This window comes from Flavobacterium xinjiangense (assembly GCF_900142885.1).
Taxonomy (GTDB): Bacteria; Bacteroidota; Bacteroidia; order Flavobacteriales; family Flavobacteriaceae; genus Flavobacterium; species Flavobacterium xinjiangense.
Genome location: NZ_FRCL01000013.1, coordinates 1 through 57,671, shown reverse-complemented (window position 1 = coordinate 57,671; position 57,671 = coordinate 1). Strand labels below are relative to the sequence as shown.

42 protein-coding genes (1 of these 42 running past the window's edge) are annotated in these 57,671 nt (G+C 34.0%); 20 read left to right on the top strand and 22 right to left on the bottom strand.

All coding sequences use genetic code 11. The features are described from left to right. The 3 genes from BUC23_RS14120 to BUC23_RS14110 all read right to left on the bottom strand — a co-directional run. A protein-coding gene (locus tag BUC23_RS14120; RefSeq protein WP_073210512.1) for a RelA/SpoT family protein crosses the window boundary here: on the bottom strand, positions 1–1,240 show its 5' portion. It extends 986 nt beyond the left edge of the window; 1,240 of the gene's 2,226 nt are visible here — the first part of the coding sequence; the start codon lies at positions 1,238–1,240; the stop codon falls past the left edge of the window. Between the two features lie 77 nt (positions 1,241–1,317). Further along, entirely contained in the window at positions 1,318–2,898 is a 1,581-nt protein-coding gene (locus BUC23_RS14115; protein ID WP_073210607.1) for a serine hydrolase, read from the bottom strand. Between the two features lie 58 nt (positions 2,899–2,956). After that, complete coding sequence (locus BUC23_RS14110; RefSeq protein WP_073210510.1) at positions 2,957–3,742, bottom strand: TrmH family RNA methyltransferase; 786 nt, start codon at positions 3,740–3,742, stop codon at positions 2,957–2,959. A 140-nt stretch (positions 3,743–3,882) separates the two neighbouring features. Here BUC23_RS14110 and BUC23_RS14105 point away from each other — a divergent pair, with 140 nt between their 5' ends. From BUC23_RS14105 to BUC23_RS14090, 4 genes are read left to right on the top strand one after another with little or no spacing between them, the layout of a single operon-like run. Further along, positions 3,883–4,485, top strand: a complete 603-nt coding sequence (locus BUC23_RS14105; RefSeq protein WP_073210508.1) for a trimeric intracellular cation channel family protein — start codon at positions 3,883–3,885, stop codon at positions 4,483–4,485. A gap of 37 nt (positions 4,486–4,522) precedes the next feature. Beyond that, complete coding sequence (locus BUC23_RS14100; RefSeq protein WP_073210506.1) at positions 4,523–5,503, top strand: GNAT family N-acetyltransferase; 981 nt, start codon at positions 4,523–4,525, stop codon at positions 5,501–5,503. A 9-nt stretch (positions 5,504–5,512) separates the two neighbouring features. Beyond that, entirely contained in the window at positions 5,513–6,640 is a 1,128-nt protein-coding gene (locus BUC23_RS14095) for a DegT/DnrJ/EryC1/StrS family aminotransferase (protein ID WP_073210504.1), read from the top strand. Position 6,641: 1 nt separating this feature from the next. Next, positions 6,642–7,916 carry an O-antigen translocase gene (locus BUC23_RS14090; RefSeq protein ID WP_139259889.1) on the top strand — a complete coding sequence of 425 codons (1,275 nt, stop codon included), beginning with the start codon at positions 6,642–6,644 and terminating at the stop codon, positions 7,914–7,916. A gap of 15 nt (positions 7,917–7,931) precedes the next feature. On the opposite strand, the gene BUC23_RS14085 is transcribed toward BUC23_RS14090, so the two are convergent. Beyond that, positions 7,932–9,068: a glycosyltransferase gene (locus tag BUC23_RS14085; RefSeq protein ID WP_073210502.1), complete on the bottom strand. Its 1,137-nt coding sequence runs from the start codon at positions 9,066–9,068 to the stop codon at positions 7,932–7,934. A 41-nt stretch (positions 9,069–9,109) separates the two neighbouring features. Here BUC23_RS14085 and BUC23_RS14080 point away from each other — a divergent pair, with 41 nt between their 5' ends. Both BUC23_RS14080 and BUC23_RS14075 read left to right on the top strand, forming a co-directional pair. Next, positions 9,110–10,192: a glycosyltransferase gene (locus BUC23_RS14080; protein ID WP_073210500.1), complete on the top strand. Its 1,083-nt coding sequence runs from the start codon at positions 9,110–9,112 to the stop codon at positions 10,190–10,192. A 4-nt stretch (positions 10,193–10,196) separates the two neighbouring features. Next, positions 10,197–10,601 carry a sugar 3,4-ketoisomerase gene (locus BUC23_RS14075; protein WP_073210498.1) on the top strand — a complete coding sequence of 135 codons (405 nt, stop codon included), beginning with the start codon at positions 10,197–10,199 and terminating at the stop codon, positions 10,599–10,601. On the opposite strand, the gene BUC23_RS14070 is transcribed toward BUC23_RS14075, so the two are convergent. From BUC23_RS14070 to BUC23_RS14060, 3 genes are read right to left on the bottom strand one after another with little or no spacing between them, the layout of a single operon-like run. Continuing rightward, positions 10,587–11,513: a glycosyltransferase family 2 protein gene (locus tag BUC23_RS14070; RefSeq protein WP_073210496.1), complete on the bottom strand. Its 927-nt coding sequence runs from the start codon at positions 11,511–11,513 to the stop codon at positions 10,587–10,589. The genes BUC23_RS14075 and BUC23_RS14070 overlap by 15 nt on opposite strands. Continuing rightward, entirely contained in the window at positions 11,514–12,404 is an 891-nt protein-coding gene (locus BUC23_RS14065) for a glycosyltransferase family 2 protein (protein ID WP_073210494.1), read from the bottom strand. Further along, a complete protein-coding gene (locus tag BUC23_RS14060; RefSeq protein WP_073210492.1) occupies positions 12,404–13,087 on the bottom strand; it encodes a cell division ATP-binding protein FtsE in 684 nt (227 codons plus the stop codon). Before BUC23_RS14060 ends, BUC23_RS14065 begins: the two co-directional genes overlap by 1 nt. A gap of 239 nt (positions 13,088–13,326) precedes the next feature. Here BUC23_RS14060 and BUC23_RS14055 point away from each other — a divergent pair, with 239 nt between their 5' ends. The 11 genes from BUC23_RS14055 to BUC23_RS14005 all read left to right on the top strand — a co-directional run bounded on the left by BUC23_RS14055 (position 13,327) and on the right by BUC23_RS14005 (position 33,205). After that, positions 13,327–16,341 (top strand): tetratricopeptide repeat protein, encoded by a 3,015-nt coding sequence (locus BUC23_RS14055; protein ID WP_073210490.1) that lies wholly within the window; start codon positions 13,327–13,329, stop codon positions 16,339–16,341. Between the two features lie 86 nt (positions 16,342–16,427). Next, positions 16,428–17,291 (top strand): PhzF family phenazine biosynthesis protein, encoded by an 864-nt coding sequence (locus BUC23_RS14050; RefSeq protein WP_073210488.1) that lies wholly within the window; start codon positions 16,428–16,430, stop codon positions 17,289–17,291. A 51-nt stretch (positions 17,292–17,342) separates the two neighbouring features. Then, a complete protein-coding gene (locus BUC23_RS14045; protein WP_244153812.1) occupies positions 17,343–19,163 on the top strand; it encodes a porin family protein in 1,821 nt (606 codons plus the stop codon). 114 nt (positions 19,164–19,277) lie between these two features. After that, on the top strand, positions 19,278–19,727 hold the full coding sequence (locus tag BUC23_RS14040) for a hypothetical protein (RefSeq protein ID WP_073210486.1): 450 nt from the start codon (positions 19,278–19,280) through the stop codon (positions 19,725–19,727). Positions 19,728–19,926: 199 nt separating this feature from the next. Beyond that, a complete protein-coding gene (gene asnB, locus BUC23_RS14035) occupies positions 19,927–21,603 on the top strand; it encodes an asparagine synthase B (RefSeq protein ID WP_073210485.1) in 1,677 nt (558 codons plus the stop codon). A gap of 175 nt (positions 21,604–21,778) precedes the next feature. Then, positions 21,779–23,404: an amidohydrolase gene (locus BUC23_RS14030; RefSeq protein WP_073210483.1), complete on the top strand. Its 1,626-nt coding sequence runs from the start codon at positions 21,779–21,781 to the stop codon at positions 23,402–23,404. A 380-nt stretch (positions 23,405–23,784) separates the two neighbouring features. After that, positions 23,785–25,728, top strand: a complete 1,944-nt coding sequence (gene gyrB / locus BUC23_RS14025; protein ID WP_073210481.1) for a DNA topoisomerase (ATP-hydrolyzing) subunit B — start codon at positions 23,785–23,787, stop codon at positions 25,726–25,728. Positions 25,729–25,843: 115 nt separating this feature from the next. Beyond that, positions 25,844–26,779, top strand: a complete 936-nt coding sequence (gene mdh / locus BUC23_RS14020; RefSeq protein WP_073210479.1) for a malate dehydrogenase — start codon at positions 25,844–25,846, stop codon at positions 26,777–26,779. Positions 26,780–27,001: 222 nt separating this feature from the next. Beyond that, positions 27,002–29,971, top strand: a complete 2,970-nt coding sequence (secDF, locus tag BUC23_RS14015; RefSeq protein WP_073210478.1) for a protein translocase subunit SecDF — start codon at positions 27,002–27,004, stop codon at positions 29,969–29,971. A 146-nt stretch (positions 29,972–30,117) separates the two neighbouring features. Then, a complete protein-coding gene (locus BUC23_RS14010; RefSeq protein WP_073210476.1) occupies positions 30,118–30,732 on the top strand; it encodes an acyloxyacyl hydrolase in 615 nt (204 codons plus the stop codon). A gap of 208 nt (positions 30,733–30,940) precedes the next feature. Then, entirely contained in the window at positions 30,941–33,205 is a 2,265-nt protein-coding gene (locus BUC23_RS14005; RefSeq protein ID WP_073210474.1) for a T9SS type B sorting domain-containing protein, read from the top strand. Between the two features lie 89 nt (positions 33,206–33,294). Here the strand turns inward: BUC23_RS14005 and lgt are convergent, their stop codons facing one another. The 5 genes from lgt to BUC23_RS13980 all read right to left on the bottom strand — a co-directional run bounded on the left by lgt (position 33,295) and on the right by BUC23_RS13980 (position 38,338). Continuing rightward, on the bottom strand, positions 33,295–34,221 hold the full coding sequence (lgt, locus tag BUC23_RS14000) for a prolipoprotein diacylglyceryl transferase (RefSeq protein WP_073210472.1): 927 nt from the start codon (positions 34,219–34,221) through the stop codon (positions 33,295–33,297). Positions 34,222–34,286: 65 nt separating this feature from the next. Beyond that, a complete protein-coding gene (yidD, locus tag BUC23_RS13995; protein ID WP_073210470.1) occupies positions 34,287–34,526 on the bottom strand; it encodes a membrane protein insertion efficiency factor YidD in 240 nt (79 codons plus the stop codon). A gap of 79 nt (positions 34,527–34,605) precedes the next feature. Continuing rightward, the gene (gene cysS / locus BUC23_RS13990; RefSeq protein ID WP_073210468.1) at positions 34,606–36,084 is read right to left on the bottom strand and encodes a cysteine--tRNA ligase; all 1,479 of its coding nucleotides are present in this window, start codon (positions 36,082–36,084) and stop codon (positions 34,606–34,608) included. A gap of 120 nt (positions 36,085–36,204) precedes the next feature. Beyond that, entirely contained in the window at positions 36,205–36,876 is a 672-nt protein-coding gene (folE, locus tag BUC23_RS13985; protein ID WP_073210466.1) for a GTP cyclohydrolase I FolE, read from the bottom strand. 241 nt (positions 36,877–37,117) lie between these two features. Then, positions 37,118–38,338 carry a pyridoxal phosphate-dependent aminotransferase gene (locus tag BUC23_RS13980; RefSeq protein ID WP_073210464.1) on the bottom strand — a complete coding sequence of 407 codons (1,221 nt, stop codon included), beginning with the start codon at positions 38,336–38,338 and terminating at the stop codon, positions 37,118–37,120. Between the two features lie 125 nt (positions 38,339–38,463). Here BUC23_RS13980 and BUC23_RS13975 point away from each other — a divergent pair, with 125 nt between their 5' ends. After that, positions 38,464–39,798 carry a retropepsin-like aspartic protease gene (locus BUC23_RS13975; RefSeq protein ID WP_073210462.1) on the top strand — a complete coding sequence of 445 codons (1,335 nt, stop codon included), beginning with the start codon at positions 38,464–38,466 and terminating at the stop codon, positions 39,796–39,798. A 58-nt stretch (positions 39,799–39,856) separates the two neighbouring features. On the opposite strand, the gene BUC23_RS13970 is transcribed toward BUC23_RS13975, so the two are convergent. Further along, the gene (locus tag BUC23_RS13970) at positions 39,857–40,246 is read right to left on the bottom strand and encodes a DUF1573 domain-containing protein (RefSeq protein WP_073210602.1); all 390 of its coding nucleotides are present in this window, start codon (positions 40,244–40,246) and stop codon (positions 39,857–39,859) included. Between the two features lie 161 nt (positions 40,247–40,407). Between BUC23_RS13970 and BUC23_RS13965 the strand changes: the two genes are divergently transcribed. Together BUC23_RS13965 and BUC23_RS13960 are read left to right on the top strand one after the other, a co-directional pair. Further along, complete coding sequence (locus BUC23_RS13965; RefSeq protein ID WP_073210459.1) at positions 40,408–43,041, top strand: valine--tRNA ligase; 2,634 nt, start codon at positions 40,408–40,410, stop codon at positions 43,039–43,041. A gap of 252 nt (positions 43,042–43,293) precedes the next feature. Next, the gene (locus BUC23_RS13960) at positions 43,294–43,671 is read left to right on the top strand and encodes a hypothetical protein (protein WP_073210457.1); all 378 of its coding nucleotides are present in this window, start codon (positions 43,294–43,296) and stop codon (positions 43,669–43,671) included. Positions 43,672–43,791: 120 nt separating this feature from the next. Here BUC23_RS13960 and BUC23_RS13955 read toward each other — a convergent pair whose 3' ends face one another. From BUC23_RS13955 to BUC23_RS13915, 9 genes are all read right to left on the bottom strand, one after another. Continuing rightward, complete coding sequence (locus tag BUC23_RS13955; RefSeq protein WP_073210455.1) at positions 43,792–45,114, bottom strand: APC family permease; 1,323 nt, start codon at positions 45,112–45,114, stop codon at positions 43,792–43,794. 166 nt (positions 45,115–45,280) lie between these two features. Then, positions 45,281–45,829: a PepSY-associated TM helix domain-containing protein gene (locus BUC23_RS13950; RefSeq protein WP_073210453.1), complete on the bottom strand. Its 549-nt coding sequence runs from the start codon at positions 45,827–45,829 to the stop codon at positions 45,281–45,283. A gap of 62 nt (positions 45,830–45,891) precedes the next feature. Then, a complete protein-coding gene (locus tag BUC23_RS13945; RefSeq protein WP_073210450.1) occupies positions 45,892–48,102 on the bottom strand; it encodes a TonB-dependent siderophore receptor in 2,211 nt (736 codons plus the stop codon). Between the two features lie 361 nt (positions 48,103–48,463). Next, positions 48,464–50,638, bottom strand: a complete 2,175-nt coding sequence (locus tag BUC23_RS13940; RefSeq protein WP_073210448.1) for a TonB-dependent receptor family protein — start codon at positions 50,636–50,638, stop codon at positions 48,464–48,466. 26 nt (positions 50,639–50,664) lie between these two features. Beyond that, on the bottom strand, positions 50,665–51,762 hold the full coding sequence (locus tag BUC23_RS13935; protein WP_073210446.1) for a cytochrome-c peroxidase: 1,098 nt from the start codon (positions 51,760–51,762) through the stop codon (positions 50,665–50,667). Between the two features lie 190 nt (positions 51,763–51,952). After that, on the bottom strand, positions 51,953–52,432 hold the full coding sequence (locus BUC23_RS13930; protein ID WP_073210444.1) for a DUF6265 family protein: 480 nt from the start codon (positions 52,430–52,432) through the stop codon (positions 51,953–51,955). A gap of 265 nt (positions 52,433–52,697) precedes the next feature. Continuing rightward, complete coding sequence (locus BUC23_RS13925) at positions 52,698–54,989, bottom strand: DNA topoisomerase 3 (RefSeq protein ID WP_073210442.1); 2,292 nt, start codon at positions 54,987–54,989, stop codon at positions 52,698–52,700. A gap of 266 nt (positions 54,990–55,255) precedes the next feature. Further along, entirely contained in the window at positions 55,256–55,906 is a 651-nt protein-coding gene (locus BUC23_RS13920) for a DUF1801 domain-containing protein (RefSeq protein WP_073210440.1), read from the bottom strand. Between the two features lie 225 nt (positions 55,907–56,131). Next, positions 56,132–56,731, bottom strand: a complete 600-nt coding sequence (locus BUC23_RS13915) for an REP-associated tyrosine transposase (protein ID WP_073210438.1) — start codon at positions 56,729–56,731, stop codon at positions 56,132–56,134. Between the last annotated feature and the right edge of the window lie 940 nt (positions 56,732–57,671).

Genomic DNA, 57,671 nt, shown 5'->3' with positions numbered 1-57,671 from the left:
TTTCTCCTTTTGGAGTAAAGACGAAGATTTCCTTTGAATACAAATTCATTTTGAAATCTTCCACAAAATCCACTGCGTTAGTCTCCGAATTTTCTAAGGCTTCTTTTAGTAAGTTCAACCAAACATCCAAACCACTTTCTTCGGTAGCGCCATTTTTATATTTGTAATGCGCTGCGTATCCTTTTTCAGCAATTTCATCCATGCGCTCGCTTCGTACCTGCACTTCTACCCAGCGTCCTTTTGGTCCCATTACCGTGATGTGTAAGGCTTCGTATCCAGTAGATTTGGGAGATGAAATCCAATCTCGCAATCGACTTGGACTCGGTCTGTAATGGTCTGTTACGATGGAATAAATTTTCCAAGCCAGAAACTTTTCATCGTGTGGATTACTTGATTTGTAAACGATACGAAGGGCAAATTTATCATATACTTCATCAAAGCTTACGTTTTGAGCTTTCATCTTTCTACGAATCGAGTAGATGGATTTCGGACGTCCTTTAATTACGTAATCAATTTTTTCAGCATCCAATGATTCTTTAAGGACTTCAGAGATGTCTTTGATGTATTCATCCTGTTCTTCCTTGGTTTCTTTTATTTTACTTACAATTTCGTTGTAAATTGCTGGTTCAGTATATTTTAAACCTAAATCTTCCAGTTTTGTTTTAATATTATATAGACCCAAACGGTGGGCAAGAGGTGCGTAAATATATAAGGTTTCAGATGCGATTTTAGTTTGTTTGTCTTCTTGCATCGAATCCATCGTCTGCATATTATGCAAACGATCGGCTAATTTTATAAGAATTACGCGCACATCATCATTAAGCGTCAATATCATTTTACGGAAATTCTCGGCTTGCAATGACGCATTCAAATCTTTCTGAACCAAGGATATTTTGGTCAAACCTTCAACAAGTTGTGCGATTTTAGGGCCAAACAAGCGGTCAATATCTTGCACTGTCATTAGTGTATCTTCGACAACATCATGTAATAGCGCGGCTGCAATAGAGGTAGCGCCCAACCCAATTTCTTGTGCAACAATTTTTGCAACAGCAATAGGATGGAAGATATAAGCTTCGCCAGATTTTCTTCGTTGATCTTTATGCGCTTCTACAGAAACATCAAAAGCCTTACGGATCAGTTTTTTATCATCATCACTTAAGGTTTGATAACTAATCCGAAGTAACTCTTTATATTCTTGAGCAATCGCTTTATTTTCTTTTTCTAAATCTATTTCTATCATAACGGCATGGGTTCAATTCCTAAAAATAAATATAACTTAGGAGATATACAAGGATTATTTTGTTTTTGATTTAATGTTTAATTACCGGAAACAGTATTTTTAGGCATACTATTTTCTGCTCTTTTGAAATCCAAATCTTGAAAATCATAACTAAAATCGGTCAACTCGGAAATTGGTTTCATTTTTATACCAATTGCTTTTCCAGTTGGATCAAATTCAAAAAATAAATGGGCATCAGCATGAAAATAGGCATTGTTCCATTTTACCACATAATTACCTTTTTTGTAGAAAAAAACTTCTCCGGTAAGATGAGGAGAACGTTTTGATGCAAAATATAATTTTCCTTTTTTTTGCGAAAGTGTAATATCTCCAAACCAGTTGTCCTTATAAGTCCCGGTAAAATTATTGAAGTCTGTTTTTATTTTTTCCTTTTTATTTTTTGCGACAGTAGCCCAAACTTCATCAGTAACTTTATCGGCAGTTTCTTCGTTTGCTTTTAATTTGTTACTGTAAATAGTTACATAATCCTCAGACTTAATTCCTAAATAACTATCTTTTATTGTATTGGTAATCGCATTAAATGCTGCTCCGGATTGCTGGTTTGTCAATACGATAATCCCTAATTGTAACTCCGGTATCAAAGTGACTTGAGTAACAATTCCCTCTAATCCACCAGTGTGTGTTACTTGCTTGTATCCCTTTACATCACTCAAAAACCAGCCTAATCCGTAACCGCTAAAATGGGTGTTATACGGTGCTCTTGTGGTTACAGGAATTATAGTTTGCAATTGCCACATTTGATTGTGTTCTTTCTCAGAGAATAATTGCTTGTTTTCAGCGCCATATTTTCCGTTATTCATTTGCATGATAGTCCATTTGCTTAAATCATTAACACTGGAATAAATTCCGGCAGCCGCATCGAATAGTTGATTTTGATACCGTTTGATCACTTTAAGTTTTCCATCGATAGGAACATGAGGAGCAATTATATTGGTACTGTCTTTCAATCGCAAAAAGGAAGCGGCGCTATTATTCATTTCTAATGGCTTCATAATGCGCTCTTCAATAAAATCGCACCAACTTTGACCACTTGCTTTAGCAATAACTTCACCGGCAACAATGTACAGTAAATTATCATAATCATATTTGGTTCTAAAAGCAGAAACCGGTTTCAAATACTGCAAATTTTGCACGATATCTTGTGCGGTAAAATTACTTCCGTCAGGCCAAATCATTAAATCTCCGGCACCAAGACCGAGTCCGCTTCTATGCGTCAGTAAATCCCGAATTGTAAATTCTTGGGTTACATAATCATTATACATTCTGAAATTTGGAAGGTATTTGATGACTTTATCATCCCATTTTATTTTGCCTTCATCCACTAACATCGCTAATGCTGCACTTGTAAAAGCTTTGCTGTTTGATGCAATTCCAAAAAGAGTATTCGCATCGACTTTTTCTTTTGTTAAAATAGATTTTACTCCGTACCCTTGCGCGTGAATTAACTTTCCGTCTTTTACAATGGCAACCGCAATTCCTGGAACATTGAATGCTGTTAAGGTACGATTCACTAATTCATCAACTTGGGTTGAACTGATTTGGGCAAAAGAAAGAGTGGTTGAAATTAATGCTATCGCAATGAATAATTTATTTTTCATATTATTTTTATTTTTTTTAAAATCTACAATCAAAAATCGTTAATCTGCAATCTTAAATCTAGAACCCTCGTTGTCTTTTGGCTTCAAAAATTAAAATCGCTGCAGCAACCGAAACATTCATAGAGTCGATCTCGCCCTGCATTGGGATGATAATATTTTGGGTCGCTTCTTTTCTCCATTCTTCGGTTAACCCAGTTGCTTCTGTACCTACAACTAATGCCGTTGGAGTAGTATAATCTTGCGTGTGATACGAAGTCGAATTTTGCAAAGTCGCACAATAAAAATTGATTTTTCTTTCTTTCAAAAAAGCAATAATTTCCGAAGTTGTTCCTGTCGCAATTTGGTTAGTGAATAAACAACCTACGCTGGAACGCACAATATTTGGATTGTATAAATCACTTTTTGGATTGGCAATAATTACAGCATCAAGATTTGCAGCGTCCGCCGTCCGCAATAAAGCGCCTATGTTTCCCGGTTTTTCGGGAGCTTCGGCAACAAGAATCAAAGGGTTTTCTGATAGTTTTAAATCGGATAATTGCAACGATTTAGTTTTGGCTACAGCCAAAATACCTTCGGTAGTATCTCGATAGGCTAATTTTTGAAAAACATCTTTGTTAATCTCAATTAACTCGGTATTGGGCGATAATTTTCGGGCTTCGGTTTCGGAACAAATTTCAGGCAAAAACAATAGCGTTTCTATTTCATAACCACCTTTTATGGCAATTGAAATTTCACGTTTTCCTTCTATTAAAAATGTTCCGGATTGTTTGCGTGCCTTTGCTTTTTCCTGCAATAACACTAAAGATTTAATGTATGGATTTTGTATCGAAGTGATTTGTTTCAATGGAAATGATGCTAAGTTATTATGGTGCTAAGTTACCACCTTTTTTTAAATTCTATAATGGAATAGTTTACCAATCAGAAATGCCGTTTTTAAGGAGTATTTTCTTTAAATTTGTAAAAATCCAAAATCTTATATTTTAAATGTTTCATCTATTAGATATCATCGGTACGATGGCTTTTGCCATGTCAGGAGCATTGACGGCTATGAATAAAAAGCTGGATCCTTTTGGGGTCTTTATTATTGCTTTTGTAACCGCTGTGGGTGGAGGAACTTTGCGCGACATCATGATTGGCAGGACGCCGGTTGGATGGATGCAGGATTTAAATTACGTTTATGTAATTGTGATAGGATTTATTCTGGCCATACTTTTTAGAAAAAAATTCGACAGATTACGAACATCCTTGTTTTTATTTGACACGATTGGATTGGGTGTTTTTACATTAATAGGCCTTGAAAAAGGAATCAGTGTAGGACTTCATCCGGTTATCTGCATCGCATTAGGAACGATGACAGCTTGTTTTGGCGGAGTGATTCGTGATATTTTGTGTACTGAAATCCCTGTTATTTTCAGAAGAGAGATTTATGCCACGATTTGTATTTTGGGTGGAATTGTCTTTTTTCTGCTTCGAAAATTGGATTTAGACAATGATGTTTTATATCTGACAACCTCTTTGGTTATCATTTCAGTTCGTTTGATGGCCGTGAAATTCAAATGGTATTTGCCCGCTTTAGAACAAAAATAAAAAAAATGATTACTTTCACGAAGTCTAAAATTAAATAGTGAAAAATTTCTCCGTCAAACAATATCAGGAAAGCGATTATGAAAATTGGAATGCCTTTATTGGTCAAGCCAAAAATGCTACTTTTCTGTTTCATCGTGATTTTATAGAATATCACAAGGATCGATTCGAGGATTTCTCTTTGATGGTTTTTGATAATGAAAAGTTAGTAGCAGTTTTGCCGGCGAATAAAGTTGGAAATGAAATTTTTTCTCATCAGGGACTGACTTATGGGGGATTGGTGATTAATGAAAAGTCTAAAGTGACGACTGTAATCAATGCTTTTAGATCTGTTTTGTTGTTTTTAAAAGATAATGAAATAGAAAAACTGCATCTAAAAACGATTCCATCCATTTATCACAATAAACCGGCCGAAGAAATTCAATATGCTTTGTTTTTGGCAGAAGCCGAATTAGTGCGAAGAGATAGTTTGTCTGTTATTGATTTATCACAAAAATATGATTTTTCAAAAATTAGAAAAAGAGGCATTCAAAAAGGAATTGGAAACGGTTTGGTAATTAAAGAAGAAATGAATTTTGAATCTTTTTGGAACGAAGTTTTGATTCCAAATTTAAAAGCAAGACATAATGCAAAACCAGTTCATTCTTTAAAAGAAATAAAAGTGTTGAAAAGCCTTTTTTCTGATAATATCCGACAGTTTAATGTCTATAGAAATGATAAAATTGTTGCGGGAACTACTGTTTTTGAAAGTGAAAACGTCGCGCATTGCCAATACATTTCTAAATATGAAAATAAGGAGAATCTTGGAAGTTTAGACTTTTTGTATCATTTTTTGATTACTGAAGTATTTGCCAGTAAACGATTTTTTGATTTTGGAATTTCCAATGAATCACAAGGAAAAAAGCTCAATGAAGGCTTATCCTACTGGAAAGAGAGTTTCGGCGCCAGTACGATTGTACATGATTTTTATGAAGTCGAAACTAAGAATTATGATAAGCTAGATTCCTTTTTTACAATATAAACTAAATAGATGATTCCATTTCTTGATTTAAAAAAAATAAACGAGCCTTATGAAACCGCTTTTCAAGAAAAATTGAAAACAGTTTTAGATAATGGCTGGTATATTTTAGCGAACGAGGTCAAGGAATTTGAAACCAATTTTGCGAAGTATTGCGGTACAAAATATTGCATTGGAACAGGAAATGGTTTTGACGCTTTAGTATTGATTTTTAAAGCTTACATACAATTAGGGAAATTACAAAAAGGTGATGAAATTATTGTTCCTGCGAACACCTATATTGCCAGTATTCTAGCCATTTTACAAGCTGATTTGATTCCTGTTTTGGTTGAGCCAAGGCTGGAAACCTACAATATCAACCCTAGTTTAATTTCAGAAAAAATTACTTCAAAAACCAAAGCGATTTTAGTCGTTCATCTTTACGGTCAACTAGCTGAGATGGATGCGATAAATCGAATTGCTGCTGCAAGTGATTTGCTGGTTATTGAAGATGCAGCTCAGTCTCATGGAGCAATTTTAGAAGTCGAAAGACAAAAGTCGAAAGTCGAAAGTCCGAACACTCAGAATATAATTCGTAGAACTCAAGCGTATAGTTTTTATCCTGGGAAAAATCTGGGGACTTTAGGCGATGCGGGAGCAGTTATCACAAATGATCCTGAATTAGCCAAAGTCATTCAATCGCTGCGTAATTATGGTTCTGAAACGAAATATTACAACGATCATATCGGTATTAATTCAAGGTTAGATGAGTTGCAAGCTGCGTTTTTAAATGTGAAATTACCGTATTTAGATACTGAAAATGAAAAACGTAGAACAATCGCTAAACGCTATTTATCCGAAATAAAAAATGAAAAAATAACACTTCCGTTTTGGGATTTGTCAAACAATCATGTTTTTCATTTGTTTGTCATTCGAACAAAAAACAGACTTGAGTTACTAGAATTTTTATACCAAAATGGGATTCAAACGGTGATACATTATCCAGTTCCGCCACACAATCAAAAAGCGCTGTCATTGTGGAATCATTTGTCCTTCCCAATTACTCAAAAAATTCATGATGAAGTATTGAGTTTGCCTATAAGTCCAGTTTTGACAATGGATGAGGTTAGTTTTATAGTTGGAATTTTAAACAAGTATTAAGTTGGAATTTATTAAAAAAATAACTCAAACACAACTGTTTAAGATTTCGTCTTTAAATAGTTTTAGCGTTATTCTGAAAATAGGAATTGGATTAATAACTTCAAAATTATTAGCTGTATTCGTTGGTCCAGGCGGAATGGCATTAGTTGGAAATCTTAGAAATTTTTTAACTTCATTAGAAAGCATTTCGACTTTAGGATTTCAAAACGGAATTATAAAATACACAGCCGAGAACGAAAAAAATGAAAATCAGCTTAAGAGAATAATTGCGACGGTTTTTATTTGTTTGTTGTGTATTGCGATTATTTTAAGTTGCGTTTTGTATTTTTTTGCGGCATTTTGGAATAAAGAAATATTTGGAAATAATTTTGATTACGCGATTGTTTTTAAGGCACTAGCATTGGCTTTGCCTTGGTATGCTACTTCAGTTTTTATGCTCTCCGTAATTAACGGTTTGGGACAATTCAAAAAAGTGATTTGGATTAATATAATAGGAAATGCAATTGGGTTATTGGTCTCAATTATTATGGTTTTGCATTATAAAACTTTAGGAGCTTTACTTTCTTTAGTTATTTCACCTGCATTGATGTTTTTTGTAACGTTCTATTTTATAAACAAGAAAATCAATTTTTTCAAGACGATTCGGTTGCATCAATTTGATTTTCAAATTATAAAAAAATTATCATCCTATTCTTTAATGGCTTTGGTTTCATCCGTTTTAGGACCTTTAGTTTTATTAGTCATCAGAAAAAATATAATTGAAACTGTTGGCTTAGAACAAGCTGGTTTTTGGGAAACTATAATCAGGATCTCGTCTTATTATATGCTATTTGTCACCACAATTTTGAGTGTTTATTTTTTGCCAAAATTGGCTGTTGCCAAGAATAATTTGGAGACCAAAAAAGTGTTTTGGAGTTTTTATCAAACTATTTTGCCTCTTTTTATAGCTGGGCTTGTAGGAGTCTATTTTTTACGCTTTTTCATCGTTAATTTACTTTTTACCAATGCGTTCTTTCCAGTAACCACTTTGTTTTTTTGGCAGTTGACAGGTGATGTTTTAAAAGTAGCGTCTTTGATTTTAGGCTATCAATTTTTTGCAAAAAAGTTAACCGTAGCTTTTATAGTCGCGGAGTTATTTTCGCTAACCATTTTGTATTTTTCAAGCCTTTATTTTATTAATGAATTTGGAATTCAAGGAATAGTAATGGCACAAGCTTTTGATAATTTTGTTTATTTGCTAGTGTTGATGGTTTATTTCAGGAAGAGTTTGTTCTAGTATTTTATATGAAATTTATCCTTTATTCCACGTTTCTAAGTATTTATTTGCGATTCTTAAATAATTATGTTCTTTCTCAATAAAGGCGCGAGCCCGTTTCCCAATTGCAATTATTTCGTTTGGATTCTCAATCAAAAAAGATAATTTCATCACTAAATAGTCAATATCAGGTATAGCATTTATACAGACTTTTTCCTTTAAATTATAATGTTCTGTAAACTCCTTTTCAGCTCCTGTAAAAACTACTTTTCCTTTTGCCATAGCTTCTAGTGCGTTATAACCTTGGTCATTTGCGTAGGTTTGGTCTAAGACAATATGCGCTTTATTGTATAAATTAATATAGGCTGAATATGGGATGTCACGGGTTGTAATTATTTCAACTTTACTGCCATATTTTTTGGCAATAATTCGCAATGCTTTTTCAAAATAGTCATTTCCTTTCTTATAATAATTAGTTTCATTAATTCCGTGAAAAATAACAATCTTGTCAGAAATTGTCAAAGGTTTAAATTCAATTTTAGCTGTGTTTATGGGATTTGGAATTAATCCTGAATATTTGGAATTTTTCAGCAACGGAATGTGATAATCGATATCTGATGCTATAATTCCTTGAATGTTCGAATAAATAAATTGATGTAATTTTTTAAAGGATGAAGTTCTAAATTTCAATACATTTCCAAAAATTTTTGGATTAATTCTCCCTGCTAAATACCCTTGAATACCTGATTTGTAATTTGGATTTTCAAAACAATATTTCACATTCAGATAGTCATAGCCTGAAGATAATAAGTAAGTCTTTGAGTTATTTTGAAAGAGAAAATTTAGAATTTTTTTTTCATAATAATATTGACAATAAAAGCTATTTTCATTGATAAGTTGTACAACATCAAAGCCTGTAAATTTTGCTTTGTTTTTTTTAAACTGAAGATAGGTGAGATAAGAACTTATGTCAAACCCAAAAATGGTATTTACAATTACTTTTATTTTTTTCAAAAATCCGTTGTCCCATTTTTTTTCAATAGGGAAATCGACAGGATAATTTTTAAAACCATCCTGATGACCTAAAATATAAACTTCATGACCTAATTCCTGTAAACCTTCTTTGAGAGAGTTGTGTAATCGGCTGAATTCACCAACAAGTAAAACTTTCATTTATGTGTATATTTGACAAATATATTTACTTTTAGATAAGAATGATAGAAAACAAAAACAAAGTAGCCATAATTTCGACCTCTTTAGGAAGTGGAGGAGCAGAACGATTTGCTTCCTTACTAAGTTTTATGTTAGAAAAGTTAAATATCGAAGTTCATAACATAATTATAAACGATGTCGTTGATTATGAATATGGCGGAAAATTGATGAGCTTAGGAATTGAAAGTTCGGGCTCTTTTTCATTTTTAAAAAAAATTGAAAAAGGTTTTCTTTTAAATAGCTATTTAAAGGAAAACAAAATAAATTTTATCATTGACAATAGGCCCAGAAATAATTTGACGAGAGAAATTATCACTAACTGGATTTATGGAGATAGAAGAAAATGGTTTGTTGTTCACAGCTTTAATAGCAATACTTATTTTCCTAAACCGGATTTTTTTTCTAAATTTTTGTATCAAAAAGCAGATAAAGTTATATGTGTTTCTCTGGGAATAGAGGAAAAAGTCAAGCGAAAATTTGATTTAAAAAACACCGTAACTATTCATAATCCGTATGATTTTTCTAAAATTCAAATAGAAAAAGAAGTGTCTGTTTTAGAACAATATATCATGTATTTTGGGCGGTTTTACGAAAAAGCAAAGAATTTTAGTTTGATGCTGGAAGCCTTTTATCTTTCAAAAATTTACCTTCAAGGTTATAAATTACTTTTGATGGGAGAAGGGCCTGATTTAGAGATTATTCAGAAAAATATTAAACGATTACAACTGGAGGAGTTTGTTATAATTTATCCATTTAATAGGAATCCATTTCAATTTGTTCAGCAGGCCAAATTTACGATTTTGACAAGTCGCTATGAAGGTTTTCCTTTGTCAATAGTCGAGTCATTAGCGATAGGAACGCCGGTGATTTCTGTTGATTGTGATTCCGGACCCAATGAACTTATAAAAAACGGTTTTAATGGTTTGTTAGTCGAAAATAATAACCCACATCTTTTCGCAACTGCAATGAAGCAATTAGTTGATGATACTAATTTGTATGATTTTTGTAAAAAAAATGCGGCTAAAAGTGTAGAACATTTATCTTTAGAAACTATTTCAAAACAGTGGGAATCCATTTTATTTTAAAACTATGACAACTACTACTGATATTCGATTAATTGAAATTCCCAAAATTTGTGATTCAAGAGGGAATCTGTCCGTTATCGAGGGAGATACAATACCGTTTGTGTCAAAAAGAGTTTACTATTTATATGATGTTCCGAGTGGTGGCGAAAGGGGAGGACATGCCCATAAAGAGCAGCTAGAACTGCTAATTGCCGTAAGCGGAAGTTTCGATGTGGTTTTGAATGATGGAAGCATTGAAAAAATAATAACGCTGAATAAACCCAATATAGGTCTTTTAATTCCCATCGGAATTTGGAGAGAACTGGAAAATTTTTCCTCTGGTTCCGTTTGTTTGGTACTGGCTTCGGATGAGTTTGATGAGGAAGATTACATCAGAGATTATGATATTTTTAAATCATTTAAACACTGAATTTCCAAATCCGTTATTGGCTAAAATTAATTTCAAATTGATCAACGGTTTTAAGATAGCCGAAGGCATTAGAATGAGAATTCGCTTTTTTAACGATATCTTTTTCAGGTCAATAGCTTTATAGTAAGAATTGAAATTGTCATCGTCAGCAATTAATTTTGATTTTATTGCCAATGAAAACCGATTCAAATCAAGGAATTTTTTCAAGCTAGGATTTGTCTTTTCTTGTTCCTCGAATTTCGAAAAATTAATCTTTTTGTTCAAATAGTTTTTGTTTTTCGAAAGGCTATTTTCATCGTAAACGTATCGTGCCAAGATTTTCCAAGAAAAAACGACAGGATAATTCATCCCGATTCGAATCCACATATCAGTATCTTGACCGCTTTTTACTTCGATATCAAAAGTTCCAATTTCTTCGAAAATGTTTTTATGAAAAACCGCACAGGAAGTGCAAATAACCGTTTCCTTTGAGCTAGCAGTAAAATAATTTACAATTTCATAATCGCTTGTTTTGACAATCGAATAGCTCGCCGGAATAACTTTTTTTGATGTTTCTATTTCAATGGCTGCAGAAAACACTTTTTGTTCAGGATACTTTTGAATTACTTTATACATTTCTTCTAAAAAATCCGGATACCAATAATCATCTGCATCTATAAAGCTGATATAATTCGACTGTACTTTTTCGATTCCATCATTTCTCGCTGACGAAACTCCTGCATTTTCTTTATAATAATATCGAATTCTGGAGTCGTCAAATCCTTTTATAATTGGAGCGCTATTGTCTGTTGATCCGTCATCGATAATTAGTATTTCAAAATCAATAAAGGATTGATTAAGAATACTTTTTAAGGTGGCTTCAATGAATTTTTCTTTATTGAAAAGTGGAATTATTACAGAAAAAAAAGGCATCTATTTACTGTTTAAATAACAAAAATAGCCAATTTTGTAGCAGTCAAATGCTAACAATGTAGGTTTTTCTGAAGTTAGATGATGTTCGAGCCTTAATTGTTGTTTTTGAAACAACTTTGAGATTAATAAATTAATTTTTAGATCACAAAGCATTTTATGAGTCTTAATTATTTTACTTTCGAATTCAATTTTTGAATTGGTTTTTGAAATAAATAAAAGTGTTTCAAGAGCTGTTTTTGTTTTGGATAAAAAAAGTGCTGAAGTTTCTAAATTCAAATGAAATATCGGATTTTCGATATGTTCAATCTCAATATTTTCCTGTTTTAGCGTTTGAATAAAAGCAAAATCTTCATAACCATATTTTGTTATTTTTTCATCGAATGGGAATATGTCAAAAAGTGTTTTTTTTATTAAAATATTGGAAACAAATGTGTTTTTATAGGGGTTTTTTTTTCGTTCAGAAACGGCTATAGCTTCTCTTTTTTGTCCAAAAATCCATCGCAATAATTGGTTATTAGCCGGTTTTTCTTTGGTATAAACAATTCCTCCAAAAAATACTTTTTTAGTGGATAAATTAATATGCTTGATGTAATTTGAAATGAAATCAGAATTTTTGGGAAAAGTATCGCAATCTAAATAAAGCAACCAATCATAATTTGCCTTTGAGGCCAATAAATTTCGGATTTTGCTTCTTCCAATATTTTCGAGTAATTCAACAAAAGAACAATTGGTTAAAAATTGAACTGAGTTATTTTCTGAATTATGTTGTGTTGAGGCGTCATCAATAGCTATAATCTCAAAATCTATTCCGCAATCTATACATTGCTTATGTAATTCCAGAACAAGAGGATAAGCGTTGTAATTGTATATCGGAATAAGAATGGAAAGCATTATGCCGTTCTCTGAACCACTTCAAAAATTTTCTCATCTTCACATTTCAATGTTTTTGATGGGAATTTCATAAGTAGCGCGTAATCGTGAGTTGCCATGATTACCGTTTTTCCGTTAGCATTGATGTTTTTTAATACTTCTAATACTTCGGCACTGGTTTGTGGATCAAGATTTCCAGTTGGTTCGTCGGCAAGTATTAGTTCAGGATCATTAAGCAAAGCTCTTGCAATGGCTACACGTTGTTGCTCTCCACCAGAAAGTTGGTGCGGCATTTTGTTGCCAAATTCAATCATGCCAACTTTGTCTAAAACTTCGTCAATTTTTCGTTGCATTTCTTGATTGTCAGTCCAGCCAGTTGCTTTAAGAACAAATAACATATTGTCTTTGACGGTTCTGTCTGGTAGTAACTTGAAATCTTGAAAAACGATTCCAATCTTTCTTCTCAAAAACGGAATATCATTTTCTTTTAAAGTTGCCAAATCAAAATCTACAATATGACCTTCTCCTTCCGTTAATGCTAAATCTCCATATAAAGTTTTCATTAAGGTACTTTTTCCAGAACCTGTTTTTCCAATTATATATAGAAACTCTCCGTGATTCACCTCTAAATTGACATTAGATAAAATAGTTTTTCCTTCTTGGTAAATGGTTACATTTTTTAAAGACAATACAGGTTGAGACATAAGAGATTTTGTTTATTTGGGTAAAAGTAATAAGATAACGGTTGTATTCAAAATAAATTTTATTCAATTGAGAAGAATTGCTCAAATAATAAGTGCTTGAATGAGAATGAATATTCAATAAAGACTACTCTTGATTCCGAAAATCTGAATTGTTTAAAAAGATTTTCATAATAAAAACGAATAACGATTCGTTATACACTACAGAATATAATACATTTGAATTATTAAACAAAAATACAATGCGTAAAATTTCTTGGCTCTACTTATTTCTCCTTTTTATTATATCTGCTGCCAGTTCAGCGCAACAATCAACTATTTATACACATGATTTAAAAGATTATAATAAAGCGTTCTCTTTATTTAATGATAAGCAATATGCGTCAGCTCAAATTATTTTCAACAAAGTAAAGGAAACGGCTGCTACCGAAGAACTAAAGTCTGATTGTGCGTATTACATCGCAAATTGCGCTATTCGTACCAATCAATCTAATGCTGATGAATTGATGGAACAATTTGTGGCTGACTATCCAACCAGCACAAAACAAAACCAAGCTTACATTGAAGTTGCTCATTATTATTTTGACCAAGGGAATTATCCACAAGCGTTGCAATGGTTTGATAAAGTGGACGAAAGCCAATTGAGTAGCAGTGATCGCGATAAATTTAATTTCCAGAAAGGATATAGTTTTTTTAATGCCAAAAAGAAAAAAGAAGCCACCGTCTATTTGAATAAAGTGGTAAACTCCGCTGAATATGGTTCTCAGGCTAAGTATTACCTTGGGTTTATGGCTTATGAAGGAGATGATTATAAGCAAGCTACGAAATATTTTGATGAAGTTTCCGGTGAAGAAAAATACAAAGAAAAGCTTTCGTATTACCAAGCTGATATGAACTTTAAGCTAGGAAATTTTGAAAAAGCAATTGATTTAGGAGGAAAAGCGATGGCTAAATCAAATCCTGCAGAAAAATCAGAATTGAATAAAATTATTGGCGAAAGCTATTTTAATTTAAAACAATATGATAAAGCCATTCCTTATTTGGTCGCTTATAAAGGGAAAAAAGGAAGATGGAACAATACCGATTTTTATCAGTTGGGTTATGCATACTACAAACAAAAAGATTATCAAAATGCCATTTCACAATTCAATAAAATCATTGGAGGTAAAGATTTTGTAGCTCAAAATGCTTACTATCATTTGGGAGAAAGTTATTTGAATACCGATAAAAAACAACAGGCTTTGAATGCTTTCAAAAATGCATCCGAAATGAATTTTGATGCAGCAATTCAAGAAGATGCGAGTCTGAATTATGCAAAATTGAGTTATGAAATAGGGAATTCGTATCAAAGTGTTCCTTCCGTTTTGCAAGCTTTCCTGAAAAAGTATCCAGAAAATGCAAGCCGTTCAGAAATTGAAAAATTGTTGATAGATTCTTATATTTCTTCTAAAAACTACAAAGAAGCCTTAGTTTTATTAGAAAGAAATAAATCACCTGAAAACAAATTAGCGTATCAAAAAGTCCTTTTTTACAGAGGTTTAGAATTGTACACCGATGGGAATTATGAAGAAGCATCAAAAATGTTTGTGAAATCTGTCAGTGAACAAAAAGATGCGGTGTTTGCTGCGCGAGCGACTTTCTGGAAAGGTGAATCGGAATATGTGCAGAATGATTTCAAAGAGGCATTGATAAGTTTTAAACAATTCATGGGTATGGCTCAAGCCAAAGATGCACCAGAGTTTAAAAACATTAATTATAATATTGCCTACGCGTATTTCAAATTGAAGGAATACGATCAGGCTGGGAATTATTTCCAAAGCCAAATTGCAACTTCAAAAGAGGATAAAGTTCGTTTGAATGATTCGTACTTGCGTTTAGCAGATTGTCGTTTTGTTACTTCAAAATACGGAGCGGCGATGGAAGCTTACACTAAAGTAATTGAGTCGAAAAGTGTTGATGCGGATTACGCTTACTTCCAAAAAGCGATTTCTTATGGATTTATTTCTAAAAACGATAAGAAAATAGAAGAGCTAAATGCTTTTTTACAATTGTATCCAAAATCAGATTATAGAGATGACGCCATGTTCGAATTGGGGAATACCTATGTTGCCGAGAACAAAAATGATCTTGCGATAAAAACATACGATCGATTAAATACAGAATTTAAAAAAGGTTCTTTTACTTCAAGATCTATTTTGCGTCAGGGATTGATTTATTATAATTCTGATAAAGACGAGCAGGCTTTGGTTAAATTTAAAAAAGTTGCGGCTGAATTTCCTAGAAGTCCTGAGGCATTAGAAGCTGTTGCCACAGCCAGACTGATATATGTGGATGGTGGAAGAGTAGACGAATATGCAAATTGGGTGCGAACTTTAGATTTTGTTGCCGTTACAGATGCTGAATTGGATAATGACACGTATGAAGCTGCTGAAAAGCAATTTCAACAAAATAATAGTAAACAAGCAATTGCAGGATTTAGTGGTTATGTAGCTAAATTTCCAAGAGGAATCCATGCTTTAAACGCAAATTATTATCTGGCACAATTGTATTATTCAGAAGGGTCAGAAAGCAAATCGATTCCTAATTATGAGTTTGTAATTGCACAGCCACGAAGTGAATTTACAGATCAATCTTTGTCTAGATTAGCTCAGATTTTCCTTAAAAATAAAAATTACGATAAAGCAATTCCTGTCTTGTCTCGATTAGAAAATGAAGCTGATTTATCTCAAAACAGAACATTTGCGCAGTCGAATTTGATGAAAAGTTATTATGACATCAAAGACTATTCAAATTCTGTAATTTATGCGGAGAAAGTTTTAATGAATCCAAAAACGGATGATAATGTAAAAAGTGATGCTCAAATTATAATCGCGCGCGCAGCCATACAAACAGGTGATGAAGCAAAAGCTCGAACTGCTTATGCAAAATTATTGACTATCGCCAAAGGGGAATTAGCTGCTGAGGCCTTGTATTATGATGCTTATTTTAAAAATAAAGATGCGAAGTTTGAAGCCTCGAATACGGCGGTTCAAAAATTAGCAAAAAATTATTCCAGTTATAAATATTTTGGAGCCAAAGGATTGGTATTGATGGCGAAAAACTTTTATGGATTGAAAGACAGCTATCAGGCGACTTACATTTTGGAGAATGTAATACAAAATTTTACGGATTTTCCAGATGTTGTTTCAGAAGCGCAAACAGAATTAGACACCATCAAAGCCGAAGAATCTAAAACAAATTCATCAGTAACGAAGTAATTTAAAGATAAAGAATGGAATTATTTTGGGGGTTTATTAAACAAATAAATTTGGAAATAATTCAAAAGCTTAAAAAATAAAAAAGAATGAAAATACCCTTTTATATAGTGGATGTTTTTGCGGAAAAAAAATATGCTGGGAATCAATTAGCTGTTTTTTTAGATGCAGAAAATTTAAGTGATGATAAAATGCAAACAATTGCTCGTGAAATTAACTTTGCGGAAAGCACTTTTATTACCAAACTTAGTCCTGAAAATAATGCTGCAGAAATCAGAATCTTCACTCCGGAATATGAAATGAAGTTTGCCGGACATCCTATAATAGGTACTTCTTGGGTTTTGATGAATAAAATATTTGAAAATCAGCCGCAAAATATAGTTTTAACGGTCCCAATTGGCGAAATTCCAGTGAATCAATCGGGAGATTTAGTTTGGTTGCAAGCGGCTCAGCCGGAGTTTTTGGATACTTTTTTAGCAGAAGATTTTTTAACCTTCAGTAATTTAAAAAGTACTGATTTTGATGATAAATTTTCTATTCAGGAAGTTACCACAGGGAGCGCCTTTGTGATTGTTCCTCTTCAAAATAAAAAAGCATTGGAGAATTTAATTCTGGACCAAGGTAAAATGAACGAATGGTTGCATGCTCATTGCAAAACCAGTCATCGAGGCTTATACTTTTATTGTTTAGAAGATGGAAAACTTAGCAGTAGAATGTTGTGCATAGAAGACAATCAACTCAAAGAAGATGCGGCTACTGGAAGCGCTAGTACTTGTTTACAGGCTTTTCTTTTGAAATATTTTTCACCGGAAATCGAAATCATAAACCATCAAGGCGATTTTATCAATAGACCTTCTCAAATTTATTTTAAAGGTAAATTATCAGAAAATCATTTTGATATAAGAATTGGCGGAAAAACACAATTCCTTGCAAAAGGAGAATGGGAGGTTTAAATTACCAGGTTAGCAAGGAAGAGTTATAAATAAGAAGTAAAAAAATAAAACATGACATTTAAATATTTAAACATAAAATCATTCACAAATAAAGCAGCAACGTTTTCGGCTCCCTTCTCTTCGGGGAGAGTTGGGGTGGGGATTTTATTCCTTTTAGTTTCACAATTTTCTTTTGCTCAAAAAAAGGAACAAATTGGCACAGAGACTGTGAATGTTGTGAAACCATATACACCAACAATTTCAGATGCTTTCAAAGTTAAGGAAACGCCTTCGCTGGAAGAGGAAGGGAATGCTAAAAAAGAAACTATAAAATATACTATTTTTTCTTTCCCGGTAGCTTCGACTTTTACCCCGTCTAAAGGAAAAGCTGAAGGAGTAGAGAAAGAAAAACAAGAGCATTTATTTAAAAATTATGCGACTTTTGGAATAGGTAATTACGGAACTTTTGTGGGTGAATTATTCGTTAATCATGATATTAGCAATACTAATTATGTTGGCGGAATGTTTAAGCATCATTCTTCACAAGGAGGTATAAAAGGAGTTGAACTTGATGATCGGTTTTATGATACTTCAATTGATTTGACTTACGGTGCCCATGAAAAAGATTTGTCTTGGAATTTTGATTTGGGTTATCAGAATCAAGTTTACAACTGGTATGGATTGCCTACTGATTTTGGGAGTACGATGACTCCGTCTGATAGAAGAACTTTATTTAACGGAATAAAACCACAACAGGATTACAATACAATTACGGCCGGCGGGAAAATAGATTTTAATGAAGGTGTTTTTGATGAAGCGATTCTTAAGTTTAATCATTTTTCAGACATGTATGGATCTTCTGAGAATCGGTTTTATGTAAAGCCATCTTTCAAAGTTGATATAATGGACACCGCTATAAAGACAAAAATAATTGTTGATTACGTGGGCGGAAGCTTTAAGAAAAATTATTTGAATACCAATGTAGAACCGCTAAAATATGGTTTTACTAATTTTGGAATTGCACCGAGTTTTGTAGTGTTAAAAGACGATTGGACTTTGAATATTGGAGCTGGTATATTTTATAGTCTAGACAATGAAAAAAGCAATAACAAATTTTTAATTTATCCGCAAATTAGCGCTTCGTACAAAGTGGTTGGCGATTTGATGATTTTCTACGCTGGAGCCGAAGGGAATTTAGAACAGAATTCTTATCAAGATTTTGTTCAGCAGAATCCATTTCTTTCACCTACTTTAAACATTGCGCCGACCGACAAACAATACGATGTTTTTGCCGGTTTAAAAGGGAAATTGACAAATAATGTAAGCTATAATGTAAGAGGTTCTTATGTAAATGAAAGAAATAAAGCCTTGTTTAGAAGCAATGATTACAATGAAAGAAGCACTAATGAAAATTATGCCTTTGGGAATTCCATGCAAGTGGTTTATGATGATATGAGAACATTGAGTTTTTATGGAGAATTAAAAGCTGATTTTTCAAAAAATGTGACTTTTGGAGTTAACGGAACTTTTAGTAGTTATACCAATGACTTTCAAAGTGAAGCTTGGAATTTGCCAAAAATAAAAGTGAATTCAAATCTTGATGTTGCTATAACCGAAAAATGGTTTGCTGGTGTGAATGTGTTTTATGTTGGAGAGCGTAAAGACTATAAAACGAATACGGATTTAGTTTATATCGTTGCTCCAAGTCAAAATCCAATTGTATTGAAATCTTATTTTGATTTGAATGCTAATGTTGGATTCAAATACAATGAAAGATTTACTGCTTTTTTGAGAGCAAATAATATTACCAATAATGCCTACGAAAAATGGTTGAACTATACTGTTCAAGGTTTTCAAATAGTGGCAGGAGTAAATTATAAATTCGATTTTTAATTTTTTTTTCAATTGCAAATCGATTAAATAACGCGCACGGTTCACGAAGATTTTGATTTGTTTTTTTGTGAACTTTGCGTAAAACTTTGCGAACTTCGCGGTTAATTCCATCCAATGACTTTCAAACAAAAAATACATCAATATTACCTGCAGCTGGTTCAAGACCGTATCGACGTTTTTAGAGATATGATTGTTGCGCTTACCGAAGATTCTAAAAATGATGCTAAAGGTTCTGCCGGAGACAAACATGAAACGGCTTTATCCATGATGCATATCGAGCAGGAAAAATTAAATACTAAGTTAAGAGAAGTATTGGCTCAAAAAGTAGTTTTGGATAAAATTGATGCGTCTAATACCTCTAAAAATATTATTGTTGGAAGTTTGATTCGGGCCAATGGAATTTACTTGTATTTAAGTGTCGCGCTTCCAAAAATTACGGTCGATGAAATAAGTATTATCGCCTTGTCACCACAATCTCCTTTGGGAAATAAATTATTGGGTAATGAAGTGGGATTTACTTTTGAAATTAATTCGACCAAATATCTGATTGAGGAAATTTTATAATCTTTCCTCACTTAATTAGCCATGAATTAAGATTTATAACCAGAATACTATTTTGTACTTTAAAATAGTTGCATTTTTATAGTAAAAATGATTTTTTAGTTTTAATTTATAACTGAAATGACTATTAGTGTTTTTCAATTGTAACTGTTATTGCATCTTTGCCCTATCAAAATAAATAAAACATTAAAAATATATAGTTATGTGTGGAATAGTATGTGCCTTTGACCTAAAACAAAAAGCGGAAGTTTTAAGACCACAAGTATTAGAAATGTCTAAAATTATCCGTCACCGTGGACCGGACTGGAGTGGAATTTTCAGTAATGAAAAAGCGATTATGTCTCATGAACGTTTGGCAATTGTTGACCCGGCTTCAGGGAAACAACCTTTATTCAGTGAAGACAAACAACTGATTTTAGCAGCAAATGGTGAAATTTATAACCACAGAGAACTACGTAAACAATTTGAAGGTAAATACAACTTTCAAACCGAAAGTGACTGTGAAGTTATTTTGGCACTTTACAAAGAAAAAGGACCACATTTTATAGATGAAATGAACGGAATTTTTGGATTTGCCATTTATGATGTAGATAAAGATGAGTATTTTGTTGCTCGTGATCACATGGGAATTATTCCATTATATATTGGTTGGGATGAACACGGTACTTTTTATGTGGCTTCAGAATTGAAAGCATTAGAAGGATATTGTACTAAAATCCAATTGTTTCCTCCGGGACATTATATGACTAGCAAAGACGGCGAATTTGTACAATGGTATAAAAGAGAATGGGTTGATTATGATGCCGTAAAAGACAACGTAACTAGTATTGACGAAATTAAAGTGGCGCTGGAAGCAGCAGTTCACAGACAATTGATGAGCGATGTGCCTTATGGTGTTTTGCTTTCTGGAGGATTAGATTCTTCTATTACTTCGGCTGTAGCCAAAAAATATGCGCAAAAACGCATTGAATCCGGTGATGTTGCTGATGCTTGGTATCCGCAATTGCACTCTTTTTCGGTAGGATTAGAAGGTTCTCCAGATTTAGCAGCGGCTCAAATTGTGGCGGATCATATTGGAACCATTCACCACGAAATTAAATTCACCATTCAAGAAGGTTTGGATGCCGTTAAAGATGTAATTTACAACTTAGAAACGTATGATGTGACTACGATTAGAGCATCAACACCTATGTGGTTAATGGCGCGAGTTATTAAATCTATGGGTATCAAAATGGTATTGTCAGGTGAAGGAGCAGATGAACTTTTTGGAGGATATTTGTATTTTCACAAAGCGCCAAATGCAAGAGAATTTCATGAAGAAAACGTACGTAAATTAGGTAAATTGCACATGTATGACTGTTTGCGTGCCAACAAAAGTTTAGCCGCATGGGGAATTGAAGGGCGTGTGCCGTTTTTAGACAAAGAATTTATGGATGTGGCGATGCGAGTTAATCCACAAGATAAAATGATTAATACAGAACATCCAATGGAGAAATGGGTAGTTCGTAAAGCTTTTGAAGATATGTTGCCGCCAAGTGTAGCTTGGAGACAAAAAGAACAATTTAGTGATGGTGTAGGATACGGTTGGATTGATACCTTGAAAGAAGTAGTAGCGGTTGAAATTTCAGATGAACAATTAGCAAATGCTAAATACAAGTTCCCTTTACAAACGCCAACTTCAAAAGAGGAATACTATTATCGTTCTATTTTTCACGAACATTTTCCAAGCGATGCCGCAGCTTTGTGTGTTCCACAAGAAGCAAGCGTTGCCTGCAGTACGAAAATTGCATTGGAATGGGATGAGGCATTCAAAAATATGAATGATCCGTCCGGAAGAGCAGTAGCTAGTGTCCATGATGATGCTTATGCAAAAGCGTAAAGAGTATTTAAAGAAGATTTTATAAATAGATTAAAACGCTCTCCTTTTCGAGAGCGTTTTTTTTATGGGAAATTTATTTGTGGAAAACTATAGAATTTGAAAAAACGTTATAATTGCGCATTGTCTTAAATAATTAAGCGTAGTTTTTTATATTAGCAAAACTAAAATGTTTATTATGAGATTTATTACTTTATTTCTTGCTTTGTTTTTGTTGGTTTCCTGTGATAAAAAAAATAAAGTTTCCGTAGATACCATTATTACCGATGCGACTATTTATTCAGTTAATAACTCTTTTGGAACGGCTTCGGCTATGGCAATTGATAAGGGGAAAATTGTAGCAATTGGTACTACTGATGAAATTACAAAACAATATGAATCCAAAAACACAATAGACGGGGAAGGGAAATTTATTTACCCGGGTTTAATCGACGCTCATTGCCATTTTTACAGTTATGGGTTAAGCCTGCAGGAAGCTGATTTGCGCGGTACTAAAAGTATGGACGAAATAATTACCCGTTTAAAGGCTTTTCAAAAAGATAAAAATCCAACGTTTATTGTAGGTAACGGTTGGGATCAAAACGATTGGAAGGTAAAAAAGTATCCAACAAAAGCAGATTTAGATGTTGCATTTCCTAATATTCCTGTAGTATTGAATAGAGTGGACGGGCATGCGATTATAGTAAATAGTAAAGCATTGAAATTAGCAGGAATCACTAAAGACACGAAAGCTGTTGGCGGACAGATTGAAATTGCAAATGGGGAGCCAACAGGAATTTTAGTAGATAATCCGATGGAATTGGTGTTTAAAATAATTCCGAAACCAACTCGTAAAATACAAATTGCCGCTTTGTTGGATGCTGAAAAAGTGATGTTTGATTATGGATTGACGACCGTAAATGACGCGGGATTGGATCCTGATATTATTCATTTGATGGATAGTTTACAAAAAGCAAAAGTGATGAAGCTTAATGTGTACGCTATGATTACTGCAAACCAAAAAAATATTGATTTATATCTAAAAAAAGGAATTTATAAAACGGATAATTTAGATGTGCGTTCCTTTAAAATGTATGGTGATGGCGCTTTGGGATCTCGTGGTGCTTGCATGCATAAACCGTATTCTGATAAGCCAGGGCAATATGGAGCTTTGTTGGCACCGGTACCAGCTTTAAAATCGATAGCAACACAAATCGCAGCTTCAAATTTTCAGTTGAATACGCATGCTATTGGAGATTCGGCAAATACCGTAATTTTGAAAATTTATAAGGAAGTTTTAGCCGGTAAAAAAGACCGAAGATGGAAAATTGAACATGCACAGGTTTTGCGTGAAGAAGATTTTGATTATTTCAAATTTGGAATCATTCCTTCTGTACAACCCACGCATGCGACATCTGATATGTATTGGGCAGGCGAAAGGTTGGGGAAAGAAAGAATGAAAAACGCTTATGCCTATAAAAAATTACTTCAAAAAGCGGGAATTATAGCTTTGGGAACTGATTTTCCTGTAGAAGAAGTAAATCCTATGTTGACTTTTCATGCAGCAGTAGCCAGAAAAGACAGTAAGAATTATCCAAAAGGAGGTTTCCAAATGGAAAATGCATTAACCAGAGAAGAGACTTTAAAAGGAATGACGATTTGGGCTGCCTATTCCAATTTCGAAGAAAAAGAAAAAGGAAGTTTGGAAGTAGGTAAGTGGGCTGATTTTGTTATGTACGATCAAGATTTAATGAAGATTAATGAGAATCAAATTGTAAAAATGAATCCTGTAAGTACTTATTTAAAAGGTGAAAAAGTAAAGTAATACTTAAGTTTAAAAGAAAGACCTGTCATTTTTACGTATTGGATTATCAAAGCTACCTGCTTTTATAGATTATTATTTCAAAGTAATATTTTTAAAAGACGAATTCTAAATCGGTACAAAAACTAAGATTTAACAGGCGTCAAAAATGATAAAGAATTTCAAAGATAGAGTAAAATTGCAAAAGCAGGAATTATTGGGTAAAAGAATCGGATTATAAATAAATAAGAACGTTCTCTATTTTGAGAGCATTTTTTTATGTTTAAAAGTCAACAATATGTTAATAACTTAACAGCTTAAAATTTGATTTTAACGGTTATATAAATTGTGTTTTTATATATTTGCGTGTTAGACAAAAATTACATTTTTTTAGATTAAAATATATGAGCGAAGAAATCAAGAAGGACAATTATTCAGCAGATAGTATTCAAGCATTAGAAGGAATGGAGCACGTAAGAATGCGTCCATCGATGTATATTGGAGATGTAGGTGTTCGAGGACTGCATCATTTAGTTTATGAAGTTGTAGATAACTCAATCGATGAGGCAATGGGAGGCCATTGTGATACGATAATAGTTGATATAAATGAAGACGGATCTGTATCTGTTGAGGATAACGGGCGTGGTATTCCAGTAGGAATTCATAAAAAAGAAGGAGTTTCGGCTCTGGAGGTTGTAATGACTAAAATTGGTGCCGGTGGAAAATTTGATAAGGATTCTTACAAAGTTTCCGGAGGACTTCACGGTGTTGGGGTATCGGTGGTAAATGCATTGTCAAATCACTTGATAGCAACAGTTCATAGTAGTGATGGTAAAATATACCAACAGGAATATGAAAAAGGGAAAGCGCTTTATCCTGTTAAACAAATTGGGGAAACTACAAAAAGGGGTACAATAGTTACTTTTTACCCAGATGAAACGATATTCACTCAAACTACAGAGTTCTCTTATGATACATTATCAGCGCGTATGCGTGAATTGTCCTATTTGAACAAGGGAATCACAATTACTTTTACAGATAAAAGAGAATTAGATAAAGACGGAAATTTTGTTTCAGAAGTATTTCATTCTGATGAAGGTTTGAAAGAATACATTCGATATTTAGATGGAAATCGTGAGCCAATTATAGCACACGTTATTTCAATGGATAATGAAAAAGGAGAGATTCCGGTTGAAGTTGCCTTGATTTATAATACGAGTTATACAGAAAATATTTTTTCTTACGTAAATAATATCAATACGCACGAAGGAGGAACGCACCTGCAAGGTTTCAGAACAGGTCTTACCAGATCACTTAAGAAATATGCGGATTCATCAGGAATGCTAGACAAATTGAAGTTTGATATTTCAGGAGATGACTTTCGTGAAGGATTGACGGCAATTATTTCTGTAAAAGTTGCGGAACCACAATTTGAAGGACAAACCAAAACGAAACTTGGAAATAGAGAAGTAGTTTCGCCAGTAAGTCAAGCGGTGAGCGAAATGATCGAAAATTATTTGGAAGAAAATCCAAATGACGCTCGAATTATTGTTCAAAAAGTGATTCTAGCAGCTCAAGCCCGTCACGCAGCCAAAAAAGCGCGTGAAATGGTACAACGCAAAACCGTAATGGGTGGCGGTGGATTGCCAGGAAAACTTTCTGATTGTTCAGAACAAGATCCTGCAAAATGTGAAGTATATCTTGTCGAGGGAGATTCGGCTGGTGGTACGGCTAAACAAGGTCGTGACCGTGCTTTTCAGGCTATTTTGCCATTACGTGGTAAGATTTTGAATGTCGAAAAAGCAATGCATCACAAGGTTTTTGAAAACGAAGAGATTCGAAATATTTTTACGGCACTTGGAGTTACAATAGGAACTGCCGAAGATAGTAAAGCATTGAATATTGAAAAATTACGTTACCATAAAGTAATTATTATGTGTGATGCCGATGTCGATGGTAGTCATATTTCTACTTTAATATTGACGTTCTTCTTTAGATTTATGAAAGAATTAATCGAAGAAGGTCACGTGTATATTGCAGCACCACCTTTATATTTAGTTAAAAAAGGAAATAAGAAAGAATACGCTTGGAATGACGTACAACGTGATCAGGCGAATGAAAGAATGGGCGGAAGCGCAGGAATTCAACGTTATAAAGGTCTTGGGGAGATGAACGCGGAACAATTATGGGAAACCACAATGGATCCAAGTTTCAGAACGTTGCGTCAAGTCACTATAGACAGTTTGGCGGAAGCCGACAGAGTTTTCTCTATGCTAATGGGTGATGAGGTTCCGCCTCGAAGAGAATTCATTGAGAAAAATGCAGTTTATGCTAAGATTGACGCTTAGTAAAGTTTAATTGTTTATTCGATTAATTGTCTGAAGGTAAACTAAGCGATTAATCGAATATACAATTGAGCGATCAACCATAAAAATTAACTAATAACCGAATAAATTTTATAATATGAAAGTTACCATTGTAGGAGCAGGAAATGTAGGTGCAACCTGTGCAGACGTAATTTCTTATAGAGGGATTGCAAGTGAAGTAGTATTATTGGATATCAGAGAAGGTTTTGCTGAGGGAAAAGCTTTAGATATCATGCAATGTGCTACCAATACCGGTTTCAATACTAAAGTATCGGGTGTAACTAATGATTATTCAAAAACGGCAGGGAGTGATGTAGTGGTAATTACATCAGGAATTCCTAGAAAACCAGGTATGACACGTGAGGAATTAATAGGTATTAATGCTGGAATTGTAAAAACGGTTGCTGAAAATGTATTAAAACATTCCCCAGATACTATTATTGTTGTCGTTTCTAATCCTATGGATACAATGACTTATTTAGCATTGAAATCTACTGGATTGCCAAAAAATAGAATTATTGGAATGGGTGGAGCTTTAGATAGTTCTCGTTTTAGAACCTATTTATCATTAGCTTTAGATAAGCCTGCAAATGATATTTCGGCAATGGTGATTGGTGGACATGGAGATACAACCATGATTCCATTAACAAGATTGGCTTCTTATAATGGAATTCCGGTATCTCAATTTCTTTCAGAAGATGCATTGCAAAAAGTAGCTGCTGATACAATGGTTGGCGGAGCTACACTTACAGGTCTTTTAGGAACTTCTGCTTGGTATGCTCCGGGAGCTTCTGTTGCTTTTTTAGTGGACAGTATTTTGAATGACCAGAAGAAAATGATTGCTTGTTCTGTTTTTGTAGAAGGAGAATACGGTCAAAACGATATTTGTATCGGTGTTCCTTGTATCATTGGTAAAAATGGAGTAGAAGAAATTCTTGATATTAAGTTAAATGACCAAGAAAAAGCATTATTTGCTAAAAGTGCTGATGCAGTCAGACAAATGAATGATGCATTAAAATCGATATTAGCATAATATTTTAATTATAAAAGAGGGAAGACTGCATTATTGCAGTCTTTTTCTTGAGATTAATCCATAAATAATTTGTTAATCTTAACCTAAATTATATATTTGCTCGGTTTAAAAAAATGATGTAATTCGGGATATTCGTTTTTTATATTAAAAATCGTTGTCAGGGCTTATTTTATGGGGTTAAAACAAAAATAAATAAATAAAAATAATTAATTTTTAGTAATAATGCAGAATAAAGGACTTATTAAATTTTTCGCAATTCTATTTGCATTGGTAAGTATTTACCAACTTTCTTTCACTTTTGTTTCAAGCAAAGTAAAAAATGATGCAAAATCTTTTGCTGGTGGAAATCCTGAAAAAGAAGTTAAATATTTAGATTCCATTGGAAAAGAAAAAGTATTTAATCTTGGGTTTACTGATTTTACTTTCAATGAAGTAAGTGACAAACAAATCAATAAAGGTCTTGACTTAGAAGGTGGTATTAACGTAATACTTCAAATCTCTGTTAAAGACATATTGAAAGGATTATCTAATAATTCTAAAAACCCAGTTTTCAATAAGTCTTTGGCTGATGCTACTGCAGATTTACAAGGTAATAAATCGTACTTAGATAAGTTTTTTGATGCTTTTGAAGCAAATTCAAAAGGAACAGTAAAATTGGCTTCTCCTGATATTTTTGCGAATAGAAGTTTGCAAGGTGAGGGTGGAGTAGATTTTCAAATGACTGATGCACAAGTAAAAAAGGTAATCTCAAGAAAAGTAGATGAATCTGTAGAAAGTGCTTTTGGGGTTTTAAGAAAACGTATCGATAAATTTGGTGTAACACAACCTAATATTCAAAAATTAGGAGAGTCTGGACAAATTCTTGTTGAACTTCCGGGCGCTAAAGATGTAGATAGAATCAAGAAATTATTACAAAGTACTGCTCAATTAGAGTTTTGGGAAACCTACAAAATTGATGAAATTGGAAACTTTTTGATGGCTGCAAATGAGTCATTAAAAAAAACCGAAATCACTAAAGGGGAAGTAAAAACAGTAGCTAAAGACTCTTTGAGTGCTTTATTAACTGACGGAAAAGATTCTGCGGCGACTAAAAAAGGAAATAATCCTTTATTGGATAAAATGATAGGTCAAGGTGGTGGACCAGTTTTAGGTCTTTTCTCACCAAAAGATACCGCTGTTGTTAACGGATATTTAAAAAGAGCAGATATCAGAGTTTTATTAGCTGGAGATCAACGTTATGCTAAGTTTGTTTGGGGTATTCCTTCAGTTATTAAGGATGCAAAAGAAAAAGATGTTGATGCAGTAGAATTATACGCATTAAAAGGAAATAGAGACAACATTCCTGCAATGGCCGGTGGTGTTGTTACTGATGCTAAAGATACTTTTGATCAAGCAGGTAAACCAGCTGTTTCTATGCAAATGAATAACCAAGGTGCAAAAGCTTGGGAAGAATTAACAGGAAGAGCTTTTACACAAAAAAGCAGCATTGCTATCGTTCTTGATGATGTAGTTTATTCTGCACCAGGAGTTTCTAGCGGTCCAATCGCTGGAGGTAGATCTGAAATTTCAGGAACTTTTGATGTAACTCAAACTAAAGATTTAGCCAATGTTTTAAGAGCAGGTAAATTACCAGCTGCGGCAGAAATTGTTCAATCAGAAGTAGTAGGTCCATCCTTAGGTCAAGAAGCAATTGATAATGGTACAAATTCAGCACTTGTTGGATTGCTTTTGGTATCACTTTGGATGATCGTTTACTATGGTAAAGCGGGTTGGTATGCAAATATTGCTTTAGCGGTTAACTTATTATTCTTATTCGGAATTTTGGCAAGCTTAGGTGCTGTATTGACGCTTCCTGGTATTGCAGGTATTGTATTGACGATGGGTACAGCAGTAGATGCAAATATTATCATTTATGAAAGAGCAAAAGAAGAATTACGTGCAGGTAAAACACTTGGAGAGGCTGTTGAAGCTTCCTATAGCTGGAAAGGTGCAATGCGTTCTATTGTAGATGCAAACGTTACACATATCTTGATTGGTACGGTATTATTTATTTTTGGTTCAGGACCAATTAAAGGTTTTGCTACAACATTATTGATTGGTATTGTGACCTCTTTATTTACTTCTATATTTATAGCAAGAATCTTTATTGACAGAAATATTGCTGGAAAGAATGATTTGACTTTTGTAACAGGGTTTTCTAAAAATTTCTTTACAAACTTTCATTTTGATTTCTTAGGTGTAAAAAAATGGACTTATGCTTTTTCTACAATTGTAGTTATTGTTAGTGTAATCTCATTATTCACAAATAAATTAGATCAAGGTGTAGATTTTGTGGGAGGAAGAACTTTTCAAGTTCGTTTTGAAAAGCCAGTTGCAGCAGAAGTTGTAAAAGCAGAATTGACTAAGGTATTTGGTAGTGCAGAGGCTAAGATTTTTGGTAACGATAATCAATTAAAAATTACTACAAAATATAAAGTAGAAGATCACGGGACTAAAGCTGACGAGGAAGTAAATAAATTATTATACGATAATTTGAAACAACATTTTTCTGCGGGTTTAACTTATGATAAATTTGTAAATGCTTACGAAGGAAAAAAACTTGGTATTGTTCAGGCTTCAAAAGTGGGACCAACTGTTGCTGAGGATATCAAAACCAATGCTTACTGGGCTGTTCTTGGAGCTATGCTAATTGTATTCTTATATTTACTTATTAGTTTCAGAAAATGGCAATATGGTTTAGGAGCAATTGCAGCTGTGGCGCATGATGTTATTTTTGTTTTAGGAATATATTCGTTATGTTATAAATTTATGCCTTTTGGTATGGAGATTGACCAACATTTCATTGCTGCTATTCTTACCGTAATTGGTTACTCAATGAATGATACTGTTATTGTATTTGACAGAGTTCGTGAATTTTTGGATGGAAAAACTAAAGGTTCTTTCGCTGAAATTGTTAACAAATCAATTAATTCAACAATGTCAAGAACGATCAATACGTCATTAACTATGATTGGTGTGTTGTTTATCATGTTCATTTTTGGAGGTGAATCTATCAGAGGATTTATTTTCGCTATGTTAGTTGGTATTATTGTGGGTACTTACTCTTCATTATTTATCGCAACTCCAGTATTGGTTGATACGATTTCTAAAGAAGATAAAAAGTTAATCGAACAGCATCATCAAGAAGTTTAATTTATTATTCAACTTATTATAATTGAGAAAGATCCAACGAAAGTTGGATCTTTTTTTTTGTTTAAATCGAAAGGTGTTTTAAATAAATAATGATTAATTTTAATAAATATAGCAGAGTAATTAATCATTTTTAATACGGAAGTGATATGAACAAAAAGTTACATTTTACTGTAGTCCTTATTTTTGTTTTTAATGCTATCTATGGACAAATAAGGAGGGAACATTTATCAGTTGGTTTTTCTTTTGGTTTTGGTAATGAATTTAAGAATGATGATTACACGTTTACAAATCAGTATTATAAATTGGAACTTAATTATTTATTAAGGAAGGAGAAATTTTTTCAGTATGAGATTGTGATTCAGCCAGAAATTAATTTTGCGGAACATCAACTTATTAATCCTTATTTTATTACACCTGATGATCCTGATTATATCGAAAAAAGAGAACGGTTTTCTAAAAAATATGCAATTAATCAGTACATTTTGAATCTAGGTATTATACTTAGAAAACCAATTTCAAAATCAATCAATGCTTTTTTTTTAGCCAGTACAGGACCTATGATTTCTGATGGCGAAACTGAGCGTCTTGCAAAAGGTTTTGCTTTTTCGAATGTTGTAGCATTTGGGGTTTCTTATAAAGTTAAAAGATTTGAATTTGATGTAAGGCCTAATGTCCGTCATGTTTCTAATGCAGGTCTCTCAAGTCCCAATATTGGGTTTAACACTAAAAATATTGAGTTGGGTGTTTCTTTGCATTTTTAGATCATTCGAGAATATTTGTTTATGTAATATTTTACACCATTTTTTAATTAGGATTACAGTTTATTTTGTTGTTAGTCAATGAATTGATTTTGAAAATTGAATATTTTTTTTAAAAATAAATCTTTAATAATTTCTAATTTTATATATTTACTAAGCTTTGTAGTATAGTCCCAATTGATATTTGAAGTTATTTTATAATGCTAAAACAATGGAAAAATTTACTAAACTATTATTATTGGTTTATTTGTTTATTAATCTTAATCTTTATGCTTTTGATATTAGTAATAAAGTCAATTTTGTAAATGGGATTAGCAGTGTTAATTGTAAGTTAGATAACACGACATATTCTGTTGAGAGTATGTGCAATCATGGAATTTTGCTAAAAACAAATACGAATTTGTTTCTTTCAAATATTGCTACTGTTCCTCCAACAGTTAGTTCTCCAATTTATGTTTGCCAAAATAGCGTTGCAGCACCGTTAGCTGCAACTGCCAGTGCAGGGGGAACGTTGAATTGGTATGGAACCAATGCTACCGGAGGGACGGCATCCCCAACAGCTCCAACTCCTTCAACAACTACGGTAGGGACTATTTCATACTATGTTAGTGAGACTGTGAGTGGAATAGAAAGTTCACGATCAAAGATTGATGTAAATGTGGTCGCTGATAATGGTGCAGTTATCTTGGGTTTTACATGTGATCCATCGCAAATAGCAGCCGCTGATAAAGCTTCTTCAGTATTTTTTGATTGGGGAAACAATCCGCTGATTTCTAATACTTATAATTACACATATACAATTCAAGGTAGTTCTCCAGTCAGTTCGACTACTAGTGTTTCGCATGTCCAAGTATTTGGAATGGTGCCTGGTCAATCCGCTACATTAACACTGACATCGGCAACACATCCTTGTGTCCCAGCCAAAACTTTAACTTGTACTGTACCATGCGGGGCAGCAACAATAACACCTAATTTCGCTGCCATTCCCGCTTTTTGTTCCGGTTCTGTAGCACCAATATTAGGACCCACTTCTCGAAACGGAATAACAGGAACGTGGTCACCGGCAATAATCAGTAATACTACAAGTGGGAATTATATATTTACGCCAAACGCAGTTTTATTTCCTTGTGCTACAACACAGTCGTTGCCAGTATCGGTTTTGCCATTAGTAACTCCAACATTCACAACTATTCCAGCGACAGTTTGTCAAAATTCAACAGCTTCAGTTTTGCCTTCAAATTCTTCTAATGCAACTCCAATCTCTGGAATTTGGAGCCCAGCTACAGTTAATACTGCAGTTTTAGGCCCAGTAACGTATGCTTTTACACCTAATCCAGGCCAGTGTACTGCATTAACTCCTACTATGGTGTCAATAACAGTTGTTCCTGTTGTAGTGCCAAATTTTGCCGCTGTTCCTCCTTTTTGCTCTGGAACAACCGCGCCACTTTTGGGGAGTACATCTCCAAATGGAATTGTGGGGACATGGTCACCTTCAGTAATTAGTAATACAACAAGTAGAAGTTATTTGTTTACTCCTAACGCAAATCAATGTGCTACAACTCAAACCTTAAATGTAACCGTCACGGCTAAATCAGTTCCAAATTTTGCAGGTATTCCTTCTTTTTGTACAGGAACTACTGCTCCAACTTTAGCAACTACGTCGCCGAATGGAATAACAGGTACTTGGTCTCCAGCAGCAATAAGTAATACAGCAAGTAGCAGTTATGTTTTTACACCTAATACTACAGAATGTGCGACTACACAAACATTAGCAGTAACAATTAATCCTCTGATTGTACCTGATTTCACTGATCTCTCTATCTGTTCTGGCAGTGTAGCTCCTATTTTGAGAAATGTATCTCCTAATGGAATTAGTGGCACCTGGTCTCCATCTACTATTAATAATACAACGGCTGGATCTTATGTTTTTACCCCAAATCCAAATCAATGCGCAACTAATAAAACGATCAATGTTACTGTAAACCAATCGACCCTCGTAAATGTAGTGTGGAATGTTACAGATGCTTTTTCTGAAAACCAGGTAGTGACTATTACAGCTACGGCGCCTGGAGATTATTTATATCAGCTGGATAGCGGTCCGTTTCAAGATAGCCCTGTTTTTGAATATGTTGCTTTAGGTTTTCATTCCATCACCGTAAAAGATAGAAATGGCTGCAGTCCTCCAATAACACGTTCAAATGTTTTAGTGATTGATTATCCTAAATATTTTACTCCAAATAATGATGGTTTTCATGATACTTGGAACATCTTTAGTTTAGAAGATCAAACAGATTTCAGGATTCTAATATTTGATCGTTATGGGAAATTCTTAAAAGAAATTAGACCTAAAAGTTTGGGATGGGACGGCATGTATAATGGAAATCCCATGCCGGCAAATGATTATTGGTTTAGTGTTGAATATGCGGAACAGAATATTTCTAAAATATTCAAATCTCATTTTTCTTTAAAGAGGTAGTCATAAAAATACCCCCAAATAGCATCTAGCTTTTTGAGGGCAGGTCAAGTTTATTTTTTTTCTATTTTAACCGGTAATAGATTTTTTTTTTAAATTCTAACAGGCTTTTCGGCAGTGAAAACAAAGTACAAACCGATTAATATAAATGGAATACTTAACCATTGTCCAGTAGATAGTAATCCTAAAGAATTTTCAAATCCGCCTTGGCTTTCTTTTACAGATTCCACAATAATACGGACGGAGAATAAAAGTACTAAGAACAATCCAAATAAAAATCCTGATTTTTTTCTTGCATCCGTTTTCCAGTATAAGAAAAACAAAATTGCAAAAACAAAAATATAACAAAAGGCTTCATATAATTGTGTAGGATGCTTTGCAGGAACTTGTTCTAATAAAGCGGCAAATTTTGGGTCAGTAGCTATAGCATGATAAGCATCATTTGGATTAGCTATCTGAGTTGCATTTGTGGCATCATTTGGACTAAATTTATCACGTATAAAACGGATCCCAAAAGAAGATGTAGTTTCTTTTCCAACAATCTCAGAATTGAAAAAATTCCCTAGTCTTACAAAAATAGCTCCACTCGCGACAGGAATCACTACTCTGTCTAAAATCCATAATTGCGGTCTTTTCAACACATTTTTACTATAAAAATACATCGCAATTATTATTGATATAGCAGCACCGTGACTCGCCAAACCCTGAAATCCTGTAAATTCAAAAGTAGGAGAGAATCGAAATGGCAGAAATATCTCCAGCAAATGATTGCGGAAATATTCCCAATCATAAAATAAAACATGTCCTAAACGGGCTCCGATTAATGTAGCCAGTACGGTCCATATAAACAATGAGTCTAATTTTTCTATCGATTCTCCTTCACGTTCAAATATATTTTTCATAATATACCATCCTAATCCAAAGGAGATTACAAACATTAAGCTGTAATATCTAATTACAAAAAAACCTAAATCAATTCCTTCTGATGGATTCCAAATTATATTTAAAGCGTGTGTCATAGATCATTATTTTTTTATGTTTTGTAAAAATAGAGAATTAAAGTAAAATTCGTACCAATAAAAGGTTAATGTTCGTGATTACATTTTTTTTCGGGAACAGGGTCATAGCCGGTTCTGCCCCAAGGGTGACAGCTCAAAATTCTTTTCAATCCTAAATATCCCCCGTAAAATAATCCATGTTTTTGCAGCGCTTCAATCATGTAAGAAGAACAAGTAGGTTCAAATCTACAGGCAGAAGGTGTAAATGGGGATATCGCAGTTTGGTAAAACTGAACTAATAAAATCAAAGGAGCAGTTAATTTCATGATTTGATTAGAAAATTAATTAATGCGTCAACTAGAAAAATGGCAGGTTATCTAATTTTCTAATTGAAAAATCATCTCTTTATATTGTAAAAGTAGTGCCTTCCTTTCCGTCTTTCAACTGAATTCCTAATGCAATTAATTGGTCTCGAATCTGATCAGACAACGCAAAGTTTTTATTGTCTCTGGCTTGTTTTCTCATTTCGATTAACATATTTACAGTTCCTTCTAATTTATCATTATTGCTGTCTGAAAGTTTCTCGTCTTCAAGACCCAAGACATCAAATACAAAAGCTTGCATTGCTGTAGAAAAATCCTTTAAATCAGTTGTAGTCAACGTTTCTTTTCCTTCTTTTAGCAGATTGATAAATCGAACTCCTTCAAATAATTGTGCAATCAAAATCGGACTATTAAAATCATCATTCATCGCATCATAGCAAGACTGTTTCCAGCTCGCAATATCTAATGTGCTATTTGATTTTGAATCTAATTCTTTCAATGATTCTATTGCTTCCATCAATCTCTTGTACCCTTTTTCGGCGGCAACGATGGCATCGTCAGAAAAATCAAGAATACTTCTATAATGCGCCTGCAGCATAAAAAATCGAGCTACAGATGCAGAGAAAGCTTTGCTTAAAATGCTGTTGTCACCAGTTAAAATCTCTCTTGGCAAGATATTGTTTCCGGTTGATTTTGCCATTTTTTTGCCATTCAAGGTTAGCATATTGGCGTGCATCCAATAATTTACTGGGGTTTGGCCAGTACAAGCTTCGTTCTGTGCGATCTCACATTCATGATGCGGGAATTTTAAATCCATTCCACCTCCGTGAATATCAAAATGATTTCCTAAATATTTAGTGCTCATGGCAGTACATTCCAGATGCCAGCCTGGAAAGCCATCACTCCATGGGGATGGCCAACGCATAATATGTTGTGGTTCTGCTTTTTTCCATAACGCGAAATCCTGTGGATTTCTTTTATCAGATTGTCCATCAAGATCACGAGTATTGGCAAGCATGTCCTCAATATTACGACCGCTTAATCTACCGTAGTGATTTGTTTCGTTGAATTTTACTACATCAAAATAAACCGATCCATTGGCTTCATAGCCAATTCCTTTGTCGATAATAGTTTTGATAATCTCTATTTGTTCAATAATATGTCCCGTTGCTGTTGGCTCGATACTTGGAGGTAAAAAGTTAAAAGCATTCAAAATGTCATGAAAATCCACAGTATAACGCTGTACGACTTCCATAGGTTCCAGTTGTTCTAGACGTGCTTTTTTAGCGATTTTATCCTCACCCTCATCCACATCGTCCACAATATGACCCACATCCGTAATGTTACGAACGTAACGAACTTTATAGTCCAAATGTAAAAAGTACCTAAATATCACATCAAATGACATAAAAGTTCGCACATTACCAAGATGCACATTACTGTAAACCGTAGGTCCGCATACATACATCCCAACATTTCCTTCATGGATAGGCTTGAATGTTTCTTTTTCTCCCGAAAGAGAATTGTATATTTTTAGGGTTTGAGATTTGTATAATGGCATTTATGTTTGTTTTTTGGAGCTATTTCCTGCTTTCCGTTTCAATCCACGCAAAAAAAAGCGTGGGATTTCCTCTTCAATCAGGGCTAGGGCTTTATCGTTTAAATAGAATTTATTTGTATTTTAGAACTTCGTCTCTAACTTAATGTAATCTAAAAATTCTCTACGAGTTTGATCATTTTTAAATTTCCCACCAAATTCAGAAGTTACAGTGCTACTTTCAATATCACTTATTCCTCTTGAATTTACACAAAGATGTTTTGCATCAATTACACAAGCAACATCCTCGGTACCCAAAGCAATTTGTAATTCCTGAACAATTTGCATAGTTAAACGCTCTTGAACTTGAGGTCTTTTGGCGTAATATTCTACAATTCGGTTCATTTTAGAAAGCCCAATTACTCTTCCATTAGAAATATAAGCTACGTGAGCTCTTCCTATGATTGGCAGTAAATGATGTTCGCATGTAGAATAGACGATAATGTTTTTCTCTACTAACATTTCGCCGTATTTGTAGTTGTTGTCGAATGTTGAAGCTTTTGGTTTTTTAGAAGGATTTAGACCTCCAAAAATTTCTTTCACAAACATTTTGGCAACACGATTCGGAGTGCCTTTTAAACTATCATCGGTCAAATCCATTCCAAGTGTTAGCAGAATATTTTCAACGTCTTTTTTTATTTTTTCTATTTTTTCTTCATCAGAAATAGCAAAAGCATCTTCGCGTACTGGATTTTTTGCTGATAAACCAATGTGATTGTCTCCTATTTCGTCTTGAAATTCTTCGTTATTTATCATTAAAAGCAACTATTATAGTGGGTGTATATATTTAAGCCGTAAAGATAATTAATAAAAATTAAAGAATTTCTATAGGTTATACTATTTAATGATGGTTTTATAGAGAGGATTGGTGATGTTAGATAGTTTTTTGTCCTTTAAAAACTAAAGGCAATAACTTTTTATCGTCATTGGCTTTAGTTAATTGTCTGGAAATCTTTAGTAGTATATATAAAGCAAAAGGATTTCCTACTTCATGTTTTTATTGGGCAGCAATTAATTTTTTAAGTCGGGTTGCATTATAAACAGGAATAGCTTCTTTTAGGACGCGTACGGCACTGATCAAATCTTCTTTTTTCAATACATACGCAATACGTACCTGATTTAAACCCATTCCGGGTGTCGAATAAAATCCAGCGGCAGGGGCAACCATAACGGTTTCACCATTTAAATCATAACTTTCTAAAAGCCATTGTGCAAAAATATCAGCATTGTCAACAGGAAGTTGTGCAATGCAATAAAATGCAGCCTTAGGTTTAGTGACTATGACACCTTCTATTTTATTTAATTCAGAGATTAGGGTGTCTCTACGTTCTCTATATTCTGAAATTACTTCGTCAAAATAACTTTGAGGAGTATCAATAGCTGCTTCACAGGCAATTTGTTCAACAGTAGGAGGACTTAGTCTCGCTTGAGCAAATTTCATAGCAGTTGCCATCACTTCCTTGTTTTTTGATACTAGGCATCCTATTCTTGCTCCACACATACTATAGCGTTTTGAAACAGAATCAACCATGATTACATGTTCTTCTAGGCCAGGAATATTCATTACAGAATAATGAGTATCTCCATCATATATGAATTCTCGGTATACTTCGTCAGCAATAAGAAAAATATCGTATTTTTTTACGAGCGCTGCTAATTGCGTGATCTCATCCTTTGAATATAAATAACCTGTAGGATTTCCGGGATTACAAATTAGAATGGCTTTTGTTTTTGTTGTAATTAACTTTTCGAATTCAGCAATGGAAGGAAGTGCAAATCCAGTATCAATAGTTGAAATTACAGGAACTACGCTACCCCCTGATGCGGTCGAAAAGGCACTGTAATTGGCATAAAAAGGTTCGGGAATAATGATTTCATCACCTTGATCCATGATTGTACCTAATGCAAATAGTAAGGCTTCTGAACCTCCAGTAGTAATTATAATATCTTCAAATTCTACTGCAACATTTTGTTGTTTGTAAAATTGAGATAATTTTCTTCTGTAACTTTCATTTCCCGCAGAATGACTGTACTCTAAAATAGTTAAGTCAATATTTTTTATCGCATTAATGGCTATTTCAGGGGTTTTTATATCAGGTTGACCAATGTTCAAATGATATACTTTATGTCCTTTTTTCTTTGCGATTTCTGCAAAGGGAGCCAATTTACGTATTGGTGATTCGGGCATATTCTTGCCTTTGTTGGAAATTTTTGGCATGGTTCATTTATTGAAGTGCAAATTTGCATTTTTTTTTTGAAAATTTCTGTTAAACGCAATTGTAAATGTGACAGAAACTATACAAATAATCAATATTTTGTGTATTTTTATCAAAATGATTGTAAATGAAAAAACGAGTTTCTGTATTTTTTATTCTTTTTTGTGTTTGGCCTATTTTTGCACAAGATGGTTTTCAATTCGCTGAAAATGTTAATAAAGTAACTGTTCCTTTCAAACTTATTAATAATTTGGTTTTTATTCCGATCAAGGTTAATGGCATCGAATTAAATTTTTTGTTAGATTCTGGCGTTGAAGAAACGATTTTATTTAGTTTGGAAGAAAAAAAAGAAATTTCATTTTCTGAAGTTGAAAAAATAAGTTTAAAGGGATTAGGCAGAGAAGAACCAATTGACGGATTAAAAGCAACTAATAATACCTTAGAAATTAAAGGATTAAGATCTGTAAATCATTTGCTCTATATTGTTTTAGACCAGGAGTTTAATCTTTCCTCTCATATTGGGATTCCTGTGAATGGTATTATTGGATACCATTTTTTTAGAAATAATTTAGTGGAAATCAATTATGAAAGAAAAAAAATTACGATTTACCGTGAGGATGATAATAATAGAAAAAAAATAGAAAAAAAATTTAGTAAAACTTCCATTACGATTGAAAAAAACAAGCCATATATCACAAATGGCGTAACGATTGATTCCATAGAGATTCCCGCAAAATTATTAATAGACATAGGCAATAGTGACGCAGTATGGCTTTTTGATAAGCAATCCGAATTAATAAAAATACCGGTTAAAAATTTTCAGGATTATTTGGGTAAAGGATTTAGCGGGGATGTTGAAGGGAAACGTGCGCGAATTCTTAAATTTAAAATGGCTGAATTTGAATTTAAAAATCCCATTGCTGCCTTTCCAGATTCTAGTTCATTACGAAGTGTAAAAATGGTTGCTGGTAGAGTAGGCTCAGTAGGTGGTGAGATTTTAAGACGATTTACAATTATTATGGATTATACTAACGGGTTTCTGTATTTAAAGAGAAATAAGGAATTTAATGCGCCATTTAATTATAATAAAAGTGGAATCGAAATTCAGCAGCAGGGAATGCAATGGGTGCAAGAAACAGTATATCTGCAAACTGTTCCTATTGTTGTTACCGAGGATCCTTTTAAAACAAAAGCAGAAAAGAATGGTAGTAATTTTAAATATAGATTTAATCTAAAACCTGTTTATTCTATCGCAAATATTCGCAAAAACTCACCTGCTTTTGCCGCTGGTTTAGAGAAAGGAGATATAATTGTGTCTATAAATGGGAATCCTAGCTATAAGTATTCGTTACAACAAATGAATTCCTTTTTGAAATCAGAAGAGGAACTTTGGATTACGATGGAAGTCGAGCGAAATAACAAAAAACTTAAAATTAAGTTTCAATTGCAAAATGTTTTATAAAAAAAAAACGCTTTATGATTATTTTCATAAAGCGCTATTTATAATTAACTGCGGAAATTTAATTGCCAACAACTTCTCCTTTTATTTTTAGAGCTACTCTTCCTTCTTCGTAGTTAACGGCATTAGATTCAACCGTAATTGTTTTTCTAATTGGCCCTGCAGTCATATTGTATTTTATCTCAATTTTTCCTTTTTTACCAGGTAAAATGGGATCTTTTGTACTAGATAATATGGTACAATTTGCTGTTGACTGTATTGAGGAAATAATCAAAGGTGCATTCCCCGTATTTGTAAATTCAAAAACCCGTATTCCATTGTCGCTTGATTTAGCTATTCTACCGTAATCGATAGTATTGTCTTTTGCTGAAAAATCAATTTTAGCTCCAGACTGAGCAAAACCAACACTGCTGACTAACAGCATTGCTATTAAAGTAATTATTTTTTTCATTTTCATTTTTTTAAATTCATTTAAGTAAAAGTACTTTGTTTTAATTAACGTACAAATATTTATTTCTCTTTTTATAGTGTACTTAATTATTTACTTTTGTTCCCACTATTAATTACAAATATCAGACCAAAGTATAATTTTGGTTTTAACAGTTGCTTTTTATGACAATTCCTGCACAATTTGACGCTAAAACTATTGAAAATAAGTGGTATGACTACTGGATGAAGAACAATTATTTCCATTCGGAGCCAGATCATAGAACGCCATATACTATTGTAATTCCTCCACCTAACGTAACTGGAGTTTTGCACATGGGACACATGTTAAACAATACGATTCAGGATGTTTTAATAAGAAGAGCGCGTCTGAAGGGTTTTAACGCTTGCTGGGTTCCCGGAACAGATCATGCTTCGATAGCTACTGAAGCTAAGGTTGTTGCTAAATTAAAAGCCGAAGGAATCAATAAAAATGATTTGACTCGCGAGGAATTTCTGGCGCATGCATGGGAATGGACGGACAAATACGGTGGTGTAATTTTAGATCAATTGAAAAAATTAGGTGCTTCTTGTGATTGGGAAAGAACAAAATTCACCATGGATCCAGATATGTCAGCTTCTGTAATACGTTCTTTTGTAGATTTATATAACAAAGGATTGATTTACAGAGGATACCGAATGGTGAACTGGGATCCTGAAGCAAAAACGACTTTGTCTGACGAAGAAGTAATTTATGAAGAACAAGAAGGAAAATTGTATTTCCTAAAATATAAAATTGAAGGAAGTGAAGATTTTCTGACAATTGCTACAACGCGTCCAGAAACTATTTTTGGAGATACCGCTATTTGTATCAATCCAAATGATGAACGTTTTGCTCACCTGAAAGGAAAAAAGGCAATTGTCCCTATTTGTGGTAGAGTGATTCCAATTATTGAAGATGCCTATGTTGATATCGAATTTGGTACCGGTTGTCTAAAAGTGACGCCTGCTCATGATATGAATGACAAGGCACTAGGGGAGAAGCATAATTTGGAGATTATTGATATTTTCAACGAGGATGCGACTTTGAATAGTTTTGGATTGCAATACCAAGGGAAAGATCGTTTTGTAGTTCGGGAAGAAATTGCAAAAGAATTAGAAACCATCGGTGCTTTGGCAAAAACGGAAACTCACTTGAATAAAGTAGGAACTTCTGAAAGAACCAAAGCAGTTATCGAACCAAGATTATCAGATCAATGGTTCCTGAAAATGGAAGATTTGGTTAAACCGGCAATTCAATCGGTATTGGTCGATGGTGAAATTAAATTACATCCTGCTCGTTTTAATAATACATACGCCCACTGGTTAAATAATATACGTGACTGGAATATCTCCCGTCAATTATGGTGGGGACAACAAATTCCTGCATATTTCTATGGAGACGGAAAGGAAGATTTTGTAGTGGCTGAATCTATCGAAGAAGCATTAGAATTGGCAAAAACCAAAACATCAAACCCTGTACTTGAAATAAAAGATTTACGACAAGATGTTGATGCTCTCGATACTTGGTTTTCTTCTTGGTTATGGCCAATGTCGGTTTTTGGTGGAATAATGGACCCGGAAAGCGAAGATTTCAAATATTATTACCCAACCAATGATTTAGTTACCGGTCCAGATATCTTGTTTTTCTGGGTAGCGAGAATGATTATTGCAGGATATGAATATACAGGTAAAAAACCATTTACAAATGTTTATTTGACTGGTTTGGTACGTGACAAACAAAGGCGTAAAATGTCTAAATCATTAGGAAATTCACCTGATCCTTTGGATTTAATTGAAAAATTTGGAGCTGATGGAGTTCGTGTAGGATTGCTTTTGAGCGCTTCTGCTGGTAACGATATTATGTTTGACGAGGAATTGTGTAACCAAGGAAAAGCGTTTACCAATAAAATTTGGAATGCTTTTAAATTAATAAAAGGTTGGGAAGTTTCGGATGCAATACCGCAACCGGAATCATCTAAAGTAGCAATTGAATGGTATGAAGCTAAATTGCAACAAACACTTCTGGAAATTGAGGATAATTTCGAAAAATATAGAATTTCCGATGCTTTAATGGCAATTTACAAACTGGTTTGGGATGATTTCTGTTCTTGGTTCCTGGAAATGATAAAACCGGCGTACCAACAACCAATTGACAGTGTAACTTTGGCGAAAGCCATAGAAATGTTGGAAAACAACATGAAATTATTGCATCCGTTTATGCCGTTCTTGACAGAGGAAATTTGGCAGATTCTTGCCGAAAGAACTGAAGAAGAGGCCTTAATCGTTTCTAGTTGGCCAGAAATAAAACCTTTTAACGCCCGTTTAATTTCAGATTTCGAAAATACAATTGAAGTGATTTCTGGAATTAGAACGATTCGTAAAGACAAGAATATTCCTTTTAAAGATCCGATTGAATTAAAAATCGTGAATAATGATAAAGCTTCAACCTATTTTGATTCGGTGGTTACTAAATTAGGGAACATCACTTCACTGGAATATGTTTCGGATAAAGTAGATGGCGCTTTGTCTTTCCGTGTAAAATCGAATGAATATTTCATCCCGATTACCGGAAATATAAATGTGGAAGAAGAAATTGCAAAACTAGAGGCGGAGTTAGTTTATACACTGGGTTTTCTTAAATCAGTTCAAAGCAAATTGGCGAACGAGAAATTTGTTACAGGAGCGCCAGAAAAAGTATTGGCTAACGAGGTTCAAAAAGAAGTAGATGCCTTGTCTAAAATTGAAACTATCAAGCATAGTTTGAATGGACTGAAATAAAATGTAGCCCATTTTAAAATTTAAATCTCAATCCTGATATTTCAGAATTGGGATTTTTTTGTTAAAAGATGTATTTTAAATGTAAATAAGTCTTAATCGAGTGTCTTTAAAAAACGTCTTAATTAGTGGCCATAAAAAGTTATTTTGATGCGATTTAAAGGGTATTTTTTCCGTTAAACGATTATTATTTATTCTATGCTAAATTGATTGTATTTTTACGGGTCTATTTTTAAATACCACATTTACAGAAACATGAAAGAAATATTTACCATTGCTTATAAACAAGCTTATCTTAATGGATATTCAAAGGGATTGAACCCTCGGCAGCAATTTGAAAGAATAGTAAGTAATGAAGCCTTTGCTATAGGATTTAATTCAGGAAGATCTGATTATGAGAGAATGAACGGAAGCATCAGTAATGGTATCCCGCATCGAATTGTTACAGATGAAATTCTGGAGGATTATCTTTTAGCAGGATTGCTCGGCTTAACTGTTGAGATGTCTGGGTATACTTATTTTCAAATTGATTTGATAGAACAATGGTATCAAAGTGGCATTGAGAAATATAATCCAGATCAAAACAACTGCCTTTTTGAAATACTTGAAAAGAATGGTATTCTACTCAGTTAAATAGGTATCAGTTTTGGCAAAAAAATCCATCTTGTTATTAAAATGAAACAGATTTTGTGCCCTTTTATATAAATAAGGGCAACCGGTCTATACACACTGCAGATAAATCAAATCGTGAACCTATTCCTTTTTATTTCTGCGATTTAAGAGCAAAAAGACAGGATAGGAAAGTACTGATATAACTAGAATAATTACAAAATTTTTAGTGTCGCTATAAGCAAAACCCGTCAATAGAGCTATTGTAGCTGTAATCGCCAGTATTGTGGTCCATGGATAGGCCCAAGAACGATATGGTCTTGGTAAATCAGGTTCTTTATTTCTTAATTTTATAAGCGAGCAATAGGCCAATCCCCAAACAATAACCGACATGAAGGTTCCAAATGAAAATAGCACTTCGAAGGAACCGATATAAATCAAAAGTAAACTAATTAAGGATGATACTAAAAGTGCTATTATGGGAGTACCGCCTTTGTTTATTTTAGTTCCTTTTTGAATAAAAAAGCCATCGCGGCTCAATCCGAATAGGATACGAGCCGGAATCATCATATAGGCATTCAGAATACTGATCAAAGAAAAAATGGCTATAACGGTTACTATAATTGCGCCATTAGTTCCAAATACCACTTTAGCAACATCTGCAGCGACCAACGGTGAATTTGCTAATGCGGAAACAGGCAATACATGAAAGAATGCTGTATTTATTAATACATAAAGGACGATGACAATTATAGCTCCGGTATATAATGATTGAGGAATGTTTTTACTTGGATTCTTATCCTCTTCTGCAAAAAAGCAAACGGCATACCAGCCATCATAAGTTCCAATTATTAATTGAAGTGATTTAAAAAATCCAAATAGTATTCCCATTTCAAAAAATGGAGTGTCTTTTTCAATAGGATTAAACTGGACTCCCGAATACATGAAACAGGCTACGATTAAGGCCACAAAAACGCCGACTTTAATCACACTTGTCAGTTGCTGGAAGTAACTCCCGTTTTTTACACCGCTGACATGAAGTACGGTAAAGGCAATCAAAAAGGCAATGGCGATAACTGTAGTCTGACTTTCTAAGCTTGGAAATAAAATAACAATATATTCGCTGATAACGATACAGTAAAAAGCTGGTGGAACTGAATTTGCGATATAGTCAAACCAACCTGACAGGAAACCGGCGTAATCTCCAAAAGCTCTTTTTATATAATTGTAAGATCCCCCAGCTTTAGGCAGCATCGTGGCTAATTCTGCATAGGAGTTTGCGCCAATTAAGATATAGATTCCACCAAAAATCCAACAAGCAATTATAAGCCAATAATTATCTAACATACCTGCAATAATCCCTGGTGTACGTAAAATTCCAACACCAATTGTACCGCCAATTAATACTGCAATACCAAAACTTAAACCTAGACTTTTCTTTAATTGGTTGTTGTTTGTATTTTTCATAATGACTTTTTCGCTTTCACTTTTTGTTTAAGGTGTGTTTTTCGATAGTTTGATTTCTTGGAAAATATGATCCGTTCTCCAAATATAGTAAAACGCAATTTCTTTTTTCAAACAAAAAACCCCGTTTCTTTCAAAACGAGGTTTGTATATTGTTGTTGAACGGGTTTTACCCAAAGAAAATCAAAAAGAGTAAAGGAAATATAACTCCGGCAACTGCAAGTTTCCAGCCGCGTTGTTTGAAACTGAATTTTCCTCCTTTAATCATTATTGTTCCGGTTAATGCAATCAGTATTAAACTCAAAGCAAAAATATCAGAATAATAAATCCAAAAATTAGAAGTGTTTTTATGTAATTTCATGGATTGACTGATAATTGGTGTTTTCAAGAAAGAGACTACTTCTCCTTTTCCAGTTTTCATATCAATTTCGACATCGTGGTTTTCAAAAGAAATTTTAAAAACATCCTTCTTTACATTATGACGTCTGAACTTGTCATCGATTCCTAATTGTTTTCCTAAATCCTCAGCAAATTTCTCGTTAATTTCACTTTCTGCCGGAAGTTTTACTGCTATAGCTTTCGTTTCGGTAGTGTATTTTTCAGGATGCCAAGAATCTCTGTGATTCATCATGAGTCCTGATAAAGCAAACGAGACAATTAGTCCAATATAGAAGTAGCCTAAATCTCTATGTAAATTTCTGAAGGTCTTTTTGTTCATGTGTTTGGAGTGTTAAAATGGTTTTAAAAAAAATTAGACTCTTTTTTTAATAAAAGGTTTAATTAGAATTTATATTTTAAACTCGTCATTACTTGGCGTGGTGCAATTGGATTCACACTGTAATTTTCATGAACGGTATAATTCAATTCATTCGTAATATTAGATAATTTGCATAGGATTGAAAATTGTTTCCATTCGTAGCCTGCAGATACATCAATAGTGGTATAATCGTCTAACGGAATTTCTCTGTCCCAAACGCCATTTGGCATTTTTGAATCATATTGGTTATTCCATCCACCAACTCTTTTTCCGATGTAATTAGCCATAGTCCCTGCAGATAATCCTTTTAATAATCCTGTTGGTACTTTGTAGAATAAACTGAAGTTAGCCGTGTTTGCTGGCGTTCTAACCAAACGATCTCCCTCAATATTGCTTCCGTTTAGTCCTGAAGTTTTGGTATAACGCATGTCATTATAACTGTAACCTGCCATAATATTCAAACCGTCAACTGGTTTTGCAGTAATGTCGATTTCTACTCCTTTGCTTTTAGTTGCTCCGCTCAAAACTTTTACATTTGTATCGGTATTTTGTGTAACACCATCTGCTTTAAATTCGGCAGTTTGAGCTAAATTACTATTGGTAATTTGGTATAAAGTTACATTGGTACTGAAAATTCCTCTCCAGAAATCTTTTTTAACCCCAACTTCATATTGGTCTATAACCGAAGGTTTAATTACTTCATTGTTTACTGTAAATCCAGTATTTGGTGTGAATGAGTTGGCGTAGCTAGCAAACAAAGACGTGTTTTTTGTTGGTTGAAAAACCAGTCCCACTTTTGGCGAAAAAGCCTCGTCAATACGTTTTTTCTCCTCCGTAACGGTGTTTTTTATCAAGTCTGATGTTTCTGGTTGTGCTTCTTGCCAAGACCAACGAATTCCTGCCAAAATCTTAAATTGTTCCGTAACTGAAATTAAATCTTGTGCGTAGATTCCAAAACGGTTGGTGTCTGTCTTTACTATTTTAGTGTTTTTTGAATTTGGTATGGCTCCACCTTGGTCAAAATTATCAAAATCAAAAATATTACCACTACCATAAGTTGTTGGAGAAAATGTGAAGGTATAAGCTTGTAAAAAAGAGTTTTCAAAATCTATACCAGTGAATAATTGGTGTTTCACTTTTCCGGTTGAAAAATTACCTTGCAAACTGAATTGTTCTCCAATGATTTGTTCTAAGTTTTTATTTTGTCCCAATGGTCGTTTCCAGTCTCCATTAGCAGCAGGTTGAATACGTTCCGTTCCTTTGGAAGTTCTGTTGTAGTCTTGAAATGAAGTATTAAAATCCAGTTTCCAGTTTTTATTAAAATTGTGGCTTACCAATCCTGAAACGGATGCAGTTTTTGTTTGTCCGTTAGACCAAGTTGCCCCCAAGTAAAGATTACGGGGAAGATCCACAATTTCTTTGCCTATGATTCCTGTCCCAAAATCAGGAGTCCAATTGTCATGTAAATAATCTCCTTGCAAGGTGATTTCTGTTTTATCACTCACTTTGAAAAGAAAAGAGGGATTGATGTAATAACGTTCTTTTTTTACAACATCTCTAAAGCTTTCTGAATTTTCATATGAACCATTAAAGCGGTAGGCAATATATTTATTTAACGGACCGTAAACATCAATTGATGGTTTGTAAAAAGAATAGCTTCCTATTTGCATCCCTATTTCTCCTCCTTTTTTGAATGAAGGCGCTTTAGTTACCATGTTCAAAATTCCACCTGGAGCTACGTTTCCGTATAATAATGCAGCACTCCCTTTTAGTATTTCTACTTTTTCTAATGAAGAAACTTCAGGAATTGAACCTCCATTAAAACGGAAACCGTTTTTAAACATATTGTTTGCAGACATGTCATATCCTCTAGACCAGAAAGATTCCTGAGCTCCACCACGTGCAGAACCAACGTAAACGCCATTTACATTTTTTATTACATCGCTTAGTCTGATTGACTGTTGTTGTTCTATAATTTCTGCGCCAATTATTTGTACACTTTGGGGAATGTCCATAGGTTTCAAACCTGATCTTACCGCTGAAACTGATTTTTTTTGTTGATTTTGTGTTACAATAACTTCTTTAAGGATTCCCCCTTTTCTATTTTTTATGGTATCAGAAACAGTATCAAATGTTTCAATTGTATTTGAATTTTCATTGTTACTTGCTGTTTCTTGGGCAAAGCCAGCCATACTAATTAGTAAAGTTAAAGTAGGTAGTAAAATATATTTCATGATTGTTTATTTGGAATAATTAAAAATAACGATGCAAATATATAACCCACTTTTGATTTAACAAAACTTATTTAGATTAAATATGAATAAAAAATTAACTAATTTTTAAACTATTGATAATTAAGTTTTTATAATTTACCAACGTCAGAAAGTAGTGGTGATATTAATCCAAATCATTTCGATTTAATCTTGCTGTCTATTCTTGATATCAAAAAAAAACACATTTCAAAATGAAATGTGTTGAATTAAAAGTGGCGATTTGCTGATTTTATTTTATGATTATTCGTTTACTAATACTAAAAAAATTAGTCGCAAATTTGTCATAAATTTTTATCCTTAAAAAAGAAAAATTAAATATTATTTATTGAAATTTTGCTGTAAAACCTAAATAAAAACTTCTTCCTACCGCCGGTATTATCCCTGGCCCAGGATATTCATCTGTTCTGCGGGTAAAGTATGATTTATCAGTTAAATTATTGGCACCTAACTTGATTGCAAAATTTTTCAATTTATAAGAAGCACTCCAGTCTAAAACTGTGTATGCTGGAATATAACCCGCAACCGGATCTTCACTGCTCATTGCATTTGAAGCATCACCGTAAGCATCTCCAACAGAATTAACCTGTAAAGTGGTCGATAATTTACTAGTGCTAAAAATTAAACCCACACGATTTATAGTTTTAGCGGCGGCTTCGACTCTTTTTCCTTTAAATTCTCCTGTGGTGTATTTTGCATCTACGTAGGCAAAGGAATTGAAAATACTTAAACCGAAACTAGATTGCGAATTCAAGTATTTTAGAATATTAAACTCGATATAACTTTCGATACCCTGGTGTACACTATTGGCAATATTCTTTCTAACAGAATAATAGTCGCCACTGATAGGGTCTGTCGCCAAAGTCACTCCTATACGTTTGTTATATGCCATATAAAATCCACCAATGTCAAAATTCAGGTAGTTTCTAATAGTACCTCTGTAGCCTAAATCACTATTAAATCCTTTTGAATCTTTTAGATTGGGGTCAATTTTAGAGCTAATTCCAAAAGGTTCTAATTGGCTGTAATCTATCGGGCGATAAGCTTGACTAATATTGGCATAGATACTGGTGTTTTTTCCAGGTTTTAATTCCAATCCAAGCCCTGCTAATGCAAAAGTTCTATTTCTAACTTCATCTGTAATTTGAATGTCGCCTTCTACTTCTTTATGTCCTTTGGCAGTACTTCTTAAATATTCAAATCGAAAGCCAGGAGTTACAGTAAAATTTTTGGAGATTTTAATAATATTTTCTACAAACGGTGCTAGATTTGTGGTGCTAAAATCCAAATCATATCCCCAATCTCCCGAAATTGATAAATCAAAATCGCTATTTGTTGTTCCTTCTCCACCACCTTGACGCTTAAACCAAGCGTAGCTCTGGCGAACACCGCCTGCAAAAGTTGATTTTTGATTCCCTAAAGAATAATTTTGTGAAAAACGTATTTCGGTTGTGGTATTGTTCATTTTTTCAATACCCACTTCTCTTGGTACATATGCTCCCGTTATTGGGTCTATGTCGTCTGTAGCTGCAGCACCACCGTCTTCATTTCTCCAAACTAAAGAGCGGCTGCTAAACAAAAAAGTTGACTTAACGCTCAAAGTGCTGTTTTCCGAAGGAGTATAATCGGCGTAAGCCGTTATGATATTCCATGGACTTTTTAGCCAGTTTCTCGCTCGTGTAGATGTTTTTGGATTTGCATTGAATAAGCTGTCGGTTAATCCTCCCGGCATTTTTATTTTATTTCGAAGTAAAGAATATTCAACTCCAAAATTTAATTTGTCGGAATGATTGTATTGTATTTTTCCAAATCCAGAAACTTGTGATTGCTGGCTGTTGGGTCTGTATCCGTCCATATTGCGGTATTGTAAAAAGCCATAGTAGCTTATTTTTTTATAATTCCCACCAACAGAATTGAAGGAATTATACAAACCATAACTTCCTATAGTTTGTGAAGTAATGAATTCAAAAGGTTTATTTTTTGGGATATCTTTAGTAACATAATTGACTAAACCACCAAACTGTGATCCAAATTGCAACGATGCTGCACCTCTAACCATTTCGATACGACTTACGGCTTCCATTGGTGGAATATAATAGGATTCATTATAACCATAAATATCAGCACTGATGTTGTAGCCATTTTGTCTCGTGTTCATCTCGACACTTTGGGACGGATTTAGCCCACGTGTTGCAATTCCGTTTGCTGTAAATCCACTACTTTCAGTTTCTACAATATTCAATCCTGGGATTCTTCCCAGTATTTGACGCGTATTATTGATGGCTTTATTGGCATCGAGACTGTCAACAAGAATGATTTCATTTTTTTTGCCAGCGTAAATGATTCCGTCTTTACTGTCGGTCATGTGCCCTATGCCATTTACGGTTTTGAACCCTTTTACAATAACTTCTTTCAGTTCATTTTTAATGTTTTCTTGCGCGTGTATGGTTTGTAGCCCAGCTAAAGCAACAAGAGTAAGTATTATTTTATTGAAATTCATATAACGGTTTTTGTATTATAAAAAAATTATTTTCGGTAATGATCGGTTAGTGTTCCAAGAAATGTTTCTAATTGACTTTCTTCTTCGGTTGTCATTTTTAAATCGCCCAATTCATCTCGATTCACGTTTTCAAGCACTTCTGGAGCTCCGAATTCGGTGGGTTTTATATCTCGAACATTGTAAAAATGAATGACTTCTTTTAAGGTTTTAAACGATCCGTTATGAAAATAGGGAGCGGAAATCGCAATATTTCGCAATGTTGGAACTCTAAATTTTCCGTTGTGTTCGGGTTCTGAAACGACACCGCCAATACCTAAATCAATAAAGTTCACTCCCGCAGGATTTAATGCTGTTGATTGGTTATAAAATGGATTTTTTTCGTTTCTGGGCACTCCAATGTTATCATAGCTAAAATCAGTAAATAGAATTTTACCCGTTTTAGCATCCGGTTCTAGAACATGACATTGTGCACATTTTCCTTTCCCCTGAAAAATGGCTAAACCTTTCTTTTCAGTATCTGAAAATTTTATTAATTGTTTAGAGAAATAATCAAATTTTGAGGTAAATGAATTCACTTCTTTAGATGTTTCAAAAACGGCTAAAGCATCGGCAACATAAGACATTAATTCTTCGTCAGTCTTTGCTACTCCGTATTCTTTTTCTATTTCCGAAAAATAGGAAGCATTTTTTATTTTGGAAACAACATTTGCAATGGTGCCATTATTCATTTCTACTGCACCAATAAAGGGATGAATGAGTTGTTCTTTTAGGTTTGGGGATCGCCCATTAAGAAAAAGACCTCCAATATAAGTTTCATCGGTTGTGTTGTACATACGCTCCGGAGAAAATACGTTGTAAGCTAAATTTGGTGAATTGATGTTTGAAAAAGTACCAGTTACAGCTCCCTCCGAAATGTCTCTGTGTAAAGGGTCACTAAAGCCAGTTTCAGGCGCATGGCAAGAGGCACACGCTTGACCGATAGGGTTTGAGAGGTTTTTATCAAAGAAAATCAGTTTTCCAATGGCTATTTTATTGCTAATGACGGGCACATATTCGGAATCATCGGTACAGCTGGATAGCATTATCGCAGCTACAAAGGCAATTAAAAAGTATTTCTTACTCATTTATTTGGAATAATTAAAAATAACGATGCAAATATATAACCCACTTTTGATTTAACAAAAATTATTTAGATTAAATATGAATAGTGAATTAAAAATAGTTTTTACACGATTGAAATTCAGAGTTTTAGGGGCCTAAAAAAACCTCGCTTTGTTATGGCGAGGTTTTCATTTATGGCGATATGTTAAAATTTTACTTGGTTTTATTCATTGCAAATTTCTCAGAAGTGGCTTTTCCTTCCAGAGTTCCGGAAATTTCAGCTACTAAGTTATCCTCGTTTATTTGGGTATAAATTATTTTTTTTGGATAATCATGTTTTGGATTCTCAAAGATCAGTTGTTTTTCGGTTGAATTGGTTAGTTTGAAAGAAACGGGCTTGTCACTATTTTGTCCTTTTACGGTTGCATTATAACTCAATACTTCTCCATTTTGCTGGAGAGTAATGGATTCAAAGTGTAGGGTGTCTTTTTCTTTTATAAAGTATGATTGGGCTTGAAACGTACTATCATTTACTTTTTTCCATGTTTCGGAGAGATTTCCGTCTGCCGTTTTGCTTTCCCATTCTCCCAGAATCCAACGGGCTTCTTTGATTTTATCTTTTTCGTTAGAACCTGAATTTTTGCAGGAAATAAGGACTAACAAAAGTAGTAGAAGAGTTATTTTTTGAAACATTATATAGATTTTTTGATATTATTTTGAAATGCTAAATTATGAAAAAATAAAATAGCGTGCTTTTTTTAGATTTGGAATATCCAAAGCGAGTAAACATTTGAATACTTTTTCAAACAAATAATTAAAATGCCACTCCCGAAACTTCGGTATTGAAAACTTTACCACATAAGTCCTGTAAGGAAATATAAGCAGTTGTTTTTACAGCTAACTTCAATGCTCTTATATGACTTATATGGTTGAATGCTGTTTATTAGGGTATGTAACCTTAAATATTTTCCTTCAAAATAGTATAAACCAATTCTTTGGTCGGTTTTTGATCTTTTAGTTTCAATCTGACCGTATCAAAAGTCACTTTAAAATCGCAGCCTGATTTATACTGACTGCAACCATAAGCCGTTTTTCCTTTTAGCACGGTTCCTTTCTGGCATTTCGGACAGGTTAATTCGTCAGGTACGGCTTTCGCCAAAGTTTTCTTAGGTTCTAAAATGAGTTGGAAATTTTCATCAAAGCGAAGTAAACCTTCCACAGTGCCGGCATTAGTTTTAAAGTCTTTCAAGTTTACAGTAGACCCTTTTTGCAGTAATCGCAAGTATTGGTTTTCGGATATTTTTTTCTCGGCAAAAGTGTAAGGTAACAAAAAGGTACAGCCTGATTTATAATCAGTACAACCATAGGCTGATTTCCCTTTGATGAGAGTTCCTTTTTTGCATTTCGGACAAGCTTCCGCCAAAATCCCTGCAACTTTCTTTTTCTCTACTTTAGCTACTTCTTTTTGAACACTTCCTGCATGCGAAATATTAGCGCGTCTCGTTTCGCTGCGGACTTCGTACACCAAAGTTTCGACCATGTTTTTCATGTTCTTAATAAACGAACCAGCGGTAAACGTTCCTTTTTCAATATCTTTCAACTGCTTTTCCCAAGAACCTGTCAATTCTGCCGACTTTACTAACTCATTTTGAATGGTATCAATTAGTTGAATCCCCGTTGGCGTTGGTAAAACCTGTTTTTTGTTTCTTACGATGTATTGACGTTTAAAAAGGGTTTCAATAATATTGGCTCGCGTTGATGGTCGTCCAATACCGTTTTCTTTCATCAATTCGCGTAAATCTTCATCATCCACCTGTTTGCCAGCGGTTTCCATAGCACGCAATAAAGTCGCTTCGGTAAATTGATTCGGTGGTTTGGTTTCCTTTTCCAAAAACGAAGGTTGGTGCGGCCCTTTTTCGCCTACAACAAAACTCGGCAAAATATCGGCTTCTTTTTCTTTGGTATTAGGATCTTCAAAAACGACACGAAATCCTTTTTTTAAAATCTCTTTTCCCGTGGTTTTAAATAAAACATCGGCAGCTTTCCCTACTACTATGGTATTGGCAACCAAACAATCGTCATAAAACACTGCAATAAATCGCTTTGTAATAATATCATACACTTGCTGCTGATTGTATTGCAAATTACTTTGAATCCCCGTTGGAATAATCGCGTGGTGATCGGTTACTTTTTTATCATTGAAAACCTTGGGTGATTTTTTTATCTTTTTTTCCAAAAGCTGCTGCGTCAATGCGGCATAATTCGTTAAGTTTTTCAGAATTCCAGGTACTTTTGGATAAATATCATTGGGTAAAAATGTGGTATCGACTCTCGGGTAGGTGACTACTTTTTGTTCGTATAACGTTTGTACAATTTTAAGCGTTTCATCTGCAGTAAAACCAAATTTTGTATTGCAATACACTTGCAACCCTGTCAAATCAAAGAGTTTTGGTGCAAACTCATTACCGTTCTTTTTTTCGATAGAGACAATTTCAAACTCACTTTCCTTGACTTTATTGGCGAGTAGTTCTCCATCTTCCTTTTTCAAAAAGCGTCCTTCCTCATAGCTAAAAAGCGTTTCTCTATATAAGGTCTGCAATTCCCAATAGGGTTGCGGTTTGAAATTCTCAATTTCTTTGAATCGGTCCACGACCATTGCCAAAGTTGGCGTTTGCACCCTTCCGATAGACAATACTTGTTTGTATCCGCCATGTTTTACGGTGTACAAACGTGTGGCATTCATACCGAGTAACCAGTCGCCAATGGCTCTTGAAAAGCCTGCGTAGTATAAATTATCGTAGTTGGCGGATGGTTTTAAGTTCTTGAAACCCTCCTTAATGGCTTCGGTGGTCAGGGACGAAATCCACAAGCGTTTTACCTCGCCTTTGTACTGTGCTTCGTTCATAACCCAGCGCTGAATCAGTTCTCCCTCTTGCCCGGCATCCCCGCAGTTTATGACCAACTCTGCTTTGTCGAACAAACTTTTTATGATTCGGAATTGCTTTTCTATACCCGAATTTTCCACCACTTTGGTTTCGAATTTGTCGGGAAGCATAGGCAGATTGTTCAAATCCCAACTTTTCCAATGGGGTTTGTAATCGTTCGGTTCTTTCAAGGTACATAAATGCCCAAAAGTGTATGTTACCTGATAACCATTGCCTTCATAATACCCGTCGTGCTTGGTATTGGCTCCCAAAACGGATGCGATTTCGCGTGCTACACTTGGTTTCTCGGCAATACAGACCTTCATTTTCTCTTACTGATTTAAGAGCGCAAATTAGGAATTTAGAAATTGGTATTAAAAAGAAATCTACAGGAGTTATGAACGGCTAGGGCATGCTGTTTATTAGGAGCAGACCGATTGGTGTTTTCAATAACGCATCTTCCTGCTGTCCTCTGTATCTCAGAGTCCCGTCCCGATGCTTCGGGATCGGGACTACGAGGATGCCGCTTCCATCAGGGCTATTGATTGCGTTTTATTTTCATAATAACCATAGCAAAAGATTCTGTAGCTCGCTATTCATTTTCTGCTGTACTGTATTTATGCGAGCCGTCACAGTTGGGCATTTTTTTAGACAATCCACAAATGCAATCATTGATTCCTTTTCCGTTAAGAATACGTTGCGTGTATTTTTCAATTCGGGTTTCGCGGGTTTTGGATTGTTTAGCCTCCGAAAAATGGAGATTGTAAGCGCGTTGTCGCCCCGGAGTTAAGGCTTCAAAAGCCGTTTTTAATTGGGGATTTTTGTCTAAAGCAATTTGCAATTCTTCTACTAGTTCAAGTTCCGTATTGCTTTTGAAAATAACTTTCAGCCCCGCTTTTTCAATTTCAATAGCTTCATAAATATAGGCTTTGATTATGGATTGCTGTTCTATGATTTCTTCCAAATTGGTAAACTTAAAAAAACGCATGGACTGACTGTTTTCTCCCGGTTTACTTAGGAGACTATTGCTGTCTTGTAACAAAATTCCTTTAAAAAAGCTAAGTGTACAATATTCCTTAAAATTGCCTATAAGTACAACATTGTTTCCCTGAAAACAGTAACAAGGCATACGCCACTTGAATTCTTCCGTTAGCCCGCAATCGAGCAGCAATTGTCGTAATTGCTTTATTTCGGGTTGCCATTTTGTGGCATTGTTTATAAAGTCATCAACTTTGGGATTCATTTTAGTGGATTTTAAAAATAAAAAAAGTTTTAGTTTTATAAAAGTATTAAAATAAACGCATTGCAAATGCTACGATTGTGCTAAAAATTAAAATTGGTACTCGTTGTAAACGAGCATCAGTGGGAACGAAGTTTTCTCGAAAACGAAAATATTATTTAATAGGATGCTGTGCGAAGTCTCCCGACTTCGTGCCTATCAAGATATGCCGGTACAAGTTTTTCAAATTCAATACTCATTATATCTGGTGAAATTATTCAAATTCAAAACATCAACAATTGGAAGGTCTACTTTTTCGATTTTTAATAAGCCTGTATCAGAAACATAATTACTGGCACTTGAATAAATATAGTGTGATGCTTTTTCTACAATACCTGAACGAACAGGGTTAAGATGAATATAATCCAACTTTGACCACATGAATTTGTTGATGTAAACTTCTTCGGGTTGATTGCCATATTGCCAAAACTGATGATTTTTGTTTCTGGAATGACTTTCGATTGCCAATTTAAAACGTTCCAACATCCATTCTCTTCTACTTTCAGGATCAGATTTTATTTTTTCTATAATTTTTGTAGCAGTGAATTTTTTAAAATCTCGCAACAAATTTGATAACTCTCCATCGCCAGATTGCACTATCATCTGTATATGATTGCTCATAATGACATAGCCATACAAAATCATAGCTTTGTTTGTAATGCAGAAATCTAAACATTCCACAACTGTGTCTCTGTGATTTTTTCTTGTAAAAACATCAACCCAATCAGCAACTGTTGTCGTTATAAAATGTGGTAAAGTTTGGTCTCTTATTTTATATCCGTCTTGCACAACTTTTTTGTTTAAATATAATGATGTTTTTGCTACAAATAAACACTTGCCTCCTGTTTGTTACCTATTGGAATGATTGGTGCTGTGCGATTGCGTGCTGTGCGAAGTCTCCTGACTTCGTACCCATTCCTATATGCCGTTCTAATTTTAGTAAACTTTATTTTCCTGAGTTTGTTGATCATTGGAATGGCTGCGAAGTCGGGAGACTTCGCAGAGCAATCACGATTAAATTTTGCTGTTACAACTTATTCATACTTCGCAGAGCGGGTGTTTTTGCTACAAATAAACACTTGCCTCGTGTTTGTTACCTACTGGAATAATTGGTGCTGTGCGATTGCGTGCTGTGCTAAGTCTGCTGACTTCGTACCCATTTCTATATGCCGTTCTAATTTTAGTAAACTTTATTTTCCTGAGTTTGTTGATCATTGGAATGGCTGCGAAGTCAGTAGACTTCGCAGAGCAATCACGAGTGCATTTTGCAGTCACAACTTATTCATACTTCGCAGAGCGGATTTTAAAAATAAACGAAGTTTGGTTTTATAAAAGTATTAAAATAAATGCGTTGCAAACACTATGATGCTGTAAATTAAAATTGGCAATCGATGCTGGATATTCCGCTGCAAAGGTCGCCACGATTCCGCTACAAAGTACGCCACCCATTCCGAAGCAAAGGTCGCCACGATTCCACTGCAAAGGTTGCCACTTATTCCGGAGCAAAGTACGCCACTTTACTCCTGATTTAGCACTTTTAAAGGACTGACATTCCGACACAAAGTACGCCACCTATCCCAGATCCATTGTCTCACTAAGTAGAGATTTAACCGCCATTTACCATAAGTTTGGTTTGTAATCAAAAAACCACTTGCAGTATGGCAAATAAACTACTTAGTATGATTAAGATTAGACAGATACTTTTATTCTTAGAACGTGGTGTTTCACA

Bases quoted from the DNA above. Each gene is read 5' to 3' on its own strand.
- BUC23_RS14115 (WP_073210607.1), bottom strand. From the start codon at position 2,898: ATGAAAAATAAATTATTCATTGCGATAGCATTAATTTCAACCACTCTT.
- secDF (WP_073210478.1), top strand. From the start codon at position 27,002: ATGCAGAATAAAGGACTTATTAAATTTTTCGCAATTCTATTTGCATTG.
- BUC23_RS14095 (WP_073210504.1), top strand. From the start codon at position 5,513: ATGATTCCATTTCTTGATTTAAAAAAAATAAACGAGCCTTATGAAACC.
- BUC23_RS14105 (WP_073210508.1), top strand. From the start codon at position 3,883: ATGTTTCATCTATTAGATATCATCGGTACGATGGCTTTTGCCATGTCA.
- BUC23_RS14010 (WP_073210476.1), top strand. From the start codon at position 30,118: ATGAACAAAAAGTTACATTTTACTGTAGTCCTTATTTTTGTTTTTAAT.
- yidD (WP_073210470.1), bottom strand. From the start codon at position 34,526: ATGAAATTAACTGCTCCTTTGATTTTATTAGTTCAGTTTTACCAAACT.
- BUC23_RS14045 (WP_244153812.1), top strand. From the start codon at position 17,343: ATGACATTTAAATATTTAAACATAAAATCATTCACAAATAAAGCAGCA.
- mdh (WP_073210479.1), top strand. From the start codon at position 25,844: ATGAAAGTTACCATTGTAGGAGCAGGAAATGTAGGTGCAACCTGTGCA.
- lgt (WP_073210472.1), bottom strand. From the start codon at position 34,221: ATGACACACGCTTTAAATATAATTTGGAATCCATCAGAAGGAATTGAT.
- BUC23_RS13965 (WP_073210459.1), top strand. From the start codon at position 40,408: ATGACAATTCCTGCACAATTTGACGCTAAAACTATTGAAAATAAGTGG.
- BUC23_RS14030 (WP_073210483.1), top strand. From the start codon at position 21,779: ATGAGATTTATTACTTTATTTCTTGCTTTGTTTTTGTTGGTTTCCTGT.
- asnB (WP_073210485.1), top strand. From the start codon at position 19,927: ATGTGTGGAATAGTATGTGCCTTTGACCTAAAACAAAAAGCGGAAGTT.
- BUC23_RS13940 (WP_073210448.1), bottom strand. From the start codon at position 50,638: ATGAATTTCAATAAAATAATACTTACTCTTGTTGCTTTAGCTGGGCTA.
- BUC23_RS13970 (WP_073210602.1), bottom strand. From the start codon at position 40,246: ATGAAAAAAATAATTACTTTAATAGCAATGCTGTTAGTCAGCAGTGTT.
- BUC23_RS13955 (WP_073210455.1), bottom strand. From the start codon at position 45,114: ATGAAAAATACAAACAACAACCAATTAAAGAAAAGTCTAGGTTTAAGT.
- BUC23_RS14055 (WP_073210490.1), top strand. From the start codon at position 13,327: ATGCGTAAAATTTCTTGGCTCTACTTATTTCTCCTTTTTATTATATCT.
- cysS (WP_073210468.1), bottom strand. From the start codon at position 36,084: ATGCCATTATACAAATCTCAAACCCTAAAAATATACAATTCTCTTTCG.
- BUC23_RS13920 (WP_073210440.1), bottom strand. From the start codon at position 55,906: ATGAATCCCAAAGTTGATGACTTTATAAACAATGCCACAAAATGGCAA.
- BUC23_RS14075 (WP_073210498.1), top strand. From the start codon at position 10,197: ATGACAACTACTACTGATATTCGATTAATTGAAATTCCCAAAATTTGT.
- BUC23_RS13980 (WP_073210464.1), bottom strand. From the start codon at position 38,338: ATGCCAAAAATTTCCAACAAAGGCAAGAATATGCCCGAATCACCAATA.
- BUC23_RS14080 (WP_073210500.1), top strand. From the start codon at position 9,110: ATGATAGAAAACAAAAACAAAGTAGCCATAATTTCGACCTCTTTAGGA.
- BUC23_RS13945 (WP_073210450.1), bottom strand. From the start codon at position 48,102: ATGAAATATATTTTACTACCTACTTTAACTTTACTAATTAGTATGGCT.
- BUC23_RS13925 (WP_073210442.1), bottom strand. From the start codon at position 54,989: ATGAAGGTCTGTATTGCCGAGAAACCAAGTGTAGCACGCGAAATCGCA.
- BUC23_RS14065 (WP_073210494.1), bottom strand. From the start codon at position 12,404: ATGCTTTCCATTCTTATTCCGATATACAATTACAACGCTTATCCTCTT.
- BUC23_RS14070 (WP_073210496.1), bottom strand. From the start codon at position 11,513: ATGCCTTTTTTTTCTGTAATAATTCCACTTTTCAATAAAGAAAAATTC.
- BUC23_RS14050 (WP_073210488.1), top strand. From the start codon at position 16,428: ATGAAAATACCCTTTTATATAGTGGATGTTTTTGCGGAAAAAAAATAT.
- BUC23_RS13975 (WP_073210462.1), top strand. From the start codon at position 38,464: ATGAAAAAACGAGTTTCTGTATTTTTTATTCTTTTTTGTGTTTGGCCT.
- BUC23_RS13950 (WP_073210453.1), bottom strand. From the start codon at position 45,829: ATGAACAAAAAGACCTTCAGAAATTTACATAGAGATTTAGGCTACTTC.
- BUC23_RS13935 (WP_073210446.1), bottom strand. From the start codon at position 51,762: ATGAGTAAGAAATACTTTTTAATTGCCTTTGTAGCTGCGATAATGCTA.
- gyrB (WP_073210481.1), top strand. From the start codon at position 23,785: ATGAGCGAAGAAATCAAGAAGGACAATTATTCAGCAGATAGTATTCAA.
- BUC23_RS13960 (WP_073210457.1), top strand. From the start codon at position 43,294: ATGAAAGAAATATTTACCATTGCTTATAAACAAGCTTATCTTAATGGA.
- BUC23_RS14005 (WP_073210474.1), top strand. From the start codon at position 30,941: ATGGAAAAATTTACTAAACTATTATTATTGGTTTATTTGTTTATTAAT.
- BUC23_RS14085 (WP_073210502.1), bottom strand. From the start codon at position 9,068: ATGAAAGTTTTACTTGTTGGTGAATTCAGCCGATTACACAACTCTCTC.
- BUC23_RS14040 (WP_073210486.1), top strand. From the start codon at position 19,278: ATGACTTTCAAACAAAAAATACATCAATATTACCTGCAGCTGGTTCAA.
- BUC23_RS14060 (WP_073210492.1), bottom strand. From the start codon at position 13,087: ATGTCTCAACCTGTATTGTCTTTAAAAAATGTAACCATTTACCAAGAA.
- folE (WP_073210466.1), bottom strand. From the start codon at position 36,876: ATGATAAATAACGAAGAATTTCAAGACGAAATAGGAGACAATCACATT.
- BUC23_RS13930 (WP_073210444.1), bottom strand. From the start codon at position 52,432: ATGTTTCAAAAAATAACTCTTCTACTACTTTTGTTAGTCCTTATTTCC.